General features: G+C 60.3%; 47 protein-coding genes (1 of these 47 running past the window's edge). 24 read left to right on the top strand and 23 right to left on the bottom strand.

All coding sequences use genetic code 11. From position 1 onward, the window contains the following. Both folE2 and HU765_RS01720 read right to left on the bottom strand, forming a co-directional pair. Nucleotides 1-371, bottom strand: the 5' portion of a protein-coding gene (gene folE2 / locus HU765_RS01725; protein ID WP_186618933.1) for a GTP cyclohydrolase FolE2. The gene continues 526 nt to the left of window position 1, outside the view; the window shows 371 of its 897 coding nt (coding positions 1-371); the start codon lies at nt 369-371; the stop codon falls past the left edge of the window. 282 nt (nt 372-653) lie between these two features. Then, complete coding sequence (locus tag HU765_RS01720) at nt 654-1,031, bottom strand: glutamine synthetase (protein ID WP_186618808.1); 378 nt, start codon at nt 1,029-1,031, stop codon at nt 654-656. 179 nt (nt 1,032-1,210) lie between these two features. Here HU765_RS01720 and zigA point away from each other — a divergent pair, with 179 nt between their 5' ends. Together zigA and HU765_RS01710 are read left to right on the top strand one after the other, a co-directional pair. After that, nucleotides 1,211-2,416, top strand: coding sequence for a zinc metallochaperone GTPase ZigA (gene zigA, locus HU765_RS01715; RefSeq protein ID WP_186618807.1), 1,206 nt, complete (start codon nt 1,211-1,213; stop codon nt 2,414-2,416). Further along, the gene (locus HU765_RS01710) at nt 2,416-3,066 is read left to right on the top strand and encodes a DUF1826 domain-containing protein (RefSeq protein WP_186618932.1); all 651 of its coding nucleotides are present in this window, start codon (nt 2,416-2,418) and stop codon (nt 3,064-3,066) included. The genes zigA and HU765_RS01710 overlap by 1 nt, the downstream gene beginning before the upstream one ends. A gap of 3 nt (nt 3,067-3,069) precedes the next feature. Here the strand turns inward: HU765_RS01710 and HU765_RS01705 are convergent, their stop codons facing one another. Beyond that, on the bottom strand, nt 3,070-3,426 hold the full coding sequence (locus HU765_RS01705; RefSeq protein ID WP_186546165.1) for an NADH:ubiquinone oxidoreductase: 357 nt from the start codon (nt 3,424-3,426) through the stop codon (nt 3,070-3,072). Between the two features lie 41 nt (nt 3,427-3,467). On the opposite strand from HU765_RS01705, the gene HU765_RS01700 reads away from it, so the two are divergent. Continuing rightward, complete coding sequence (locus tag HU765_RS01700) at nt 3,468-4,433, top strand: CobW-like GTP-binding protein (protein ID WP_186618806.1); 966 nt, start codon at nt 3,468-3,470, stop codon at nt 4,431-4,433. A gap of 6 nt (nt 4,434-4,439) precedes the next feature. On the opposite strand, the gene HU765_RS01695 is transcribed toward HU765_RS01700, so the two are convergent. Next, nucleotides 4,440-4,853, bottom strand: coding sequence for a DUF3301 domain-containing protein (locus HU765_RS01695; RefSeq protein WP_186546337.1), 414 nt, complete (start codon nt 4,851-4,853; stop codon nt 4,440-4,442). A 117-nt stretch (nt 4,854-4,970) separates the two neighbouring features. Between HU765_RS01695 and pdxY the strand changes: the two genes are divergently transcribed. Further along, nucleotides 4,971-5,843, top strand: coding sequence for a pyridoxal kinase PdxY (gene pdxY / locus HU765_RS01690; RefSeq protein WP_186618805.1), 873 nt, complete (start codon nt 4,971-4,973; stop codon nt 5,841-5,843). A gap of 116 nt (nt 5,844-5,959) precedes the next feature. Here the strand turns inward: pdxY and HU765_RS01685 are convergent, their stop codons facing one another. Next, nucleotides 5,960-6,442 (bottom strand): acyl-CoA thioesterase, encoded by a 483-nt coding sequence (locus HU765_RS01685; protein ID WP_083349923.1) that lies wholly within the window; start codon nt 6,440-6,442, stop codon nt 5,960-5,962. A gap of 280 nt (nt 6,443-6,722) precedes the next feature. Between HU765_RS01685 and HU765_RS01680 the strand changes: the two genes are divergently transcribed. Continuing rightward, nucleotides 6,723-8,486, top strand: a complete 1,764-nt coding sequence (locus tag HU765_RS01680) for a cation:proton antiporter (protein ID WP_186618804.1) — start codon at nt 6,723-6,725, stop codon at nt 8,484-8,486. Between the two features lie 21 nt (nt 8,487-8,507). Here the strand turns inward: HU765_RS01680 and HU765_RS01675 are convergent, their stop codons facing one another. From HU765_RS01675 to uvrD, 3 genes are all read right to left on the bottom strand, one after another. Beyond that, nucleotides 8,508-8,915 (bottom strand): SMI1/KNR4 family protein, encoded by a 408-nt coding sequence (locus HU765_RS01675; RefSeq protein ID WP_003187120.1) that lies wholly within the window; start codon nt 8,913-8,915, stop codon nt 8,508-8,510. Between the two features lie 135 nt (nt 8,916-9,050). Further along, nucleotides 9,051-9,926, bottom strand: coding sequence for a Tim44 domain-containing protein (locus HU765_RS01670; protein WP_186546161.1), 876 nt, complete (start codon nt 9,924-9,926; stop codon nt 9,051-9,053). 290 nt (nt 9,927-10,216) lie between these two features. Next, entirely contained in the window at nt 10,217-12,400 is a 2,184-nt protein-coding gene (gene uvrD / locus HU765_RS01665; RefSeq protein ID WP_186618803.1) for a DNA helicase II, read from the bottom strand. A 258-nt stretch (nt 12,401-12,658) separates the two neighbouring features. Between uvrD and HU765_RS01660 the strand changes: the two genes are divergently transcribed. The 3 genes from HU765_RS01660 (at nt 12,659) to HU765_RS01650 (ending at nt 16,940) form a co-directional block, all read left to right on the top strand. After that, a complete protein-coding gene (locus HU765_RS01660) occupies nt 12,659-15,532 on the top strand; it encodes a GGDEF domain-containing phosphodiesterase (RefSeq protein ID WP_186618802.1) in 2,874 nt (957 codons plus the stop codon). A gap of 127 nt (nt 15,533-15,659) precedes the next feature. Then, the gene (hexR, locus tag HU765_RS01655; protein ID WP_007962240.1) at nt 15,660-16,526 is read left to right on the top strand and encodes a transcriptional regulator HexR; all 867 of its coding nucleotides are present in this window, start codon (nt 15,660-15,662) and stop codon (nt 16,524-16,526) included. A gap of 210 nt (nt 16,527-16,736) precedes the next feature. Further along, nucleotides 16,737-16,940 carry a hypothetical protein gene (locus HU765_RS01650; RefSeq protein ID WP_186546158.1) on the top strand — a complete coding sequence of 68 codons (204 nt, stop codon included), beginning with the start codon at nt 16,737-16,739 and terminating at the stop codon, nt 16,938-16,940. Here the strand turns inward: HU765_RS01650 and HU765_RS01645 are convergent. Next, on the bottom strand, nt 16,882-17,844 hold the full coding sequence (locus tag HU765_RS01645; protein WP_186618801.1) for a LysR family transcriptional regulator: 963 nt from the start codon (nt 17,842-17,844) through the stop codon (nt 16,882-16,884). The two genes, HU765_RS01650 and HU765_RS01645, sit on opposite strands and share 59 nt — an antisense overlap. A 190-nt stretch (nt 17,845-18,034) precedes the next feature. Here HU765_RS01645 and HU765_RS01640 point away from each other — a divergent pair, with 190 nt between their 5' ends. Beyond that, the gene (locus HU765_RS01640) at nt 18,035-19,450 is read left to right on the top strand and encodes an acetyl-CoA carboxylase biotin carboxylase subunit (protein WP_186546156.1); all 1,416 of its coding nucleotides are present in this window, start codon (nt 18,035-18,037) and stop codon (nt 19,448-19,450) included. Between the two features lie 11 nt (nt 19,451-19,461). Then, complete coding sequence (gene oadA, locus HU765_RS01635) at nt 19,462-21,270, top strand: sodium-extruding oxaloacetate decarboxylase subunit alpha (RefSeq protein ID WP_186546155.1); 1,809 nt, start codon at nt 19,462-19,464, stop codon at nt 21,268-21,270. 197 nt (nt 21,271-21,467) lie between these two features. On the opposite strand, the gene HU765_RS01630 is transcribed toward oadA, so the two are convergent. Next, on the bottom strand, nt 21,468-23,693 hold the full coding sequence (locus HU765_RS01630) for an autotransporter outer membrane beta-barrel domain-containing protein (protein WP_186618800.1): 2,226 nt from the start codon (nt 23,691-23,693) through the stop codon (nt 21,468-21,470). Nucleotides 23,694-24,056: 363 nt separating this feature from the next. Between HU765_RS01630 and HU765_RS01625 the strand changes: the two genes are divergently transcribed. Next, a complete protein-coding gene (locus HU765_RS01625; RefSeq protein ID WP_186618799.1) occupies nt 24,057-25,406 on the top strand; it encodes a HipA domain-containing protein in 1,350 nt (449 codons plus the stop codon). After that, nucleotides 25,403-25,681: a helix-turn-helix transcriptional regulator gene (locus HU765_RS01620; protein ID WP_186546152.1), complete on the top strand. Its 279-nt coding sequence runs from the start codon at nt 25,403-25,405 to the stop codon at nt 25,679-25,681. Before HU765_RS01625 ends, HU765_RS01620 begins: the two co-directional genes overlap by 4 nt. Before the next feature lie 15 nt (nt 25,682-25,696). Here HU765_RS01620 and HU765_RS01615 read toward each other — a convergent pair whose 3' ends face one another. Both HU765_RS01615 and HU765_RS01610 read right to left on the bottom strand, forming a co-directional pair. Further along, nucleotides 25,697-26,533, bottom strand: coding sequence for an amino acid ABC transporter permease (locus HU765_RS01615; RefSeq protein ID WP_186618798.1), 837 nt, complete (start codon nt 26,531-26,533; stop codon nt 25,697-25,699). Further along, nucleotides 26,530-27,351, bottom strand: coding sequence for a transporter substrate-binding domain-containing protein (locus HU765_RS01610; RefSeq protein WP_186618797.1), 822 nt, complete (start codon nt 27,349-27,351; stop codon nt 26,530-26,532). The genes HU765_RS01615 and HU765_RS01610 overlap by 4 nt, the downstream gene beginning before the upstream one ends. A 113-nt stretch (nt 27,352-27,464) precedes the next feature. Here HU765_RS01610 and HU765_RS01605 point away from each other — a divergent pair, with 113 nt between their 5' ends. Continuing rightward, on the top strand, nt 27,465-28,367 hold the full coding sequence (locus tag HU765_RS01605) for a homocysteine S-methyltransferase family protein (protein ID WP_186618796.1): 903 nt from the start codon (nt 27,465-27,467) through the stop codon (nt 28,365-28,367). Nucleotides 28,368-28,484: 117 nt separating this feature from the next. Here the strand turns inward: HU765_RS01605 and HU765_RS01600 are convergent, their stop codons facing one another. Genes HU765_RS01600 through HU765_RS01590 form a run of 3 tightly spaced genes read right to left on the bottom strand, consistent with a single transcriptional unit; the run spans nt 28,485 to nt 30,249 of the window. After that, complete coding sequence (locus tag HU765_RS01600; RefSeq protein ID WP_186618795.1) at nt 28,485-29,156, bottom strand: GNAT family protein; 672 nt, start codon at nt 29,154-29,156, stop codon at nt 28,485-28,487. A gap of 10 nt (nt 29,157-29,166) precedes the next feature. Further along, the gene (locus HU765_RS01595) at nt 29,167-29,613 is read right to left on the bottom strand and encodes a GNAT family N-acetyltransferase (RefSeq protein WP_186618794.1); all 447 of its coding nucleotides are present in this window, start codon (nt 29,611-29,613) and stop codon (nt 29,167-29,169) included. A gap of 12 nt (nt 29,614-29,625) precedes the next feature. Next, a complete protein-coding gene (locus HU765_RS01590) occupies nt 29,626-30,249 on the bottom strand; it encodes an FMN-binding negative transcriptional regulator (protein WP_186618793.1) in 624 nt (207 codons plus the stop codon). A 92-nt stretch (nt 30,250-30,341) separates the two neighbouring features. Between HU765_RS01590 and HU765_RS01585 the strand changes: the two genes are divergently transcribed. Next, entirely contained in the window at nt 30,342-31,895 is a 1,554-nt protein-coding gene (locus HU765_RS01585) for a PLP-dependent aminotransferase family protein (protein ID WP_186618792.1), read from the top strand. On the opposite strand, the gene HU765_RS01580 is transcribed toward HU765_RS01585, so the two are convergent. From HU765_RS01580 to HU765_RS01570, 3 genes are all read right to left on the bottom strand, one after another. Next, on the bottom strand, nt 31,852-36,468 hold the full coding sequence (locus HU765_RS01580) for a DUF6543 domain-containing protein (RefSeq protein ID WP_186618791.1): 4,617 nt from the start codon (nt 36,466-36,468) through the stop codon (nt 31,852-31,854). The two genes, HU765_RS01585 and HU765_RS01580, sit on opposite strands and share 44 nt — an antisense overlap. Before the next feature lie 259 nt (nt 36,469-36,727). Further along, nucleotides 36,728-37,753: a histone deacetylase family protein gene (locus HU765_RS01575; protein ID WP_186618790.1), complete on the bottom strand. Its 1,026-nt coding sequence runs from the start codon at nt 37,751-37,753 to the stop codon at nt 36,728-36,730. A 257-nt stretch (nt 37,754-38,010) separates the two neighbouring features. Continuing rightward, nucleotides 38,011-39,006, bottom strand: a complete 996-nt coding sequence (locus tag HU765_RS01570) for an AraC family transcriptional regulator (RefSeq protein WP_186618789.1) — start codon at nt 39,004-39,006, stop codon at nt 38,011-38,013. Between the two features lie 379 nt (nt 39,007-39,385). Between HU765_RS01570 and HU765_RS01565 the strand changes: the two genes are divergently transcribed. Next, nucleotides 39,386-39,817, top strand: a complete 432-nt coding sequence (locus tag HU765_RS01565) for a hypothetical protein (RefSeq protein WP_186618788.1) — start codon at nt 39,386-39,388, stop codon at nt 39,815-39,817. Between the two features lie 60 nt (nt 39,818-39,877). Here the strand turns inward: HU765_RS01565 and HU765_RS01560 are convergent, their stop codons facing one another. From HU765_RS01560 to aspA, 3 genes are all read right to left on the bottom strand, one after another. Further along, on the bottom strand, nt 39,878-40,882 hold the full coding sequence (locus tag HU765_RS01560; RefSeq protein ID WP_186618787.1) for an asparaginase: 1,005 nt from the start codon (nt 40,880-40,882) through the stop codon (nt 39,878-39,880). Between the two features lie 170 nt (nt 40,883-41,052). Beyond that, nucleotides 41,053-42,501, bottom strand: coding sequence for an alanine/glycine:cation symporter family protein (locus tag HU765_RS01555; RefSeq protein ID WP_186618786.1), 1,449 nt, complete (start codon nt 42,499-42,501; stop codon nt 41,053-41,055). Nucleotides 42,502-43,053: 552 nt separating this feature from the next. Continuing rightward, nucleotides 43,054-44,478, bottom strand: coding sequence for an aspartate ammonia-lyase (gene aspA / locus HU765_RS01550; RefSeq protein ID WP_186546138.1), 1,425 nt, complete (start codon nt 44,476-44,478; stop codon nt 43,054-43,056). Between the two features lie 180 nt (nt 44,479-44,658). Between aspA and HU765_RS01545 the strand changes: the two genes are divergently transcribed. The 5 genes from HU765_RS01545 (at nt 44,659) to HU765_RS01525 (ending at nt 48,463) form a co-directional block, all read left to right on the top strand. Then, complete coding sequence (locus HU765_RS01545; protein ID WP_186546137.1) at nt 44,659-45,567, top strand: LysR substrate-binding domain-containing protein; 909 nt, start codon at nt 44,659-44,661, stop codon at nt 45,565-45,567. 332 nt (nt 45,568-45,899) lie between these two features. Then, a complete protein-coding gene (gene purE / locus HU765_RS01540; RefSeq protein WP_186546136.1) occupies nt 45,900-46,391 on the top strand; it encodes a 5-(carboxyamino)imidazole ribonucleotide mutase in 492 nt (163 codons plus the stop codon). A gap of 10 nt (nt 46,392-46,401) precedes the next feature. After that, entirely contained in the window at nt 46,402-47,484 is a 1,083-nt protein-coding gene (locus HU765_RS01535) for a 5-(carboxyamino)imidazole ribonucleotide synthase (protein ID WP_186618785.1), read from the top strand. A gap of 106 nt (nt 47,485-47,590) precedes the next feature. Next, nucleotides 47,591-47,836: a GlsB/YeaQ/YmgE family stress response membrane protein gene (locus HU765_RS01530; protein ID WP_016772475.1), complete on the top strand. Its 246-nt coding sequence runs from the start codon at nt 47,591-47,593 to the stop codon at nt 47,834-47,836. Nucleotides 47,837-47,926: 90 nt separating this feature from the next. After that, nucleotides 47,927-48,463 (top strand): DUF3299 domain-containing protein, encoded by a 537-nt coding sequence (locus HU765_RS01525; protein ID WP_186618784.1) that lies wholly within the window; start codon nt 47,927-47,929, stop codon nt 48,461-48,463. Between the two features lie 125 nt (nt 48,464-48,588). Here the strand turns inward: HU765_RS01525 and HU765_RS01520 are convergent, their stop codons facing one another. Continuing rightward, nucleotides 48,589-49,488: a D-hexose-6-phosphate mutarotase gene (locus tag HU765_RS01520; RefSeq protein ID WP_186618783.1), complete on the bottom strand. Its 900-nt coding sequence runs from the start codon at nt 49,486-49,488 to the stop codon at nt 48,589-48,591. Between the two features lie 57 nt (nt 49,489-49,545). Next, a complete protein-coding gene (locus HU765_RS01515; protein ID WP_003229628.1) occupies nt 49,546-49,950 on the bottom strand; it encodes an acyl-CoA thioesterase in 405 nt (134 codons plus the stop codon). A 377-nt stretch (nt 49,951-50,327) separates the two neighbouring features. Here HU765_RS01515 and HU765_RS01510 point away from each other — a divergent pair, with 377 nt between their 5' ends. The 4 genes from HU765_RS01510 to pstA all read left to right on the top strand — a co-directional run bounded on the left by HU765_RS01510 (nt 50,328) and on the right by pstA (nt 57,053). Further along, a complete protein-coding gene (locus HU765_RS01510) occupies nt 50,328-51,626 on the top strand; it encodes an MFS transporter (protein ID WP_186546132.1) in 1,299 nt (432 codons plus the stop codon). Between the two features lie 234 nt (nt 51,627-51,860). Further along, a complete protein-coding gene (locus HU765_RS01505) occupies nt 51,861-52,859 on the top strand; it encodes a phosphate ABC transporter substrate-binding protein PstS (RefSeq protein ID WP_042561820.1) in 999 nt (332 codons plus the stop codon). Between the two features lie 473 nt (nt 52,860-53,332). Further along, nucleotides 53,333-55,366, top strand: a complete 2,034-nt coding sequence (locus HU765_RS01500; RefSeq protein WP_186618931.1) for an ABC transporter permease subunit — start codon at nt 53,333-53,335, stop codon at nt 55,364-55,366. 16 nt (nt 55,367-55,382) lie between these two features. Beyond that, nucleotides 55,383-57,053, top strand: a complete 1,671-nt coding sequence (gene pstA, locus HU765_RS01495) for a phosphate ABC transporter permease PstA (RefSeq protein WP_186546131.1) — start codon at nt 55,383-55,385, stop codon at nt 57,051-57,053. The last annotated feature ends 78 nt before the right edge of the window (nt 57,054-57,131 follow it).

The raw sequence follows: 57,131 nt of genomic DNA, 5'->3' as shown, positions 1-57,131 counted from the left end.
ACCGGATAGGATTTCCATCCCGCGAGAGGACTGACCAGCGCCGGTCTGTTCAGCAGTAATTCGGTGCGGATATTCAGGTACGCGCAGTGCGATAAACCTGCGTGGCTCTGCAGAAACTGCTCAAGAACTTGGCGCAGTAAAGCGGGGGAAAGTGCCTCTCGCTCGAGAGGCTCCAATGCCACAAACAGGCGCGACATATGAATGCCGCGTGCCTCACCATCATCCAGACTGACGCCTGCATCGGCCTTCGCGTTCAGCCGTTGCTCCTCCAGCCATACAGGCAATGCGATGCCGCGCATGCCCACCCAGTCGAGGGGCAAGGCCTCACGAGCGGCCTGCGCGGCGATGTCCGGTAGCGTCAACGCGTTCATGTTCAGACTCATCGTGTGATTTCATTTAATGTTATAGTATAACAATAAATAGCACGATAGCTTTTTCATGAACACACTTTCATGTGGGGCAAGCGCCCATCCAAAGGGTCTCTGCGAAAGCGGTTTTCTTCGCGCTATGAGGCACACTCCAGCTCACCGTTTGGTGGCTGATTTATCAAAGCGAAAAGGACGTCAGCAGCCCGAGCGTTCCACGTGAAACACCGCATTCTGCGCTACAGCCAAGGCAAATCCCGTCCGGAATGCATTGGGCAAAACGACGATCTAACAGCTGGTTACCCGGCTGCACGTGAATTTCGCCCTGCTTCCCCCCGAACTCGAGAAGCGATTGATGGTGGTCCAGCCCACCCGCCGGGTGTAGCCAACCCATGCTTCGCCATCGGAGGCGATCCCGGTGAAGAAGGTCAACTGGCCAAAGCGGCTATTGGTCTGTGCCCAATACCGATTGCCGTTCTTTTCGAACCCGCGCAAGTACAGCGTCGTACCGACGGTATTGACGCTATAGGCGTTGCCCTCGGCATCCCGACACGCCAGCAGATTTGCGCTACGCGTGCAGGTGGCGACTTCTGGCAGTTGCGCGCACGCGTTGCCCGTCGCCAGTAACGCCAAGCTAAATATCAGGCGCCTCAGCGTAGTTTTCATCGTCGCGTCCTGAGTCTGATTCACTCTTTACCAAGGGAAGCCAAAGGAGGGCTCGCTTATTTATGTTGTTATACTATAACATAAATTCGAAGCCAGCCTGGGCACTGCCGATTACCAGCGCTAAAACGCAATGCGCCAGCAAAAGCGCACATCGGCTGCCACCTGTAGAGGATTATCCAATGTCAGCCGAACTGCCTGTGACCGTACTTTCAGGATTTCTCGGTGCCGGAAAAAGTACGCTTCTCAATTACGTACTACGTAACCGGGCCGGACTGCGTGTAGCCGTCATCGTTAACGATATGAGCGAAATCAACATCGATGGCAGTGAAGTTCAGCGTGATGTCAGCCTGAACCGCGCGGAAGAAAAAATCGTCGAGATGAGCAACGGCTGCATTTGCTGTACGTTACGCGAAGACCTGCTGGAAGAGGTCAGCAAGCTCGCCCGCGAAGATCGCTTCGATTATTTGCTGATCGAGTCCACCGGCATCTCCGAGCCACTGCCCGTAGCGGAAACGTTCACCTTTCGCGATGAGCACGGGCAAAGCCTCAGTGACATCGCGCGTCTGGACACCATGGTCACGGTGGTCGACGGCATGAACTTTCTACCGGACTTTCAGGCTGCCGAAAGCCTCGCCTCGCGTGGCGAGATTCTCGGGGAAGAAGACGAACGCTCCATCACCGATCTGCTGATCGAGCAAATCGAGTTCGCCGACGTGTTGCTGATCAGCAAAATTGACCTGATCAGCCAGCGTGAACGCGAAGAATTGATCGCGATCCTGCAACGCCTTAACGCCCACGCCGAAATCATCCCGATGGTGATGGGTGAGGTGCCGCTGGAGAAAATCCTTAACACCGGTCGCTTCGATTTCGACAAAGCCGCACAGGCACCCGGCTGGCTGCAAGAGTTGCGCGGTACGCACACACCGGAGACCGAGGAATACGGCATCGCGTCAACGGCCTACCGTGCGCGCCGGCCCTTTCATCCGCAACGCTTCTTCAGTTTCATCGACCGTCCATGGCCGAACGGCAAACTGCTGCGTTCCAAAGGCTTCTTCTGGCTCGCCAGCAAGCCCACGGACGCGGGTAGTTGGTCGCAGGCCGGCGGTTTGATGCGCCATGGTTTCGCCGGCCGCTGGTGGCGTTTTGTGCCGAAGGACCAGTGGCCACGGGACCAGGAGAATACCCGCGCCATCATGGAGAACTGGACGCCGAGCGTCGGGGATTGTCGCCAGGAGCTGGTGTTCATCGGGCAGAACATCGATTTCGCCCGATTGTCTGCCGAACTGGACGAATGCCTGCTGACCGATGATGAAATGGCACTGGGTGTCGAGGCTTGGCGGTTGTTGCCGGATCCGTTCGGCGCCTGGGACGAAGAGGCCGCATGATGCTTGCACTGAAACCATTACAAAAGCGGACTCGCCTGCACCATCAGGGGCCGACGCCTACAGCGCTGGCGCGAATTCTCGACGACGACGTCAACCTCGCCATCTGGCAGCGGCAATTGCCCCTGCATGTCGCCGATTTTGCCCGTTTGTTGCTGTCGCTCGACGAACCCCTGGCGGAGTCGTTGTGCCTTGAGCTTGCGGATGAGGACAGCGAGCCGGATCTGGCCGGGCTGGCCGCAGGATTTCGCGACCTTGAGGGCTACGAAGGCTTTGTTGCCGACCTGAAATGGATGGTCGGTGCCTTCGCCTGTCTGTTGGGCGCGCGACGCATCGGCCTGCGTCTGCGCACGTTGGATAAGGCGATGTGTCCCCGTTTCCATGTCGATCATGTGCCCGTACGCCTGATCACCACCTATGCCGGCGTGGGTAGCCAATGGCTTGAGGAAGGCGTGATGGATCGCAGGCAACTGGGTCAGGCCACCGCGGAGCCTGAGGATGCCGCACAGATTCAGCAACTCGGCAGCGGCGAGGTCGCGCTTCTGAAAGGCGAGAAGTGGCACGGTAACGAGGGGTTCGGGCTGATCCACCGTTCGCCGCAATTGGCCGTCGGCGAACGTCGGCTGATAGTGACCCTCGACTGGCTCGGCTGACCGTCAAGGCTTGCGCCATGATCCGCGGCTTTGTGCTTCGCAATAGGGCTTCAGGTAGGCTGCATCGGTCGCCACGCCGTAATAGTGGATATCCTGGCGATAGGGCATATTGGCAACCTGCGCGTTGCTGCACACGCCGAACGCGCCGCTCGGGCACTGGTCGAGGTATTGCACCTCGACTTTCTGCCCGGCCAGCGTCGGTTGGCAGAAACCGCCGCTGAACAGTTTTTTCGGGATGGAGCGATTCTGCTGGCAGACTTTGACATCGAGGCGCTCGCCCTGGCTGTGTACCAGACAGGCCTGAGCCAACGCTTCGCTCGACACCAGCAGCAACAGCAACGACCATCCCATCCAGCGCATTTGCAAACTCCTCAAAAACGTTCTTCAAAGAAATGCCCACCATGCTGCAGAACATTCCGACCCATGTCATCGCAGGCCCCCTGGGCGCCGGCAAGACCAGCCTGATTCACCACCTGATGGCGCAGCGACCGGAGGGCGAACGCTGGGCGGTGCTGATCAACGAGTTCGGCCAGATTGGCCTGGACGCAGCGCTACTGAGCAGTGACGCCGATGGTATCGCACTCGGCGAAGTGGCCGGCGGCTGCTTATGTTGCGTCAACGGCGCGCCGTTCCAGATCGGTCTTGGCCGATTGCTGCGCAAGGCCAGGCCAGACCGGCTGTTTATCGAACCGTCCGGACTGGGTCATCCGGCGCAGCTCCTCAAGCAGTTGAACGAGGCTCCGTGGCTGGGTGTGCTGGCGGTTCAGCCCTGTGTGCTGGTGCTGGACGCGCAGGCTCTGCACGCTGGGAAACCGTTGCCGCAGGCCCAACGGCAAGCACTGACTGACGCAGGTCTGTTGCTGCTGAACAAGGCGGAAAACCTTGATCAAGCGGCGCGAGAAGAAATCGCCAGCCAGTTGCCACCCGTCAGCCTGATCTGGACACAGCAGGCGCAGCTGTCCTTGAGCGAGTTGCCGGGGCGGACGGCACGAGCCTCGACGGGCGTCGGTAAGCTGGAGATGCCCAAAGGCCTGGGCCAGATCCCGGCCGTCTGGAGCGATCCGGCGCTGCCGATCTGCCTGAGTCAGGCCCAGGCGGGGGGCTGGAGCATCGGTTGGCGCTGGCATCCGGGGCAGGCGTTCGATACGCAAGGCATCATCAAGTGGCTGACACGCCTTGATTGGCAACGGGCCAAGCTGGTAATTCACAGCGCGGATGGCTGGGTGTCGGCGAATGCGCTGGATAATACCGAGCTGACCTGGCACGTCAGCGAATGGCGAAAAGACTCGCGCCTTGAGCTGATTTTTACCGAGCCGCAGAATATCGATGAGTTACAGGCGGGTCTGGCGCGATGCCGGATTCGGTGAATCAGCTTACGGTTTCCACTTCGTGTGTTCCTGCCGCCACTGGCTGAGCTCCACCACTTGCGCCCGCGGCTTTTGCACCTCGACCACCGGCGGTGTGTCGTCGAACGGCGCGGGGTAGGGTGCCAGTTCGATCTGTGCGCTGTGCGCGCCGAATTGCGTGACCGTACCGTTATGGCGGCTTTCGCCCGTCACGGTGAACTCGAAATTGTAGACCCGCGCCAGGCGGCGTCGCCCGTTGGCGTCCTTGATCAAGCCGATCTTTTTCAGGGCCACGTTGCCGTCAAGCAGCTCGACGCCAACGTTGAGGCAATGCTGCTTGACCCGTTCCAGCGCCCGTTCGCGCAAGCCGTGGTTGTGCCATAACCACGCACCGGCAGCGGCGAACAGCATCAGCACAAAGATGTTTTCCAGGGTCAGCATCAACATCGAACTCCAAAAGATGGCATCAGCTTAACTGCGTCGCCGGTCTGTCGTACAGGCTGTGTTTCGTCGCATACTGCGCGGCTTGAATTTCAATCGTTTTACGGAATGCCCCGAATGAAACGTACGCCTCATCTGCTCGCCATCCAGTCCCATGTGGTGTTCGGCCACGCCGGCAACAGCGCAGCGGTTTTTCCGATGCAGCGGGTCGGGGTCAACGTCTGGCCGCTCAATACCGTGCAGTTTTCCAATCACACTCAGTATGGTCAGTGGGCCGGGGAAGTGTTGGCACCGCAGCAGATTCCCCAGCTGATCGAAGGCATCGCCGCAATTGGCGAACTGGGCAACTGCGATGCGGTATTGTCGGGTTATCTGGACAGCGCTGCCCAGGGCCGGGCAATTCTCAGCGGCGTGGCGCGCATCAAATCGGTCAATCCGAAAATGCTCTACCTGTGTGATCCGGTGATGGGTCATCCCGAGAAGGGCTGCAGCGTGCCGACCGAGGTCAGCGATTTCCTGCTGGACGAAGCGGCGGCAGTGGCGGATATCCTGTGTCCGAACCAACTGGAGCTGGACAGCTTTTCCGGGCGCAAGCCGCAGTCGCTGTTCGATTGCCTGGCGATGGCGCGAGCGCTGCTGGCGCGTGGGCCGAAGGCAGTGCTGGTCAAGCATCTGGATTACCCGGGCAAACCGGCGGATGGCTTCGAGATGCTGCTGGTGACGGCTGAGGGCAATTGGCATCTGCGCCGCCCATTGCTGGCGTTTCCGCGTCAGCCGGTGGGTGTCGGCGACCTGACGTCCGGCCTGTTTCTGGCGCGGGTGCTGCTCGGCGACAGCCTGCTGGCGGCGTTCGAGTTCACTGCAGCGGCGGTGCACGAGGTGCTGCTGGAAACTCAGGCGTGCGCCAGTTATGAGTTGCAACTGGTGCGGGCGCAGGACCGGATAGCGCATCCGCGGGTAAAGTTCGAGGCGACAGCGATCAGTCTGTAACACCGAGTCGTCTTTATTCGCGAGCAGGCTCGCTCCCACATTTGGAATGCGTTCCACCTGTGGGAGCGAGCCTGCTCGCGAAAGCTATCTATCAGTCGGCATCAACCAGCGTCTGATCAAGCGTCGCCCTTGATCTCCTGATAACGCTTCTCCAGCTCCTGACGAATCTGCCGACGCTGCTGCGCCTGTATGTAGCGGCGCTTGTCTTCGCTGTTCTGCGGTTGCAGCGGCGGTACCGGGGCAGGCTTGCGCTGGTCATCCACCGCGACCATGGTGAAGAAACAACTGTTGGTGTGACGCACCGAGCGTTCGCGGATGTTCTCGGTCACCACCTTGATGCCGACCTCCATCGAGGTATTGCCGGTGTAGTTGACCGAGGCGAGGAAGGTCACCAGTTCGCCGACATGGATCGGCTCGCGGAAAATCACCTGATCCACCGACAGGGTCACCACATAGCGGCCCGCATAGCGGCTCGCGCAGGCGTAGGCCACTTCGTCGAGGTATTTGAGCAGGGTGCCGCCGTGGACATTGCCAGAGAAGTTGGCCATGTCGGGGGTCATCAGTACCGTCATCGACAGCTGGGCGTTTCCGGGTTCCATAACGTTCTCACGGATCAAGGCTGATTGCTGGAAGCACCTCTGCGGGCGCCTGGTCGCTTTTCAAAAAGCACCGTTATCGGGACGCCGGGCGACGGGTCGCCGTCACGCGGGGTGTCGATCTGTTTCCATATATTGCACCGGCTTCCAGACGGAAGTCGCGGTGTTAACCTGCAAAAGCCCTGCCCAAGGGCAATTCCCACACCAAAAGCGGATTTTTACCCTGCTCGCGCAGACCGTTCTGACGTCTGTCCGTGAGCCTCGTGATCAAGGAGCCCACGCCATGCATGCCATCAGTTTCATTCAGGATCTGGCAGTGATCATGTTGGTTGCAGGCGTGGTGACCGTGTTGTTTCATCGTTTCAAGCAGCCGGTGGTGCTTGGCTACATCGTCGCCGGCTTCATCATCGGCCCGCACACGCCGCCGTTCGGCCTGATCCACGACGAAGAAACCATCAAGACCCTCGCCGAGCTCGGGGTGATATTCCTGATGTTCTGCCTCGGCCTGGAGTTCAGCCTGCGCAAGCTGTTCAAGGTCGGCGCCACGGCGTTTATCGCGGCGTTTCTCGAAATCATCCTGATGATCTGGATCGGTTACGAAATCGGCCGCTGGTTCGACTGGAACACCATGGACTCGCTGTTCCTCGGCGCGATCCTGGCGATTTCCTCGACGACCATCATCGTCAAGGCTCTCAATGATCTGAAGATGAAGAACGAGCGCTTTGCCCAGTTGATCTTCGGCGTGCTGATTGTCGAGGACATCCTCGGCATCGGTATCATCGCCTTGCTGTCGAGTATTGCCGTCAGCGGCACAGTGAGTTCGGGCGAGGTGTTTTCTACAGTCGGCAAGCTGTCGCTGTTCATGATTGTCGCGCTGGTCATCGGCATCCTTCTGGTGCCGCGCCTGCTGGCCTACGTGGCGAAATTCGACAGCAACGAGATGCTGCTGATCACCGTGCTCGGCCTGTGTTTCGGCTTCTGCCTGCTGGTGGTCAAGCTCGAATACAGCATGGTCCTCGGCGCCTTCCTGATCGGCGCGATCATGGCCGAGTCGCGGCAACTGCTGAAGATCGAACGGCTGGTCGAGCCGGTTCGCGACCTGTTCAGTGCGATTTTCTTTGTCGCGATCGGCCTGATGCTCGACCCGCTGATCCTCATCGAATATGCCTGGCCGATTGCGGTAATCACCGTGGCTGTGGTGCTCGGCAAGATGTTGTCCTGCGGCCTCGGCGCGTTTATCGCCGGCAACGACGGACGTACCTCACTGCGGGTTGGCATGGGTCTGTCCCAAATCGGCGAGTTCTCCTTCATCATCGCCGCGCTGGGCATGACTTTGCAGGTCACCAGCAACTTCCTTTATCCGGTCGCCGTGGCCGTGTCGGTGATCACCACGCTGCTGACGCCATACCTGATCCGCGCGGCGGATCCGCTGTCGATCAAGCTGTCTGCCGTCGTGCCCAAGCGTCTTGGCCGCGTGCTGGGCATGTACGGCGAATGGTTGCGCAGCATTCAGCCGCAAGGCGAGGGCGCGATGCTGGCGTCGATGATCCGGCGAATTCTTTTGCAGGTCGGGGTGAATCTGGCACTGGTGATTGCGATCTTCTTTGCCGGCGCGTATTTCGCCGAGCGCATGTCGCTGTGGCTGCAAGACTGGATTGGCGACCCGAGCTGGCAGAAGGCATTGATCTGGGGCGGGGCGCTGCTGGTATCGTTGCCGTTCCTGATAGCTGCGTACCGCAAGCTCAAGGCGCTGTCGATGCTATTGGCGGAGATGGGCGTCAAGCCGGAAATGGCCGGGCGTCACACGCAGCGAGTGCGCCGGGTGATCGCCGAAGTGATTCCGATCCTCTCGCTGCTGGTGATTTTCCTGCTGTTGGCAGCCTTGTCGGCCAGTATCCTGCCGACCAACAAGTTGCTGGTGCTGATCGCCGTGGTCGCGGCCGCCGTGGCGGCGCTGCTTTGGCGCTGGTTCATCCGCGTGCATACACGGATGCAGGTCGCGCTGCTCGAAACCCTCGACAACCACAAGGAGTCGTCGGGGCATTGACCACTCGGGGCGTCAGGCGAATCAGCTTTCCAGCCAGACGTCCCGCGCCCAGTGCCAGACCGATTCCCAGGTCTCTTCGGCAATCAGCTCTTCCTCGGCCTGCCACAACACCACAGTGCCGTCTTCTTCGACACAGTAGTAATCGTCGCCGTCCTGGCAGATAGGGATCAGGCTGCGATCGACTCCGGCATCCCACGCATTGGCGGCGACGTCCGGCAGGTAAGTGTGTGATTGCGGGTCGGTGACCGTCACCGGTTCCAGGCTGCCGTACACCACATCGCTGACCGTCAGCAAAAACTCCCTGAAGACAAACGGGATATCGATGAACAGTTGTTCTTCGATTTCCACCAGCAGGTCTTCGTCAGGCAACTCCAGCGGAACCGGCACGGGTTCGTTGGCTTCGCGCAGTTGTTCGATGATTTCTTCCACGTCCGGGATCCTCTTGCTTGATGGCGCGGTTCATATGGGCCGGTTTATACAGTAGCTCGCTATAGATGCAACCGTGAAATGAAAAACCCCGGCCTGGGCCGGGGTCTGTTACCGCTAGTGAAGCACAGGTGGAGATCAGCCGTTCTGGCGGATACCGGCCACCAGCCAAGGCTGGTTCTCGCCCTGCGGACGTTCCATGTTCCAGCTCTCGCTGAACACTTCGCCCTGGTCGAAACGCGAAGTTTTCGAAACACCGGTGAAGGTCAGGGTGGCGATGGTCTTGTCGGCACGATCGTCGACGCCGTCCAGTTGCACCTGCAGGTTGTCGATGTAAGTCGACTGGAAGCCCTCGCCCAGGTCCGCACGCTCACGCTTGAGGAAATCGAGCATTTGCGGGGTCACGAACTCGGCGATCTTGTCCATTTCGTTGGCGTCCCAGTGCTGCTGCAGCGACTGGAAGTGGCTACGCGCGGCTTCAAGGAAGTTCTGCTCGTTGAACCACGCCGGTGCGTTGATCACTGGGCGGGCGGCAGCAGGCGCGGCCGAACCACCAAAGATCGAACCCATGGCAGCAGGCTTCTGCTCGAAGGCTTCACGTTGCATCGGCGCGCCGGCCGGAGCGAATTGCTCCTGCTGCTTGCGACGACGGGCGGCGATGAAGCGGAAGATCACGAACGCGATCAGGGCCATGATCAGGATGTCGAAAATCTGCATGCCCTGGAAACCGCCGCCCATGAACATCGAGGCAAGCAGACCACCGGCGGCGATACCGGCCAGCGGGCCGAGCCATTTCGAAGCACCGCCGGCCTTGGCCGCAGTGCCCGCGGCACCGGCAGCACCCGCGGTTGCGGCAGCGCCGCCGACGCCTGGAGAAGAAGGAGCCATCTGGCTGGTCTGGTGCGTCGGCGCAGCGCCGGCGCTTTTGCCACCACCAAAGCGCTTGGCGTTGGCGTCGAGGCTCATCGTCAGGCCGATGCACAACGCCATGGCGATGCTAAGAAAACGTTTCATAAAAGGTATTCCCGTTTTGTGGAGACTCGCGCGTCATGTTGCACAGCTGAAGTGTTACTGGCTAGCGAGAGAGTGTTTCGGGCTTTTGCCTGACAGGTTGCGTTCAGCTTGGCGAGGCAATCGGCCGATGTACTTTTGGCTGTAGGAAAAGACGATTGGTTCAGAAAGATAACGGCCTCTTGTAGGAGTGAGCCTGCTCGCGATGAGGGTGTGTCAGTCAATACATTGATAATAGACAGACCGCTATCGCGAGCAGGCTCACTCCTACAGAAAAGCAATCGAGTTGGGCTTTAAATGGCTTCCAGCTTGGCGTAGCCGAGCATCAGCCACTTGCTGCCTTCACTGAAGTTCACCTGCACCCGCGCCTGGGCACCGGAGCCTTCGAAGTTGAGGATCACGCCATCGCCGAAGATCGAGTGGCGCACGGTCTGACCGAGGCTGAAGCCGGTTTCCGGGATCTCGCTGCCACTGAACAGGTTGCTGCCGCTCATCGACTGGTTGCCGCCGAACGGGCGGCTGACACTGTTCGACAAGCGAACTTCCTGAATCAGGCCTTTCGGCACTTCACGGACGAAACGCGAGACCTTGTTGTAGGTTTCACTGCCGTATAAACGGCGGGTCTCCGCATAAGTCATGACCAGATTCTGCATCGCCCGAGTGATGCCCACGTAGGCCAGGCGCCGCTCTTCCTCAAGGCGACCCGGCTCTTCCAGGCTCATCTTGTGCGGGAACAGACCTTCTTCCATGCCCACCAGGAACACGTAAGGGAACTCCAGACCTTTGGCGCTGTGCAGGGTCATCAGTTGAATGCTGTCTTCGTGTTCGTCGGCCTGGGTGTCGCCGGCCTCCAGCGAAGCGTGGCCGAGGAACGCGGCCAGCGGTGTCAGCTCTTCATCTTCTTCGGTGTTCTCGAAGTTGCGCGCGGCGCTGACCAGTTCCTCAAGGTTTTCCACCCGGGCCTGGCCTTTCTCGCCTTTTTCCGCTTCGTGGTAGGCGATCAGGCCGGACTGCTCGATAACGGTCTGGGTCATCAGGTGCAGCGGCATCTCGGCACACTTGGCGGCGAGGTTTTCGATCAGCTCGATAAAGGCGCCGAGGGCGCCCGCCGCGCGTCCGGTCAGGCCTTTGTTGGCGACCAGTTGGCGCATCGCTTCCCACATCGACACGTCGCTGTGGCGCGCATGTTCGCGGATCGCTTCGACGGTTTTCTCGCCGATGCCACGGGCCGGCACGTTGATTACCCGCTCCAGCGCCGCATCGTTGCCGCGACCTTCGAGCAGGCGCAGGTAGGCCATGGCGTTTTTGATTTCCGCCCGTTCGAAGAAGCGCTGACCACCATAGATGCGGTACGGAATACGCTCGCGCAGCAGGGCTTCTTCGAGAACGCGTGATTGGGCGTTGGAGCGGTACAGAATCGCAATGTCGCTACGGGCCAGACCGGTTTTCAGCGCGCTTTCGATGGTTTCGACCACGTAGCGCGCTTCGTCGTGTTCGTTGAACGCGGCGTACAGGTTGATCGCTTCGCCATCGCCGCCGTCGGTCCACAACTCTTTGCCCAGGCGCCCGGTGTTGTTGGCGATCAGGGCGTTGGCGGCTTTGAGGATCCCGGCGGTGGAGCGGTAATTCTGCTCCAGGCGAATGGTCTCGGAGTCCGGGAAGTCAGACGAATACTGATGGATGTTCTCGATCTTCGCGCCGCGCCAGCCGTAAATCGACTGATCGTCGTCGCCGACCACCATCAGGCTGTCGCCGCCCTTGCCGAGCAGGCGCAACCAGGCGTACTGCACGGCGTTGGTGTCCTGGAACTCGTCGACCAGAATATGCCGGAAGCGCTTCTGATAATGCGCGAGCAGGCCGGGGTGGTCGCGCCACAGGTCGAGGGCGCGCAGCAGCAATTCGGAGAAGTCGATCACGCCGGCCCGCAGGCACGCTGCCTCGTAGGCTTCGTAAATGCCGCGCATGGTCGCCAGGTACAAGTCGCCGCTGGCCTGAATGTGCTGTGGACGCAGACCTTCGTCTTTCTGTCCGTTGATGAACCACTGGGCCTGACGGGCCGGCCAGCGCTGCTCGTCCAGGCCCAGCTCGCGGATCACCCGCTTGACCAGGCGTTGCTGGTCGTCGCTGTCGAGAATCTGGAAGGTCTGGCTCAGGCCCGCTTCCTGCCAGTGTGCCCGCAGCAGGCGGTGCGCGAGGCCGTGGAAGGTGCCGACCCACATGCCGGCCGGGTTGATGCCCAGCAACTGCTCGATGCGGTGACGCATCTCGGCAGCGGCCTTGTTGGTGAAGGTCACCGACAGAATGGAGTGAGGCGAGGCGTTTTCGACCTGGATCAACCAGGCGATACGGTGCACCAGCACTCGGGTTTTACCGGAACCGGCACCGGCCAGGACCAACTGACGGCCAACGGGGGCCGCTACGGCCTGGCGTTGGGCATCGTTGAGGGAGTTCAGCAGAAGGGAGAGATCATCGCGCATCCGGGCATTCTAGGGTGCGCCGCAGGCCCGGGCAAACCGAGCTTTGCATTAGCCGATGAAAGCGCCGTCGAGGACGACCGGTCGGTCACTGGCTGCAGGCTTCGGCCCGTCTCGCTTGAGGGGTTGAAGCGGTGCCTGGGCAGCGGGAAATTTCGCGCAAATTCTGATCTGCAGCAGTTTGGCAACGGGATCGCCTTGTGTATGCTCCGTCCACGTTTCGGGCGCAGGCCCTTCCTTATAAGAACAAGAACGTTGCCCATGACCCTCAGCGCCGAACTGTCGGGCCCCTTCGTGGAACCCCGGGTGATCCGCAAGCACTATGCCGTCGAAATGGCGGTGGAGCGTACGCGACTGCTGTATCAGGGCTCGCTGCTGCCCACGCTGTTCATGTTGATCAATGGTCTGATCTGCGCCGCTTTGCTCTGGAGCCCGCAGCGCTACTTCGTGGTCAGTGTCTGGCTGGTGTGGTTGCTGTCGCTCGTCGCATTGCGGGTGATACAGGTGGCCGCGTTCGATTCGGCGATCCCCGAGCGCCAGGCCCAGCCAATCTGGTTTCGCATGTTCCTGCTCGGCTCGACCCTGACCGGTCTGACCCTGGCCGGTGCGGGCATCGCCTTGGTGCCTGCGGACAATTTTATCCAGCAAGCCTGGGTATTCGGCCTGATTGGCGCGGCGACCCTGTCGGCCAGCGTCGCCTATGCGGTGAGTCTGCCGGCATTCCTGTCGTTTACCTTGCCGTGCCTGCTGCCGGCGATCGGCTATCTGTTCTGGGGCGGCGACGATCAGGCGCGTGGCTGGGGCTGGCTCGGCTTGATTCTGCTCGGCTCGCTGAGTGTGGTGGCGTGGCAGGTCAATCGACTGATTGATCGCGGATTGCTGCGGCGTTTCCAGAATCAACACCTGATCGAGCATTTGCAGCAAGCGCAGACGCGCAGCGAACAGCTCAACCAGGAATTGGGCAAGGAGGTCGAACAGCGCCGTTGCGCAGAAGCGCAGTTGCGTAAAGCGCAGGTCGATCTCGAGGACCGCGTGGCCCAGCGCAGCCGTGAACTCGATGCCGCCAACCAGGCCTTGAGCAAAAGCGAAGCGCGGCTGGCACTGGCACTCAAGGCCAGCGAACTCGGGCTGTGGGACTGGAACCTGCAAACCGACGAAGTCCATCACACGCAGATTCAGGAACTGTTCGGCCTTGCCCCGGAATACGTCACGGCGCTGCTGCGCGACCTCAAACCGCGACTGCACCCCGAAGACGTGCCGTCACTCAAGTTCGCGCTGGTCGAACATCTGAAGGGGCGCACGGAGGACTATCAAGTCGAATACCGCCTGCGCCATGGCGACGGCCACTGGGTGTGGATCGAAGACCGCGGTCGTGCCGTGGAGCGCAGCGACAGCGGTCGGGTGATCCGCATGGTCGGCACCCGTCGCGATATCAGCGCCAGCAAAAGCCTGGAAGAGCAGCAGCGGCTGGCGGCCACAGTGTTCGAGGCAGCCAGCGAAGGCATCGTGATTCTGGACCCGGATTACGCGCTGATTGCGGTCAATCAGGCCTTCAGCCGCGTCACCGGCTATGAAATCGACGACATGCTCGGGCGCAACGTCGTCGAGTTGCCGTGCAGTCGCGATGCCCGCCGTCACTACGTCGCGATCCGCCACGCGCTGGAGCAGCACGGCACTTGGCAGGGCGAACTGGTGGAAACGCGCAAGAACGGTGAGTTGTATCCCCAATGGCTGCAACTTAATGCCGTGCGCGGCAGCCGAGGCAATGTCAGCCATATCGTCGGCTTTTTCGCTGATCTCTCGGCTCGGCGCGAGTCCGAAGAGCGGATGCGCTACCTGACCCACTACGACGAACTCACCGGCCTTGCCAACCGTTCGCTGTTCCGCGAGCGCCTGCACGAAGCCCATCAGCGGGTTCGGCAGGGCGGGCGGCGCAGTCTGGCGCTGCTGCACATCAACCTGGATCGTTTCAAGTTGCTCAATGACAGTCTGGGCCACGAAATCGCCGACCAGTTGCTGCAAAAAATGGCCCGTCGACTGGTTAACGCGTTGCCCGAGGCCGACACCATCGCCCGCTTGTCCGGCGACGAGTTTGCGGTGCTGTTCGATGCTTACGGCAATCTTTCCAGCCTGGCCCGGGTGGCGACGCGGTTATCGGCCAAGTTGCGTCTGCCACTCAGCGTCGACGGGCATGAATTGGTGGTCAGTGCCTCGATGGGCATTAGCCTGTTGCCGGACAACGCGCGGGAAATTGCCGCACTGGTCAGTCAGTCGAACATGGCCATGCAACATGCCAAGCACTTGGGCGGTAACAATTTCCAGTTTTACACCGACAGTCTGCAAGCGAGCACGCTGGAGCGTCTGCAACTGGAGAATCAGCTGCGCAAAGCCATTGAAGACAGACACCTCAAGGTGTTCTATCAGCCGAAGTTGTGCCTGGCCACCGGGCGCATGAATGCCGCCGAAGCGCTGGTGCGTTGGGACCATCCGACGCTGGGTCAGGTCCCGCCGGGGGACTTTATCGGGCTGGCCGAGGAAACCGGGCTGATCGGGCCGATTGGCGAGTTCGTCCTGCGTCAGGCTTGCTGGCAGGCGTGCCAATGGCAGCGCGAGGGGCTGGCGCCGATCCGCGTATCGGTGAACCTGTCGGTGCATCAACTGCGTCAGGGCAAGTTGGTCAGTCTGGTGCGCCAGGTCCTGGAGGAAACCGGTCTGGCGCCGCACTACCTCGAACTGGAACTGACTGAAAGTCACTTGCTCGACAGCGTCGAGCACATCATTGCGACGTTCCGGCAATTGCGTGAGCTGGGGGTGAAACTGGCCATCGACGATTTCGGCACCGGTTATTCGTCCTTGAGCTACCTCAAGCGGATTCCGGTGGATTACGTGAAGATCGATCAGGCTTTTATCCGCGGTCTGGGCGAGGGCAGCGAAGACGCGGCGATCACCCGGGCGATCATTGCCATGGCCCACGGGCTGTCGTTGAAAGTGGTGGCCGAAGGCGTCGAACGCAAAGATCAGCTGGCGTTTTTGCGCGCCGAAGGCTGCGATGAGGTGCAAGGCTATCTGATCAGCCGTCCCGTGGAGGCCGCTGGGCTGGCCGGGATTTTGCGTGAACAGCTCAATCCGTTTTAAGGGCTACATGCACTTGATCATGCCTGATTCGGGGACATCGAGTTACGCATTGAGCAGGCAAAATGCCAATTCATGTAGTATAACTACAAGCGTGCTACATCCCTGCCCATAAGAAGAGTCCAGCCCCTTGAATCTGCTGCAACACATCGCCCAGTCACGTCACCTGTTACGCAAGTCGGAGCTCAAGGTCGCCGACCACGTGCTGCTTGACCCTGCGGCCGTGATGCACAGTTCCATGGCCGATCTGGCCCACAGCGTCGGTATCAGTGAGCCGACCATCGTGCGTTTCTGTCGCGCCATCGGTTGCTCGGGCTTTCAGGATCTGAAACTGAAACTGGCGCAAAGCCTCGCGGCCGGGGCCAGCTTCGGCCAGTTCGCGATCCACGAAGACGACTCTGTCGCCGATTACAGCCTGAAGATTTTCGACACCACGCTGCACACCTTGATGGAGGTTCGCGAGAAGCTCGATCCGGTGGAGCTGCAGCGTGCGGTAACGCTGATGTCCCAGGCCCAGCGGGTCGAATTCTACGGCTTTGGTGCGTCGGGTGCGGTGGCGGCGGATGCGCAGCACAAGTTCTTCCGCTTGCTGCTGACAGCGGCGGCGTATTCCGATCCGCACATGCAGGCGATGTCGGCCGTGACCTTGAAGCCGACCGATGTGGCGATCTGTATTTCCCAGTCGGGGCGCTCCAAGGATTTGCTGATTACCGCCAATCTGGTGCGTGAAAGCGGAGCGTCGTTGATCACCCTTTGCCCGAGCCAGACGCCGTTGGCGGAATTGTCGACCGTGAACCTGGCGATCGATGTGCACGAAGACACCGAGATCTATACGCCGCTGACTTCGCGGATTGCCCACCTGGTGGTGATCGACGTGTTGGCAATGGGCGTGGCCATGGCGCGTGGGCCGAGTCTGGTCAATCACCTCAAGAGTGTGAAGCGCAGTTTGCGCAGTTTGCGCTTGTCGCCCAAAGCCGTGAAAGCGCTGGATGACTGACCGCTGTTGTGGTGAGGGAGCTTGCTCCCGCTGTTATGTGCAGCGGCCCTGAAATTTTGGGCCTGCTGCGCAGTCCAGCGGGAGCAAGCTCCCTCGCCACAATGGATCGGCTATCTGCGAAACTTTCATCAGTCTGTAACCCCGGCGCAGCCAAACCGTCATCCTGTCTGCCTATCTTGAAACTCCCGTCATCGCCTTGGGAGACTCGAAATGGCTCAGCCCTACGAAGAACGCAACAGCGCCGCGAAAACCCGCCGTCAGCAGGAAGACCAGCGCCGCATGGAATTTCGCCGCGCGATTGAGGATCGCTTCGAACTTCGCCAGCTTCAGGCTGAAATCGGCGATTTTCCCGAGATCACTCATTGGCAGGCAGCGCCCGCAGCTTCCCGTCGAAACGCTCAACCAACGCGCTGATCAGCGTGCGCTCGCTGCGGATAAACGCCAGGAAGGCGTGCGCCACCGGTGACAGCCGTTTGGCTTTGGCCTGCACCAGGCACCAACTGCGCAGCAGTGGCAACTCTTCGACCGGCAGCTCGACCAGCCCGCCGGTCGCCAGCTCCAGGTTCAGGGCGTGGCGCGTCAACAGCGCCAGGCCCAGACCCGCCAGTACGCATTCGCGCTGAGCTTCGGCCGAGGCCACCTCCTGGGTCTGGGTGAAATGCACGCGCTTTTCCTTGAAATACTCTTCGCACGCCAGCCGCGTGCCTGAGCCAGACTCGCGGATCAACAGCGTGTAGGGCTCAAGGTCCTGTAGACGCAGCGGCCCCAGATGCGCCAACGGATGATCCGGACGGGCCACCGCAACAATCGGGTTGTTGAGAAACGGCAGAAATTCCAGGCCCATGTCCTGCGGCACCATCGACATGATCACCAGATCGTCGCGGTTGTCCGACAGGCGCCGGATCACTTGGCCACGGTTGACCACGGTCAGTTGCAGGTTCACTTCCGGATGCTGGCGCTTGAAAGCGGCGAACAGGTGCGGCACGAAGTATTTGGCGCTGGATTCCACCGCCAGTTTCAGCTGACCCTGTAGCGAGCCCTGCATATCCGAAAGCTGCATATCGAGGTTTTCCAGCCGCCCGAAGATGTCACGGCTGGCGCGCTGAAGGGCTTCGGCGGCCTCGGTCATGTAGAGTTTTTTGCCGACATAATCGAACAATGGCTGGCCGATCAGCTCTTCGAGCTGACGAATCTGTAGGCTGACGGCCGGTTGGGTCAACGACATTTCTTCGGCGGCGCGGCTGTAAGAGCGTAAATCGCACACTTCATTGAAGATCTGCAACTGACGCAACGTCATACGCATCAAGGACTTACGCATTTTATTCTGGCTCTTGGCAGAGGCGGATGCTTCAACTATAAGTGTTTACTTATGCCTGACCCAATTTTTATTCATTTTTGTTAATCCCTTGTGAGCGCTAGTGTGGGCCTGCGACTGAATTGAAACATTTGGTCACGCGTCGACCTGGGTCTAGCAGGTCGTGGTGCCACCGGCTCAAGGGAACCTCCAAGTGATAAAAAAGATCCTGATCGCCAACCGTGGTGAGATTGCCGTACGAATCGTACGAGCCTGCGCCGAAATGGGCATTCGCTCGGTGGCGATTTTCTCCGACGCCGATCGCCATGCCTTGCATGTAAAGCGTGCGGACGAGGCCCACAGTGTCGGTGCCGAGCCGCTGGCCGGCTACCTGAACCCGCGCAAGCTGGTGAACCTGGCGGTGGAAACCGGCTGCGATGCGCTGCACCCCGGCTACGGTTTCCTGTCGGAGAACGCCGAACTCGCGGAAATCTGCGCCGAGCGTGGTATCAAATTCATCGGCCCGTCGGCGGAAGTCATCCGGCGCATGGGCGACAAAACCGAAGCGCGCCGCAGCATGATCAAGGCCGGCGTACCGGTGACGCCTGGTACCGAAGGCAACGTTGCCGGTATCGAGGAGGCGCTGATCGAAGGCGACCGCATCGGTTACCCGGTGATGCTCAAGGCCACTTCCGGTGGCGGCGGCCGTGGTATCCGCCGCTGCAACAGTCGCGAAGAACTCGAACAGAACTTTCCCCGGGTGATTTCCGAGGCCACCAAGGCGTTCGGTTCGGCGGAAGTCTTCCTGGAAAAATGCATCGTCAATCCCAAGCACATCGAAGCGCAGATTCTCGGCGACAGCTTCGGCAACGTCGTGCACCTGTTCGAGCGTGACTGCTCGATCCAGCGGCGCAACCAGAAGCTCATTGAAATCGCACCGAGTCCGCAACTGACTCCGGAACAGCGCGCCTATATCGGTGACCTGTCGGTGCGGGCGGCCAAGGCGGTGGGTTACGAAAATGCCGGTACCGTAGAGTTCCTGCTCGCCGAGGGCGAGGTGTACTTCATGGAGATGAACACGCGGGTGCAGGTGGAACACACCATCACCGAAGAAATCACCGGCATCGACATCGTCCGCGAGCAGATCCGCATCGCCTCCGGCTTGCCGCTGTCGGTCAAGCAGGAAGACATCCAGCACCGTGGTTTCGCGTTGCAATTCCGCATCAATGCCGAGGATCCGAAGAACAACTTCCTGCCAAGCTTCGGCAAGATCACCCGTTACTACGCTCCCGGCGGTCCGGGCGTGCGCACCGACACGGCGATCTACACCGGCTACACCATTCCGCCGTTCTACGACTCGATGTGCCTGAAGCTGGTGGTCTGGGCATTGACCTGGGAAGAGGCGATGGACCGTGGCCTGCGCGCCCTCGACGACATGCGTCTGCAAGGTGTGAAAACGACCGCCGCGTACTACCAGGAAATCTTGCGCAACCCGGAATTCCGCAGCGGCCAGTTCAACACCAGCTTTGTTGAAAGCCACCCGGAACTGACCAACTACTCGATCAAGCGCAAACCCGAAGAGCTGGCCCTGGCCATCGCCGCCGCCATCGCCGCCCACGCAGGCCTGTGAGGAATACCCGAATGAGCAAGAAGATCTTCGTAACAGACACCATCCTGCGCGACGCCCACCAATCGCTGCTCGCCACCCGCATGCGCACCGAAGACATGCTGCCGATCTGCGACAAGCTCGACAAGGTCGGCTACTGGTCGCTGGAATGCTGGGGCGGCGCGACGTTCGACGCTTGCGTGCGCTTCCTCAAGGAAGACCCGTGGGAGCGTCTTCGCCAACTGCGTGCGGCGCTGCCCAACACACGCCTGCAGATGCTCCTGCGCGGGCAGAACCTGCTCGGTTATCGCCATTACAGCGACGACGTGGTCAAGGCCTTCGTCGCCAAGGCTGCGGTCAATGGCATCGATGTATTTCGCATCTTCGATGCCATGAACGATGTGCGTAACCTGCGTGTCGCCATCGAAGCGGTGAAGGCGGCCGGCAAACATGCGCAAGGCACCATCGCCTACACCACCAGCCCGGTGCACACCATCGATGCCTTCGTGGCGCAGGCCAGGCAAATGGAATCCATGGGTTGCGATTCGGTGGCGATCAAGGACATGGCCGGCTTGCTGACGCCATACGCCACCGGTGAACTGGTGCGCGCGTTGAAAGCCGAACAGTCGCTGCCAGTGTTCATCCACTCCCACGACACCGCTGGCCTGGCGGCAATGTGTCAGCTTAAAGCGATCGAAAACGGTGCCGATCACATCGACACCGCAATCTCCAGCTTCGCTTCCGGCACCAGCCATCCGGGCACCGAATCGATGGTCGCCGCGCTCAAGGGCACCGAGTACGACACCGGTCTCAATCTGGAACTGCTGCAGGAAATCGGTCTGTACTTCTATGCGGTGCGCAAGAAGTATCATCAGTTCGAAAGCGAGTTCACTGCCGTCGATACCCGCGTGCAAGTCAACCAGGTGCCGGGCGGGATGATCTCCAACCTCGCCAACCAGTTGAAAGAACAGGGCGCCCTGAACCGCATGGCTGAAGTGCTCGCGGAGATCCCGCGGGTGCGTGAAGACCTCGGCTTCCCGCCGCTGGTGACCCCGACTTCGCAGATTGTCGGCACCCAGGCGTTCTTCAACGTGCTGGCCGGTGAGCGGTACAAGACCATCACCAACGAAGTGAAGCTCTATTTGCAGGGCGGCTACGGCAAGGCGCCGGGTGTGGTCAACGAGAAGCTGCGCCGTCAGGCGATCGGCAGCGAAGACGTCATCGACGTGCGTCCGGCGGACCTGCTCAAACCGGAAATGACCAAGCTGCGTGCCGACATCGGTGCACTGGCCAAGTCCGAAGAAGACGTGCTGACCTTCGCCATGTTCCCGGACATCGGCCGCAAGTTCCTCGAAGAGCGCGCTGCCGGCACGCTTACACCCGAAGTGCTGCTGCCGATTCCGGAAGCGGGCGCGGTTGCCTCGGTGGGCGGTGAAGGCGTGCCGACCGAGTTCGTCATCGACGTCCACGGCGAAACCTACCGCGTCGACATCACCGGTGTCGGCGTCAAGGCCGAAGGCAAGCGTCACTTCTATCTGTCCATCGACGGCATGCCGGAAGAAGTGGTGTTCGAGCCACTCAACGAATTTGTCGGCGGGGGCAGCAGCAAACGCAAACAGGCTTCGGCACCGGGCCACGTCAGCACCACCATGCCGGGCAACATCGTCGATGTGCTGGTCAAGGAGGGTGACACCGTCAAGGCTGGCCAGGCTGTGTTGATCACTGAAGCCATGAAGATGGAAACCGAAGTCCAGGCCGCCATTGCCGGCAAGGTCGCCGCGATCCATGTGGCCAAGGGTGACCGGGTCAATCCGGGCGAAATTCTCATCGAGATCGAAGGCTGAGATAACCGCCGCGATCCAACGCTTTAAACCTCGGGGGAGCATGTGCTCCCCTTTTTTTTGCCTGCGATTTTGCCGCTATTACGCAGATCCCCTTGTAGGAGTGAGCCTGCTCGCGATGGGGTCGTGTCAGTCAATGATTTATCGTCTGATATACCGCTATCGCGAGCAGGCTCACTCCTACACAGTAACGCGTTCTGTCAGAACGCCATGCGCCATTGACCTGCCACGCCATACGTTCGGCTGTCATTGCCCATTTCGCCGGTTAACGCTACACCAAGGGTGTGCGCCGCCGACAGTCCGAGATCCAGCCCCGCCTCCATGGACAGACTGTTTCGATCCAGCGCGGCACCGGCCACCTCGAAACGCTTGCCGCCCTTGAGCAGTTGCTGACGGGTATCGCTTTCGATCTCGCCGAAGGTGTGTTTCCAGCCCGCGCTCAGCCGTGGGGTCAAGTGCATGCCGTTATCCAGCGAATTGATCTTCGCAACCCGCAGGCCGAAGGTGCTGCTGAAATTGTCACGGGTCTGGCCATAGACTTTCAGCGCCGCATCGCCGCCCTTTTCGCTGTAGGTGTCGCGCTGATAGCGCTGATAACCCAGGCTGGCGAAAGGCTCGAGGGTCAGGTGGTCGCGGCCCAGATTGAACCCGGCCTCGGCAAATGCCTGTTGAGTATTGGCGTCGTAGTTGCCTTTGAGGCGATCACTGAAACCCTTGAAGGCGACCCGCCGTGTGCTGCTGCCGTCATGGCGGGCGTAGGTGGCGCCGAGGCGCAGAGACAACGGGCCGTCCTGGCGCACGGCGTAGGCGCCGAGATGCCAGCTGTCGAGATCACCATCGTATTGACGGGCATCGAGCTGCGTCTGTGATTTGCCGCCGAGCAGGCCGACATGCCATTGCTCGTCGAGCCGCCAGTCGGCGCCCATGACCAAGCCTTGGGTGGCGTGCTTGAGGGTGGTGTCGACGTTGCGATCAACTTTGCCGCCATGACCCAGCGCCTGAATCCAGACTCGACCGGAATCTTCGCCGCCCGCCGCTTGGCGAGGTGAGCTGCGCGAGCCGTAAGTTGCGCCGGAACGGTTGTCCAGTTGCCGCATCGCCGAGAGCATGCTCGCACTGACCGGCATGATGCTGTTCAGCGTGGCTTTGGCGAGGTTGGCGCTGCTGCCGGCGGCGAGTTGTTCCAGCGCAATGGGAGCAGTGGTTTTATCGCTGGTCAGCAATGCAGCGACGGCTGCGTTAGCGGGTTTCGCAAGCTCGACGATTGGCTGTTCGGGCGCCTCGTCAATTTGTACGGTGACAGTCTCGTCAAGCATTGGCGAGGGCAGAGGGGCGGTTGATGAAGATGCCACCGGACCTGCAGCGGGGGTCGATGCAACCGCTGATGCTGGTATTGCGGATGGCAGTGCCGATGCTGATGGCGATGGCGATGGCGATGGCGATGGCGATGGCGATGGCGATGGCGATGGAGGGGCTGTCGGCGCTTCGATAATGCTTTCGGCAATTGCCCGGCCGTTGTCTGTGGTGGCAACGCTCGGCAGCTCTACCTCATTGCGAGCGTAAGTCAGTCCGACGGATTTCTTGTTGTACTGGGCGGTGGCGGACATGAACGCCAGATCGTTCTCGATCCTGCCGAACTGGCCTTTCACCTCGCGCGCTTCAATGATTTTGTATTGGCTGCTTTGTGGATATTCGCCGGGAGCTGCAACGATCTTCAGGGTGGCGCCTTCCAGCTGGGCGGTGCCATCGACCTTGATTGTCTGAGCGCCGCCGGGAGTAACCTCGTAAGCCAGTTCGGCAGTGGGGGACAAATGCAGATTGCCTTTCACTCGCGGACTGCCGAGGGCTTCATTGACGGTGAGCAACCCGTCGACCTCAAGATTCCCCACTGTGCCTTTACCTGCGAAGCCGCCGCCCTTCTGGATATAAACATCACCCTTGATGCTTCCAAGGTTGGTCAGGGCTCCGCCGCTGTTTACCAGCACGCCTTCCTGAAAACTACCTTTTGGGCTCAGCGTCCAGTCGCCCTGGGCGATGAATAGTCCATTGAAGTTGCGCGTGTCGCTCAACGTGCCGCCGTTCGCAGCATCCAGGAGCAGCACGTTATCGCCCTTACCCCCATCCAGCCGGCCAGTGAAGCTGGCGCCGTCCTTGAGAATGATCAGGTCGTTGACGTCGGTACCGTTGAAAGCGGTTTCCGGTGCTGTGAAGGTGATGGGGACCGTGCTCGCGTCGCTGAGAAAGCCCTGAAGTCGCTGCACGGCTTTTTCTTTAGGGCTTGTTTCCGGCGCCTCGGTCGCGTCCACGCTTGGGGGCGGCTCGGTGCCTTCAGCGGATTGCTCGGCGTTGGCCAGTGCTACGCAACCCATTGCCAGCGAAATAGCCAGAGCCAAGTGTTTTGGTGCGAATACGTATTGAGCGGTCATCGAGTTCAACCTCCTTGTATGGAGGCCCCAACTCTATTGATGCACCACAAAAACCGCTGTCGGCCGCTTCCCGTAGCCATGCAGCCGACGTCGGATCATTCTGTAGTAAATCCCCACTGGATTTCGCAAACAAAGCTTTTGCGCGGCGGCGCCTGTTCTTTTTCCTACAGCCGTTCATTACCGCAGTGGTCGCCTATAGCACATGACCAAGTGCTGCATCGTTTTACGCATGCTGAAGCGCTCAAGTGGTTATCTGCATTTTGTTGCAGATTTACCCGCACATGAAGCTGCTTGAATGCACTATATTGCATCTATTGAAGATTTTTCCTCTTTGACGCGCATTAAAATGCACATTGGACCGACATGCATAAGCTGACGCTACAGATTTTCACCGCCGGGTATTGGCAGGACGCGATGGTTCTCAACTTCGATGATCCTGAAAAAGGCTTCGAAAGCCGCTGCAGTTTCGGTTACGAGGCGGACTATCTGTTGAATAACATTGAATCCATCGGGTCGCCTTTTTCCAAAGCCGTGAGCGCCCTCTATCCTCTGGATTGGGATGGTCAGCGCTCGAAAACGCCAGCCTTTGTACATGACATCGCTCCGGCAGGCGCAGCCAAGCGATTTCTGCTCGCTCGCTTAGGCCAGGAAAGACCCGCTGAGATCAACCCCGATCTGTTTCTGCTGGGCCGCCGCACACCGGCTCCCATTGGCAACATGCGAATCAAGGAATCGGCAGAAGCAGTCGATGAAAGAAGGCCGATCGGATTCAAGCGCGCGGAGGTTATCCACCGCGACAACCGCTTTCTTGAATACGCCTACGAGCAGGGTGCGGCCATTGGTGGCGCGACAGGAGCGGGCGGTGAAGCTCCGAAACTTTTATTGGCGCAGAACCATGCCGGTCTTCTGTATCCGGATGCAGTGCTGGATGACGTTGACGTCCAACAGCACTGGTTCGTGAAATTTGCCAGAAACAAGGGAGGGCAGACCGATCAGGACATCCTGCGCAGTGAATTCCATTACTACAAAGCGTTGCAGATATTGGGAATCGAAACGGTCGCGGCAGAAGGCCTTGCCTTGGAAGAGGCGAACAAACCGAGTTTGTGGATGCAGCGTTTTGATCGAGAAGTTAAGGACGGCGCAGTCAGCCGGTATGCCGTCGAATCGATTTACTCCCTGGCGGGAGTGACGACGCCAGGCAGCGCCATGAATCATCTGGAAGTCATCCGCATGCTCGCCGGGCTCTGGCGCCAAGCGGGGCAGGCCTGCCAGATTCCTGCTCTGGTCGCGGATTACCTTCGCCGGGATCTGATCAACAAGATCCTCGGAAACTCGGATAACCACGGCCGTAACACGGCGATCATCCGTCGGGAGAACGCATTTCAACTGGCACCGATTTACGACTTGGCCCCGATGGTCATGGATGACGAAGGTGTGACCCGTACGACCAAATGGCCAAAAGAGCTGGAGCGGGCGGGAGATGTCGATTGGCGAGGTGTCTGTCGCATATTGGCCGATAGCGCAGATCCGGACGAACCTTTGGCAGTACTTGATGCCTCGGAGCTGTTCGATGAATTACGCGCGGATGCCCGACGTCTGGCCGCGCTGCCGGATATTCTCGCGGCCAGCGGTTTGCCCGCCAGAACCATGAACCACCCGGGCATTCATCTGAAAAACCTCGAGCAACGTTTGAAAGAGTGGGACCTGCAATGAGCCTGACCGTCCTCGAGCGCACGGCGCTCATCGAAAGCATTCAGGAATCGCTGGCCCAAGGTACCTTGGAAATCGGTGACGCCGTGCGCCGCTTGCGCGTGGAAGTCACTGGTTTGCATCAGACCCAGTTCGCGAGGATGTGCAAGATCTCTGTCCGCACCCTGGTACATATCGAACACGGCGAAGGCAATCAGACCCTGAAATCACTGAACGCAGTGTTCCGCCCATTCGGCATGAAAATGGGCGTTGTGCGGATTCGCCGGGACAACCTTTGAACCGCGTCGCCCCCCTCAGCTGCGCCGCAAATACGCCTTGCCGTAGTGCCGCTCCATCCGCGCCTGGATGAGTTCCAGCCCGATCGACATCAGCCAGTAGATGATCGCCGCGGTGGTCAGCATCTCGATGTAGCGGTAGCTCGAACGGCCATACGATTGTGCGAGAAACATCACTTCCCAGACGCCCATCACCGAGATCAGCGAGGAGTCCTTGAGCATCGAGATGAACTGGTTGGTGGTCGGCGGAATGATGGTGCGCATCGCTTGGGGCAGGGTGATGCGCCAGAAGATCACACTTTCACGCAGGCCCAGCGCCAGCGACGCTTCGCGTTGGCCGTGGTCGACGCCAACGATGCCGGCGCGGAAGATTTCGCTCAGGTAGGCGCCGTAATTCAGCGACAGGGCAATGATGCCGGCGACAATCGCGCCGGGCACGATGCCCAGTTGCGGCAGGCCGAGGTAGATCAGCAGGATCTGGATCAGCAACGGCGTGCCGCGAAAGAACGAGGTGTAGAAACTGGCGATGCCGAACGCCACGGCGCTGTTCGACAGACGTGCCAGAGCGGTGACAAAGCCCAGCAGTGACGAAGCGATAATTGAGCAGGCGCACAGGAACAGCGTCAGCGCTGCACCTTGCAGAAAGCCATTAGGCGCCAGTTTAAGACCGACGAGATTGGGCAGCTTGTCGAGGATGATCGCGAACTTCAGATCGAAGCTCAGAAAAAATCCGGCAAACAGGCAGAACAGCGCGAACCAGGTCAGGTACAGCCGGGTGCGAAAGCCGAACAGCCGTTGCAGGCGTGATTCAGCCACCGGTTGCGGTGGCTGTGGCGGGTGCGGAAAAGAAGTCATCGACTGATATCGGCGCCGATCCATTTCTGCGAAAGCTTGCTCAGCGTGCCGTCCTGTTTGAGCTGGGCAAACACCTCGCGCACTTTGCCGTCCCACTGTGGATCACCTTTTTCGATGGCCACCGAGTTTGGCTCGGAGTACAGCGGTTCGCCGGCCAGTTTGAAGCGTGGGTCCTGGTTCAGACGCGGCTGCGCGGTGACCAGATTGGTGAGAATCGCATCCAGCCGCACCCCGGCGCCCAGGCCGAGGTCCTGAAAGGCGACGTTGTCGGTGTCGTAAGGCGCGATCTGCACATCCTCGAACGGATATTGCAGTTGCGTGTCCTCGGCGCCTTCGATGACCAGGTTCTTGTTCAGATAGCTTTCATAGCTGGAGGCGCTGGTCAGGCCGACTTTCATACCGCTCAGGTCTTTGGCGCTGTGAATGCGTTCATCCTTGGCGTTGACCACGATTACCGCTGGCGAGGCGTAGTACTCGACGGGGAAGTCGAACACTTCGGCGCGGGCCTTGCTCGGGGTCATCGAGCAAATGCAGATGTCGTAGCGCCCGCTCCAGCGGCCGGCGGCGATCACGTCCCAGGACGGGGTTTCGAGGCGCAACTTGACCCCGAGTTTGTCAGCCACGGCTTTGGCCACGTCGACGTCGAAGCCGTCGAGTTGATTCTGCTCGTTGAGAAACGAGAAGGGCGGATAGCTTTCCATCAGCACGCCGACCAGCTCTTTTTTCGCCTCGATGCGATCCAGCGTCGTGCCGCCGAAGGCTTGGGTAGAGGCGGCCAGTATCGTCAGGCCCAGGGCCAATAGCGGTTGGAATTTCACAGTCGATCCCTGTTGAAAAAAGAGGTTGTTATTAACCGAGTGGTGCGTATTAAATAGTTATAAGAACGACTCTGATAGTGAGTTATTTTCATAAGCATATGAGTGAAAAGCATATGGGCGCAGCAGATACGGTCATTCTTGATGGCGGCATGGGCCGAGAGTTGCAACGCGCGGGTGCGCCGTTCCGCCAGCCCGAGTGGTCGGCACTGGCACTGAGCGAGGCGCCGCAAGCGGTCGAGGCCGTGCATGCCGCCTACATCGCCAGTGGCGCCAACGTAATCACCAGCAACAGCTATGCGGTGGTGCCGTTTCACATTGGCGAGGCACGATTTGCCGCTGAAGGCCAGGCGCTGGCGGCGCTGGCCGGGGAGCTGGCGCAGCGCGCCGTGCAGGCGTCGGGCAAAGCCGTGCGAGTGGCCGGCTCGTTGCCGCCACTGTTTGGCTCGTACCGTCCAGACCTGTTCGAAGCCGATCGCGTGACCGAGTTGCTGACGCCGCTGGTTCAGGGGCTGGGCCCGCACGTCGATCTATGGCTGGCGGAGACCCAGAGTTCGATCGTCGAGGCGCGCGCCATCCGCGCCGGTCTGCCGAAGGATGGCAAGCCGTTCTGGCTGTCGTTCACCCTCAAAGATGAAGACACCGATGAAGTACCGCGCTTGCGCTCCGGTGAGCCTGTGGCCGAAGCGGCTGCTGCGGCGGCGGAACTGGGTGTGCAGACGCTGCTGTTCAATTGCAGCCAGCCGGAAGTGATTGGTGCGGCGATTGATGCGGCGCGCGACACTTTCCAGCGTCTTGGGGTGGCTATCAATATTGGCGCTTACGCCAACGCCTTTCCACCACAGCCCAAGGAAGCCACGGCCAACGACGGACTCGATCCGTTGCGCGATGATCTCGATCCGCCGGGTTATCTGCACTGGGCGCTGGACTGGCAACAGCGCGGCGCCAGCCATCTGGGCGGCTGCTGCGGGATCGGGCCGGAGCATATTGCGGTGCTGGCGCAAAAACTCGGTTGTTAAGCCATACACGGTCAATTGTGGGAGCGAGCCTGCTCGCGAAGGCGGCGGATCAGTTGCATAGGCATTGACTGATACACCGCTTTCGCGAGCTCGCTCCCACAGGGCTATCTGTGACATTCAGCTACGGCATTCGGCCAAGGTTTTCAGTTGCCCCGACGTGGTCTGATTCGCCTCTGACAGCCAACGCTCAAACCCTGCGCCGATCGCCGGCCACTCCGAATCCAGCATCGAGAACCACGCCGTATCGCGGTTCTGTCCCTTGACCACCATGTGCTGACGGAACACGCCTTCGAAGCTGAAGCCCAGACGCTCGGCGGCGTATCGGGAGCGGGCGTTGCCGTTGTTGCACTTCCATTCCAGCCGACGGTAGCCGAGTTCGAACGCGTACTTGGCCAACAAATACACCGCCTCGGTACTTTTGGGTGAACGCTGCATCGGTGCGCCGAAGGTGACGTGGCCGATTTCGATACGGCCCTGCGCCGGGACAATCGACATCAGGCTGAGAATGCCCTGCACCTGACCCGTAGCGTTGTCGATGACGCTGAAAAAATACGGGTCGCTGTTGGCCGCGTGGTTGTTCAGCCAGGCGTTGAACGCACTGCGCTGCGCGAACGGGCCGTAAGGCAGATAATCCCAGAGTTTCGGATCAGCGCCGGGGCCTTCGAGGGCGGCGTACAGTTCGTCGGCATGACGCGCCGGATCGAGTTTTTCCAGACGAATGAAGCGGCCCTCGAGCAGGGTGGCGGAAGGGGCGGGTACGCCTTTCCAGTCAGCGAGTGAAGCGGTCATGCGCATCTCCTTAAAGGGCTTTGCGAAACTGAATGAAGCCCGGGCGTTCAGCGATGCGCTCGTAGAGCTGGATCGCCGTGGCGTTGGTTTCGTGCGTCAGCCAATGGACTTTGCAGCAACCATCAGCCTTGGCGGTCGCATAGACATGTTCGATCAGCAGACGACCGACTCCGGTGCCACGCGACTCGGGGACCACCAGCAAATCCTGCAGATAGCAGGAGTTTTCGATGCTCCAGTTCGAGCGGTGATAAATGTAATGCACCATGCCCAGCGCCTTGCCATCGGCCCAGGCCAGCGCCGCATGCGTTGGTTCGGTCGGGTCGAGAAAGCGCTGCCAGGTACTCTCGCTGACGGCCTCCGGCAGGTCGGTGTTGTAGAAGCGCAGGTAGGCCTGCCACAGCGGCAGCCACGCGGCGTGGTCAGCGGCACTGACCGTGCGAATGTCGATCCGGGTCATGGTGATTTTTCCTTAGCGCATCAAGCGGGCGAGGGTTTGATCGTGGGCGTCCGGGCTGGCGGCGAGGCCATCACGCACGCCGGCAATGTCGGCGGCGCTGCGGTTCTGGCTGAGCTTGCGCTTGCCCTCGAGACGGTCGATGGGGATGGCGAAACCGACGATGGCTTTGAGCATCCCGTCAATGTAATCGGCCGGCGCGTCGTCGACTGACCAGGGCTGAGCGCGGCCCGCTTCATGGCGGTTGGTCAAGGTGCTGACGATGTCGAGCAGGCGCCCGCCGTCGCTGAAGGTTTCGGCATGGCCATAGGCATGCACCGCGACATAATTCCAGGTCGGCACGACTTTGCCGTGCTCGGCCTTGCTCGGGTAGAAGCCGGGGCTGACGTAGGCGTCTGGGCCAGCAAAAATCAGCATCGCCTCGGCGCCGTCACGCAGGTCTTTCCACTGCGGATTGGCCTTGGCCAGATGCCCGTACAGCGTGCCGTACTCGCCTTGCTCGCAATGCAGCAGTACCGGCACATGGCTGGCTTGCAGACCGTTTTCCCCGTGGCTGACCAGAATGGCCAGGCGCGTGGCGAGGATCAGTTCGTGCAGTTGGGACAACTCTTCGATGGCAAAGGCGCGTGGCGTGTACATGAGCAGATTTTCCTTGGCGAATGCGTGCATCCTAGGCAGGCTATTGGTCTGTTGTAAGAGCCATTGATGGCCAATTTCAAAGGTCCATTGCCATGCCTGATTCGCCACCGTTGTCGATGCCCTTCAACCCGGCCGGTATAGCGCTCGATCGCCGCCAAGGCTTGAGCCGCCAGCTCTATCAGGCGTTGCGCCTGCGCGTGCTTGATGGGCGTCTGGCCAGCGGCACGCGGTTACCGGCCAGTCGTGATCTGGCGGGGGCCCTGGGTATCTCGCGCAACAGTGTCGTACGCGCCTACGATCAGTTATATGCCGAGGGGTTTATCGAGGGGCGTGTCGGCGATGGGACCTACGTTGCTCGATTGACCCCGGCGTTGATCCCGACGAAAACATTATCCACAAAACCATCCACAGGTTTGTCAACAGGCTTACCCACAGCCTTATCCACAGAATCGCTGAATTTGCCTGTGAATCCATCCAGTAAAGTTATCCACAGTGGCGGTTTTTCCCGCATCGAAAAACACCATTTGCCTCGCCCGCCGAGCGGTCCGCCGCGGGCTTTTCGGGTTGGCGTACCGGCGTTTGACCTGTTTCCTTTCGAGGTCTGGGCCAAGCTGAATGCGGCTTTCTGGCGCAAACCGGATCTGCAGCAACTCTGTTACGGCGATCCGGCGGGTGATGCGCGACTGCGCGCGATGATCGCGGCCTATTTGCGCAGCTCGCGTGGCATGCAATGTGCCGCTGAGCAAATAGTGATCACCAGTGGTGCGCAGCAGGGCATCAGCCTTTGTGCACAGTTGCTGGTCGAGCCGGGAAGCGGCGTGGCAATCGAGAATCCTGGCTACCGTGCGGCAGGTCATGCCTTTGCCGTGGCGGGCGCACGCTTGCACGGAATTCGTGTCGACAGCGAAGGCATCGATTGCAACGAAATGGCTCGCCTCAGCGACTGTCGCGTGGCCTACGTGACGCCCTCCCATCAATACCCGACCGGCGTGGTCATGAGCCTGGCCCGACGCCTGGAGCTGCTCGCCTGGGCCGAGCGCACCGATGGCTGGATCGTCGAAGACGACTATGACGGCGAATACCGTTACACCGGTGCGCCACTGGCGCCCTTGGCCGCGCTCGACCGGCAGGGGCGCGTGCTGTATGTCGGCACTTTCGGCAAGGTGGCGTTCCCGGCGCTGCGCCTCGGCTATCTGGTCTTGCCGCCGGGGCTGGTGGAGGCGTTTGCGCAACGCCGGGCGGTCGACGTCCGGCATTCGGAAGTCAGTACGCAAGCAGTCATGGCCGAGTTCATGGCTGCCGGGCATTTCCAGCGGCATATCCGGCGCATGCGCCGTGCGGCGCTGAGTCGGCGCAATGCGCTGCTTGCCGGTTGGCCGGCGGCGATTGCCGGTGTGGGCAGTCTGCCCGCGGTCTCGGCCGGACTGCACCTGACCGTGGCGGTGGACAGCATCGAGCGCGAGCAGCAGTTGATCGAACTGGCCGCTCGCGCGGACGTGGAAATCAACGGTTTGAGCAGTTATTGGCTAGCCGACTCGGCGACGCCCCTGTTGCAGCGCGCCGGACTGGTGTTGGGGTTCGCTGCCGTGCCCGAAGCGGCCATCAGCGCTGCACTGGCGCGCTTGCGCCAGGCGTGGCAGGGCTGAAGAACAACGCTTGCGCCAGGGTGCTGTCAATTTTGCTGCGGTAAATTTCGATGAGCTCTTCGTTGCTTTTGCCTTGTTGATAGAACGCTCGGCCCAAACGCCGTTGGGCGGCGGTTTTCATGTGCCCAGCGGTGAACGCACTGACCGCGTCGTCGGCGTTGGCATAATGGAAATGGGCGTACCACAGCACCCCGCCGTCTTTATCGCGGACTTCGTATTCGTCCATATAGTCCCGTCGCGAACCCTTGAGCCGGCGTCGGGTAACGGTCTTGGCGATGCGCACGTCGTTGCGACTTTTCAACCACTGCACCCGAGCGGCCGTCGGCGGCTGCTGCTTGATCAGCTGGATGCGCGCCGCAGTACCTTTTTCATAAAGCGCGGTTGCCGCTTCACTGAGCGAATGCCCAAGCCTCTCGGCTGATCCTGTCGAGTCTGCACTTTGGTTCGCCGCGGTCAGTGCCGCATCGATGGCATCGCCAGCGCGGCGTAAACGCGCCGCGTGTTGATGGTAGATTTCTTCGATCTCCACCGGGATCCGCGCGCCTCGCTTGATGTGAGCCTCGTTCAGTCGATAAAACTGCGCTAAGCCGTCCACCAGTGCCGTCGCTGACGCGACGCTTTCTTCGACACTGGGTACGGTCTTGGCAGGCGTCGGAGTCGAGGTGACATGTTCGACCCATTCCCCAGGTGATTTTTCATGAAAGGTGGCGATGACGCCGGTCAGTTGGGTGCGCACCTCGACCAGATCGGTGTCCTCGCCGTTGAGGCTTTTTTTCCGTTCGCCAACCAATGTCCCCTTGAAGCGGGTTTTGATGATCTTTCGGTTCCCTGCCGCTGGTGCTGGCCTGGAGGGACCCGGTAACGGCTCCAGTACGTGCTTGTTGCGCAGCAGGTCGGCGAGTCGTACGTCGCTGCGTGCCTTGAACTCGACCACCCGTTTGCGCACGTGTGCCAACCGCTCGGTGTTGATCTGCTCTGGATATTCTTCGGCGAAGTCGGCGAAGCGTTGATCGACCGCGCTGAATTGTTCGCAAACGTTGCTCAGCGCATCAATCCGTTCACGCAGATCGCTCAGGCTTTCGTCCTCGATGAGGCTCAGCGAACTCTGAATGTTCAGCGCAGCATCTTCGATGAGCTCGGCGAGGACCTTTCTCGCATCGGCATGGGCTGCGGTAGTGCCGGTCTTGAGGCAAATATTTTCCGCAAGGCTGATTTGCAGCAGCTTGAGATCGTGCAACTCGTAGCCCGGCAGTGCCTCGCTGTAGGTAAGACGGACCTCGACGGCTTCCTTCCCCAGTCGTTCCAGTTCTTCGAAGCGTGTCTGGGCGAATTCGATTTTTTCAATGATCTTTTGGGTCTGGTCGGTCGTGACTTCCTGGGCCTGAATGTACGCCTGGTCGTCGGCGCGGGTTCCACTGGCCATCATTGCCATCACCGATTGCAGCTGTTGCTGATACTCCGGGATATTTTGACTCAGCCACTCTTGCCCCAGGAACAGCTGCATCTCCAGCCGCTCGATCATGACCGTACGATAATTGGGAATGGATTCTTCCAGCTGCAATGCCTTGATCTTTTCGATGATCGCCTCGTACGCCTGACTTTGCGAGACGAGGGTAGCCAGGTAGCGTTCGCGTGCCTGCGCACGTGTTGCCGGGAGGGCTGTTTGCAAGGCCTGACGGTCTTCCTGCAGACGTGTTTCCTTGGTTTGCATCGTTTGGTCGAATGCTGTGATGTCGGTTTTCAGTGCCTCGATATGCGTGCTGCGTTTTTCTCTTGCCTTGCGCCGGCGTGCGGACAGCCCGCCACCGCGCAGACGCAAGCGCAGATCGATCACCCACTGCGCACCGCCGGCCCGGCTGAGCAATGGTCCGACACGAGGGGGAGGCTGGCGTGAGTCGATGATCTGCACATCCCCGTGCTCATTGAGCATCACCTCGAACCAACGCTCGCCAACCGGCGCGTACCAGCGCTCTTGATGCGCATGGAGAAAACGATGCGCGCCTGTGCTGGCGGCTGTGCCGAGCGCCTTGGGTTTGTCAATCTTGAAGCGGTCGAGTAATTCGTTGAGCGCCACGGGCGAACGTTTCAATGCCGCGACACCGTTGAGCGATGCTTCATGATTGGCCGACAGCTCCGTGCCGGTGATATCGGGCAAGCGTAGCGGCTCGATGAGTTTTAGCGGTGCTGTCGGGAGTGGCGTCATCTCTTCCGTCATCTCTTCCGTTATCGTTGCCGGTTTCGACTCGGGTAACGGCCTGTTGCCCACGGCTGCGCGGTGGGCCAGCACCATGCCCAACGCCAGCAGAATGTCGGCGATGGCGCTCCAGGCGACCTTGCCGGGTTGCTGATTGGCCTCGTCGCTGACTTCCTGAAGGTCATCCAGGATCTGCCAGATCCAGGCGGCCGTGCCGACACTGCGCCCGAGAAACGGCAGGGCTGCGTTGAACATTGCCCAGCCGCCACGTTTGAGCGAGGCCCAGCGCGCTTCGGCGTTGGACACTGACTGGCGGTCAGCCTGGGCGATGATGGCCTGGACATTGGCCTTGTGCAGTGTCGTCAGCACATCGCTTTCGATCGCTGGGGTGCCCAGTGCTACCGGCCCCGACATGTCGAGGGCCGTACTTGGGTTGACGAGCAATTGCGGGATTGTCCAGACCGAAGGCAGGCTGGCCGTGAACACGAACTGGCTGTAGTTGAATCGCGCGTCATCCGGCAGCCAGGCGAGTACCGATTCGCGCAGTTGCCGTGAATGCTCAATGGCATACAGCAGGTTGGCGTGGCTGGGGTACTGCAGCAGAGTCTGCTCGAACAACGGCTGATAGAGCACGCAGGGACCTTTGTCCGTTTCCCGCGGGCCGATGACATACATGTTGGCGACCTTATCGGCCCGCGATGTGCTGCGATGGGCGACGAATGCCAGTTCACGGATGACGATCTCATGGCCATCGACGTGGCGCGCGCCGTGGGTATTGGCCAATGCTGCGACGACATACCGGTAACCCAGCTCATCGATGCCGGCGCGGGCCCGAATCTTGTGTTGCAACGCCAGCAGCGGCAGTTCGATAGCCAACTGGCTGGTGTACAGCGCTTGCAGCGAAGTGGCCTGCCGGATGTCGTCGACCAAGTGCTTTTTCAAGTATGCCGGGTAGGTTTCACCAATGTTGACCGTATTCACCAGCGATTCGACATAGGCCACGGTCATCCAGTCCGGGACGGCGCTGGCGTCTTTGTAGCGGACGGTCTTGTTGCCCAACGGCTGTCCCGCGAGGTTTTGCAGGGCCAGATCCATCAGCGACAGGGATTGGGTCTGGGTATTGCCTGGCCAGACGAACGTGCCCCAGACCTGCAGGCTGGTAATACTGATTTCGATGTCATCAAGGTTTACCTCACTGGCGGTGGGATGGTCCTTGCGTATTTGTTGTGTCAGGGCATCGCGGGTAAACGTTTGCAGGCTGGCCAGTTCGCTCTGAAAGGTCTTGCCGTTGTGTTCATGCTGGACGGTTGTCAGATCCAGCAGATGGCGGCTGTAACGGGTCTGGTCGGCCGCCGGAGCGTTGCTCAGCCAGTCGGGCAGCAACGGGCGCAGGCGCTCGATGTGCGGCTCCAGACGTGGTGTCGGGCGATCAGGATTGCCGGTTGCGCCGGAATGAGGGAACAGGTTGGAGAGGGTCGAACCCTCGAAAAAATTGATTGCGCCGAGGGCGTCGGCCTCAAGGGCAATCAAGGTGCAGGCCTGATGGTCGAAAAAGTGGCCTTGGGGCTCGACCAGGCGCCATTTGAAGCTGGCGCCGGGGGTTCCTTGCCGAAAGCGGCGCGGCAACGCCTTGGCGATGTCCTCCACCGAATCGAAGCGCTGGAAGCCGTTGACCACGGAGTGGGTCACGATCAATGTACGTTTTTCAACCGTCCCGATAATGACCGCCGTATCGAGCATCATCCTGTGACGGCGGTCAGTACCCTCGTCCTGGTCGATGTCGATCAGGCAGGCTCGCGTCTGGTATGGGTCCGCGACTCGCTGAAGCTTGTCCGGGTGGTTGAAAACAGCCTGGGCCATGGCGCACTGGTCGGCATCCCAGCCAAGGCTTGCATCGACATTCCACACATTGCGCAAGGCATCTGACATTTGCTGCCAGCGCGGTTGACCCGGGTAGGTGAAATCGTCCCAGTAGTCAACCTGCTGCTCTTGATAGGCAATGAACAGTAACGGCGCCAGTTCGTTGAGCAGGCAACCGATGGCGGCGATTTTCACCGGCAGATGAATGGGCGAGAGCAGCTCGGCCTCCCGGGCCAGGAAATGTTCGCCATCGATGTAGGTCACGCTGGAGCCAGACAGGGCGAGCCGTACCAGAACGCCGGTCAGGGACTCGATTTGATTGTCTCCGGGGATGACCCGGTCGCCGACGACAACCCAGGCAGGTGTCACCACCAGGGTCAGTTGCGGATCAAGATCAAGTTGCGGATACAGCGTCTCGAGTGCCGGACGCAGGGTCTTCGAGGCGACCTCGCGCAACGACGGTCCAGTGACCAGTTGGGTTACGACATCAACGGCACTGGGTGTGGGCATTTCGGACATGGGCACTACCTGCTCTGATTGGAGCGCCGGAAGGCGCGGAATCGGAGCAGGCTAAAGCGGCCGTGGAAAGGTCGTGCGGTAGATAAATATCGCCGGCCAAAAAAGCCCGTACGCGCGATCACTGTGACGAGGGCTGCCTCGCCACAGTGATCGCGTCATCTTTAAGTGCACCAGTTTTAGACGCGCAGGGTGCGTTCTTCGGCGTGGGCGCCAGCGCTCAGCATGGCCGCGCAAAGCGCCGAGGCGATCAGTCGCTTTTTCATTGTTCAAAACCTTCCAGCACGTTCACCGCGTTGATGCCGATTTCTTCCACCGCATAACCACCCTCCATGACAAACAGCGTCGGCTTGCCAAGGGCGGCGATGCGTTTGCCCATGGCCAGGTAATCCGGGCTGTCGAGTTTGAACTGCGAGATCGGGTCGTCCTTGAACGTATCAACACCGAGTGAGACGACGATGACGTCAGCACCATAGCGGTCGATCTTGTCGCAGGCCCGATCCAGCGCCGCGCTCCACACATCCCAGCCGGAACCGGCCGGCAGCGGATAGTTGAAGTTGAAACCTTTACCATCGCCTTCGCCGTGCTCATCGTCATAACCGAGGAAGAACGGAAACTCGGCTTCCGGATGGCCATGGATCGAAGTGAACAGCACATCGCTGCGCTCGTAGAAAATCGACTGAGTGCCGTTGCCGTGGTGGTAGTCGACGTCAAGGATCGCGACCTTTTTGTGGCCCTGATCGAGGAAGGCCTGAGCGGCGATGGCGGCGTTGTTGAGGTAGCAATAACCGCCCATCAAATCGCTGGCGGCGTGGTGCCCCGGCGGACGGCACAGGGCGAAGGCACTGTGTGCACCGGCCTGGATGTGCGCTTGCGCGGTCAGTGCCACCTGCGCCGCGCTGTATGCCGCTTGCCAGGTGCCGGCGGTGATCGGCGCGCCGCCGTCGAAGCTGTAATAGCCGAGCTGGCCGTGCAGGCTGGTCGGTTTGATCGCCCGCAGGGTGCGCGCCGGCCAGGTATACGGCAGCAAATCGCCGTCGGTGTTGAACGCGGTCCAGCGATCCCACGCGCCTTTGAAAAATTCCAGATAGTCGCGGCTGTGAATGCGTGCGATTGGTTCCAGACCGAAGTCCTTTGGCGCCTGGACCGCACCGAGGTTCTGCTGCTGTACGCGTTGCAGCACATGGTCGGCGCGCGAAGGCATCTCGAAACACGGTTTGAGCTGGCCATCGATGAGTTCACAGCGGCCATGGTGCAGGTGGTGATCATCTGAGTAGATCGTCAGCATTTGTTGTTCTCCGCAAGGCTGATTCGGTTGACCTCAGTGTTGCGGCGCACGGCGAATCGGAGAACGTCGGGAGCGGCCAAAAGGGGATTGATATGGCCAAAACCTGTGACCGCAATTCGCCCCTCGTTGACGCAGGCTAAGGGGTGAAATACGAACCCTTGTAGGAGTGAGCCTGCTCGCGATAGCGGTCTGTCAGCCAACAAAAATGTTGGATGATAAATGGCTATCGCGAGCAGGCTCACTCCTACAAAGGGATATCAATGCGGGCGAAACTGACTCGGCGCCACACCACTCCAGCGCACAAACGCATGACGAAAACTCGCCGTCTCGCTGAAACCCAGCGCCTCGGCAATCCGATAGATCGGCAGTTGATCCTCACACAACATCTGCTTGGCCCGCTCGAAGCGCAGCTCATCGAGCAGTTCCTGATAACTGCTGCCCATGTCTTTCAGACGTCGGCGCAAGGTACGCGGCGAGCATTTCATCTGCTGCGCCAAACCTTCCAGCCCCGGCGCGGCATTCAATTGCGCGCCGAGCAACTGCCGAATCCGCCCCAGCCAGGCCTGGCGCCCGGTGAATTCCAGATTCTGCTTGCGGCAGCGCTCAGCCATGGCTTGATGGGTAATGGCGTCGGCCAGTGGCAACGGTTGATCCAGCCAGTGACGGTCAAAGGCGAACGCGTTGTCTTTGGCCGAAAAGCGCAAGGGCGAATCGAAGGGGTCGGCATAGCTGTCCCGGTAGTCCGGCGCGGTATGTTCGAAACGCGTGGCGCGTAGCGGCAGCGGATGGCCGAGCAAGTCGTCACAGATGACTTTCAGCGAGACCAGGCAAAATTCGGCATTGAACACGGCCATGGCCGGGCTTTCGCGATAATCGGCGGCGACGAACCAGACCTGTTCGCCAGCGTCTTCCAGGCTCAGTTCGAAAAGTGTTCCCAACAGCGCCGGATAGCGGATCGCCAAACGCAAAGCGTCACCGAAGGTGGCACAGGTCAGCAGTGCATATCCGAGCATGCCGTAACAGGACACGTGCATACGCCGGCCCAGTTCGAGGCCGATGTCACGCTTGAGCGCGACGGCGTTGGTGCAGACCTGCATTTCCTGATGGGTGGTGATACGCGTGTCGGCACGCTGCAGATCCGCCGCTACGATGCCGCTGCCGGCCAATAGCGCCTCGCTCGACAGGCCTTCGGCCTTGAACGTGTTGAGGATCAGCGAGACGGCGTTGAGGGTGGTGAGGTGGGAGTGCAGCATAAATAGTTTCCGGCCATGGACGATAAAGCTCAGCAATTTATGTGCCGTACACCTCGATTGATCTTTTGAAGATTAGATCAGAAATTTTTTGATACTAAGCAGAGAATAATGCGCTAAACATTGTTTGATTTTCTTTAGTTGTTTTTGGGGCTTAGCATTCGTTGGGCATGGCCTTGTGCATGTCAATCTTAAATTCCAGAATCGTTTATTGTCTACTGTTAGAAATCACAGGTTTTGAGTGATTTTTTAACCACTCGTCGTATATATTTATTTGTGTATTTGTTTTTTGACAGTGCGCTAAGTTGGGTCTAGGTTGCCATTGCGTGGCGAGAAATTATTTGGTACGGACTTTAACTTAATGAGCTGGAAGGAGGTTTATATGGGTGGTTTAAACTCGAGCCAATATACGAAGGAATTCTTCGAGGGGATCAAGAAGGCAGGTGAGGGTCAAATCAAAGTTGAGGTAGATGGAGTCGAGCAGACGTTTCCGGTTAGCCGCGCCGAAGTGCGCGCAAATGATATTGTTATGAGATTCGATATGAGTGGCGGAAATCCGGACTTTAACCGCATGATTTCCATTGTTATTAAAAAGTCCGAGTTGAACCAGAAAGTGTTTTTTACCGCGCCGGGTGAACCCGTCTATTTCTTGTTCCAGAACTCTACACAAGAGTGGTTGGCAGCAAGTGGCTGGATCCGTGTTGAGTGGCAGGAAGGCAGTAAGAAAATCGAAGGTTTGCTGGATGACATCCAGGGTGAGCGGGATGAGGATTCCAAACTTTCCAGCGGCAAATTTTTGGTGACATTGAGTTGATTTTTCAAACCTTCCTGCAAACAGTTTTGCAGGAAGGTTTGATTTTAATGCCAACGCTGATCAGAGGCGTTCCCCGCAAAGGTCAAGCTCGATAAGTCGGCGCACTTCTTGTATTTCAAGCTCAGCCCCCAGCAATCCATGTAGCTTGCCGAACGCTGTCTCGCGAGTCATGCCCCCACCGGACAACACACCCACGCCGCGCAAACGGCTACCGGCCTCGTAAACATCCAGTTCCACGCCACCTTCATGGCACTGCGTGACCGCGACCACCACCACGCCGCTATCCCGCGCGCGGGCGAGGCTGGCGAGGAATTGCGGGTTGTCGCTTGGCCCGGTACCGCTGCCGTAACATTCCAGCACCAGGCCTTGAATGCCACTGTCGAGCAGGCCGTCGAGGATTTCGGCACTGATGCCGGGGAACAGCGGCAGCACCGCGACGTTCGCCAGTTGCCTGGGCTGGTTGTAGTTCAGAGAGGCAGGGATCGAAGCGGCTTTCGCTCCGCCGCCCTGACGCTCCAGGCGTTGGAACGGATGGCGGCCGAAGCTGCGCACTTTCGCGCAACGGGTCGGGTCCAGCAACTCACCGTGGAAATACAGATGCACACCCGGTGCCAGGCCCTGACCGAGAGCAACCAGCGCGCCGCTAAGGTTTTCCCAGGCGTCGCTGTCGGTCACGCCCGCCGGCAACATCGAGCCGGTGAAACACACCCGGGCATGCAGGCCGAGCAACTGGAAGCTCATCGCGGCCGCGCTGTAGGCCAGCGTGTCGGTGCCGTGCAGGATCAGCACGCTGTCGCAGCCCTGTACGTCAACGGCATCGACCACCGCTTCGCGCAGTTGCTGCCAATAAGCCGGGGTCATGTTGGCGCTGTCGATCAGCGGCGACATCTCGCGGAAACGCCACTGCGGTACGACGAGTTCAGGCTGGCTGTGCAGATAGTCGCGCATCCGTGTTTCGAAACCGGACGCCGGAGCCAGACCGTTGGCGCTGGCCTGCATGCCGATGGTGCCACCGGTATAGAGCACCATGACGTGTTGAGCGGCGGGATAGGAATTGGCAATCATCTGAGATCTCCACAAGAGATGACATTGTAGGAGTGAGCCTGCTCGCGATGGCGGTTCATCATTCAACATTGATGTTGGCTGAAATACAGCTATCGCAAGCAGGCTCACGCCTACAAGTTATTGCACCACAATAACCGACGGGCGCAGGGGATGCGCCCGTCATTTACCTGTCAGCGTTGCGCAGCAGGTACGCCTTGCGGCGCAGTTTCAGTGTTGCCCTCAGCTGCCGGCGGGTTGACCGGCCAGGCGTTGCGATCCAGATCGAGATCGGCGAATTTGCTGGAATCGAACACTGGCTGTTTGACGCCGGCGCGGCGCTGCTCGTCGTAGTCGCGCATCACCCGCAGGCCTACCTTGAACAGCATGGCCAGGGCCACCAGGTTGACGAAGGCCAGGCAGGTCATGGTGATGTCGGCGAAGGCGAACACGGTCGACAGGTCCTGCATCGAACCCCATACCACCAGCGCCAGCACCAGGCCGCGGAAAAGCATCAGCAGGGCGCGGTTGCGGCTGAGGAACTGCAAGCTGTTCTCGCCCAAATAGTAGTTGTAGAGAATGCAGGTGAAGACGAACAGCGACAGCGCGACGCTGACGAACATGCGACCCCAGTCACCGACCACGGCGGCGAGCGAGTTCTGGGTCAGGACAATGCCGTCACCTTCGAAACCTGGCGTATAGAAGCCCGACAACAGGATCAGCAGCGCGGTGCAGGTGCAGATCACGAAAGTGTCGAGGAACACACTGAAAGCCTGGACCACGCCCTGCGCGCCGGGGTGTTTCACGGCGGCCACGGCGGCGACGTTCGGTGCACTGCCCAGACCCGCTTCGTTGGCGAACACGCCACGCTTCACGCCCATGACGATGGCGCTGCCGAGCAGACCGGCAAAGGCCGGGTCGAGGCCGAAGGCGCTCTTGAAGATGGTTTCCAGCATGGCAGGCACGTGTTCGATCTGAGTACCGATCACGTACAGGGTCACGCCGATATAGGCCAGCGTCTTGATCGGTACCAGCAGATCGGACACCGAGGCGATGCGCTTGATGCCGCCGATGAAGGTGATGGCCAGCAGCACCGCCAGGACAATGCCGGTGTGCTGTGGGTTGAAGTCAAAGGCGTTCTGCAGCGAGTGAGTCACGGTGTAGGACTGCAGGCCAATGAAGGCGAAGCCGTAAGTAACCAGCAGCAGAACGGAGAACACTATTGCCATGCCCTTGAGCTTGAGGCCGTGCTGGATGTAGTAGGCCGGGCCGCCGCGGTACAGGCCGTCGCCATCGGCGCGCTTGTAGACCTGAGCCAGGGTGCATTCGAAGAAGCTGCTGGACATGCCGACCAGCGCGGTTACCCACATCCAGAACACCGCACCCGGACCACCGAGGGTCACGGCGATGCCGACACCGGCGATGTTGCCGGCACCGACGCGGCCGGCGAGGCTGAGCATCAAGGCCTGGAACGAGCTGAGCTGTCCGGCGCTGCCTTTGAGGCTGTCGCGGAACACCGCGAACATGTGGAAGAAATGCCGCAATTGAACGAAACGCGAGCGAATCGTGAAGTAGCTACCGAGCCCGACAATGAGCACGATCAGTACTTTCCCTGAGAGGAAGTCGTTGATGACTTCGAGCATGGATTTTTCCTCGCTGTTTTTTGTGGGTGCAAATGCTGGATCGGAGAAACATCGTGTTACACCGGTCTGCGCGCGGCACGACGGGTGAGGCGAAGGTTTCGTCCCGGATCCATATCGCGGGTTTTGTTATTAGTTCGGGTTTCGCATGGGTTATGGCCTCGTTACCGACGACCGCTCACGCGAAGAGGGGCGGCACTATACCGATCAGTGGCGCGCCCGTCTGCACGGTTGTGGTGCAAGCGACGAAACGAAGCTTTGAAACACCTTGTGGCGAGGGGATTTATCCCCGTTCGGCTGCGAAGCAGTCGTAAACCGTTGCACGCGGTGTTTCTGATACATCCTTATTCCTGGTATCGGGGCCGCTTCGCGACCCAACGGGGATAAATCCCCTCGCCACAAGGGTTCACCTCCATATTGTTCAGTCCTCTACATTCGGGTCTCAGGATCAAACGGTTAAAAAAAAGGGCTCGGGGACAAAATCCCCAAGCCCTCAAAAGGTGAGAGGTGTCTAGTCCCTCGACCTGGTGAGCGGTGCTACAAGTGCGCGTCGGTTCAGGCTTTGAGCGGAACCAGGCGCGGGGCAATCATGTTTTCCGGGCGCAGGATGTCGGCGAGCATGGCTTCGTCGAGCAGGCCTTCTTCGCGCACCAGTTCCAGCACGCCGCGGCCGCTTTCAAGGGCGAGGCCGGCGATGCGCGTGGCGTTTTTGTAGCCGATGTACGGGTTCAGTGCGGTGACCAGACCGATCGAGTGTTCGACCAGTTCACGGCAGCGCGCTTCGTTGGCGGTGATGCCGACGATGCAGTGTTCGCGCAGCATGTCCATGGCGCGTTGCAGCAGGCGGATCGAGTCGAAGATCTTGAAGGCGATCAGCGGCTCCATCACGTTCAGTTGCAGCTGACCGCCTTCGGCGGCCATGGTCAGCGCCAGATCGTTGCCGATGACCTGGAAGGCCACCTGGTTCACGGCTTCCGGAATCACCGGGTTGACCTTGCCGGGCATGATCGAACTGCCTGGCTGACGCGCCGGCAAGTTGATTTCGTTGATGCCGGTACGTGGGCCGCTGGACAGCAGGCGCAGGTCGTTGCAGATCTTCGACAGCTTGACCGCGGTGCGCTTGAGCATGCCGGAGAACAGCACGAAGGCGCCCATGTCGGAGGTCGCTTCGATCAGGTCGGCCGCCGGAACCAGCGGTTGACCGCTGATCAACGCCAGACGCTGAACCGCCAGCGCCTGATAACGCGGATCGGCGTTGATGCCGGTGCCGATCGCGGTGCCGCCCAGGTTCACTTCGGTCAGCAGTTCCGGGGCCAGTGTCTTCAGACGCGCGAGGTCTTCGCCCATGGTGGTGGCGAACGCGCGGAACTCCTGGCCGAGGGTCATCGGCACGGCGTCTTGCAGTTGGGTACGGCCCATTTTCAGGACGTGGTCGAACTCTTTCCCCTTGGCCGCGAACGCCTGGATCAGGCTGTCGAGGCTGGCCAGCAGGGTGTCGTGACCCAGCAACAGGCCCAGACGGATCGCGGTCGGGTAGGCGTCGTTGGTCGACTGCGCCATGTTCACGTCGTCGTTCGGGTGCAGGTACTGGTATTCGCCTTTTTGGTGACCCATGGCTTCAAGAGCAATGTTGGCGATCACTTCGTTGGCGTTCATGTTGGTGGACGTACCGGCGCCACCCTGAATCATGTCGACCACGAATTCTTCGTGGTAATCACCGCGGATCAATCGTGCACAGGCTTCGCTGATGGCAGCGTGCTTGGCTTCGCTCAGATGGCCCAACTCACGGTTGGCGTCAGCGGCGGCCTGTTTGACCATCGCCAGGCCGACAACCAGTTTCGGGTAGTGCGAAATCGGAACGCCGGAGAGACGGAAGTTATTCACCGCTCGCAGGGTCTGGATGCCGTAATACGCTTGAGCGGGTACTTCGAGGGCGCCAAGCAGGTCGGTTTCTGTGCGGAAAGATGCAGCGGAGGACATGATAGAAATCATCTCGATAAGGACCCGGTCTATGCCGGAACGCTGCGAATGCTAGGCTTGTAGGAATTTTTGGGCCAATGCTGTTCAGCACTGCCCTATGCACATTCGGCATAATGCCGATGTGACGCCGCCTGTGCGGCAGACGTGTGACCTGTTTTGGTGCGTGTCCGGGAGGACGTGATGAATCTGGAAAGCAAATGGCTCGAGGACTTCAGTGCTCTGGCTGCCACTCGCAGCTTCTCGCAGGCCGCCGAACGACGCTTCGTGACTCAGCCGGCGTTCAGTCGGCGGATCCGCAGCCTTGAAGCGGCGCTGGGCCTGACGCTGGTCAACCGCTCGCGCACGCCAGTCGAACTGACGGCGGCGGGGCAGTTGTTTCTGGTCACCGCGCGCACCGTGGTCGAACAGCTCGGTGAAGTGCTGCGTCACCTGCATCATCTGGAAGGCGGGCAGGGCGAAGTGATGCAAGTCGCTGCGGCTCACTCGCTCGCGCTGGGTTTCTTTCCCCGCTGGATCGCCCAGTTGCGCAACGAAGGGTTGAACATCGCCACGCGACTGGTGGCAACCAACGTCGGCGACGCCGTGCATGCACTGCGTGAGGGTGGTTGCGATCTGATGCTGGCGTTCTACGACCCCGATGCGGCGATGCAGATGGACCCGGAGATCTTCCCGTCGCTGCATTTGGGCCAGACCGAAATGCTCCCGGTGTGCGCGGCGGATGCCGAGGGCAAACCGCTGTTCGATCTGGAAGGCGACGCCAGTGTGCCGTTGCTTGCCTACAGCGCTGGGGCGTTTCTCGGCCGCTCGGTCAATGGTTTGCTGCGTCAGCGCCAGTTGCGCTTCACCACGGTCTACGAAACGGCCATGGCCGACAGCCTGAAAAGCATGGCGCTGGAAGGCCTGGGCATTGCCTGGGTGCCACAGTTGAGCGTACGTGCCGAACTGGCGCGCGGCGAACTGGTGGTGTGTGGTGGCCCGCAATGGCATGTGCCGCTGGAGATTCGTCTTTACCGCTGCGCATTGGTGCGCAAGGCGAACGTGCGCTTGCTGTGGCGCAAGCTTGAGGGCGGCGCAGCGCAATCCTCCTGACCCACCACAAGTCCACTGTAGGAGTGAGCCTGCTCGCGATGGCGGTGTGTCAGTCACAGCAAATGTAGAATGTACCGACGCTATCGCGAGCAGGCTCACTCCTACAAGGGATTGGCGGTGTTCTTTGGCTGACCTAAAGGTCAATAAAACCGGGCTATTACGGCATTTGACAGATGGTCGTTTCGGGGGCTGTTTATTACTTTCTTTGCGGTATACTGCGCGGCCTTCGGCCGGCACGTCCGGCCATTTTTCGTACAATCAAGCCACGCAACCTGCGTGGCTTGTTGTTTTATGACGCGCCTGCGGGCGCTCCAGAGAGAAGAGGCGCGACGATGAGTGCACTGGTTGGCGTGATCATGGGCTCCAAGTCCGATTGGTCCACCCTTAGCCACACCGCCGATATGCTGGAAAAGCTCGGCATCCCGTACGAGGTCAAGGTGGTTTCCGCCCACCGCACCCCGGATCTGCTGTTCCAGTACGCCGAAGAGGCTGAAAACCGCGGCATCGAGGTGATTATCGCCGGTGCTGGCGGCGCGGCCCACCTGCCTGGCATGTGTGCGGCCAAGACCCACCTGCCGGTGCTGGGTGTGCCGGTGCAGTCGGCCATGCTCTCGGGCGTCGATTCGCTGCTGTCGATCGTGCAGATGCCTGCAGGCATTCCGGTTGCCACCCTGGCCATCGGCAAGGCTGGCGCGATCAACGCCGCGCTGCTCTCGGCGAGCATCCTCGGCGCCAAGCACCCGCAGTTCCACGCGGTACTGAAAACCTTCCGTGCCGAGCAGACAGACAGCGTCCTGGACAATCCAGACCCACGTATTGCCTGAGGTTGTTGAGATGAAGATCGGTGTAATCGGTGGCGGCCAGTTGGGCCGCATGTTGGCCCTGGCGGGCACTCCGCTGGGCATGAACTTCGCTTTCCTCGACCCTGCGCCGGACGCCTGTGCGGCCGCGCTGGGCGAACACCTGCGGGCCGATTACGGCGATCAGGATCATCTGCGCCAACTGGCCGATGAAGTCGATCTGGTGACCTTCGAATTCGAAAGCGTCCCGGCCGAAACCGTGGCGTTTCTCTCGCAATTCGTGCCGGTGTACCCGAGCGCCGAAGCCCTGCGCATCGCCCGTGATCGCTGGTTCGAAAAGAGCATGTTCAAGGATCTGGGCATTCCGACCCCGGCCTTCGCCGACATCCAGTCGCAAGCCGATCTGGACGCCGCCGTCGCTTCGATCGGTCTGCCGGCCGTACTCAAGACCCGCACCCTGGGTTACGACGGCAAGGGCCAGAAAGTCCTGCGCAAGCCGGAAGACGTCGCCGGTACTTTCGCTGAACTGGGCAGCGTCGCCTGCCTGCTCGAAGGCTTCGTGCCGTTCACCGGCGAAGTGTCACTGATCGCTGTGCGCGCTCGCGATGGGGAAACGAAGTTCTATCCGCTGGTGCACAACACTCACGACAGCGGCATTCTCAAACTGTCCGTCGCCAGCACCGATCACCCGTTGCAGGACCTGGCGGAAGACTATTCCAGCCGCGTACTCAAGCACCTCGACTACGTGGGCGTGATGGCCTTCGAGTTCTTTGAAGTCGACGGCGGCCTGAAAGCCAACGAAATCGCGCCGCGCGTACACAACTCCGGACACTGGACCACTGAAGGCGCCGAGTGCAGTCAGTTCGAAAACCACCTGCGCGCCGTGGCTGGCCTGCCGCTTGGCTCGACCGCCAAGGTCGGCGAGAGCGCGATGCTCAACTTCATCGGCGTTGTGCCGCCGGTTGAAAAAGTCATCGCCATCCAGGACTGCCATTTGCACCACTACGGCAAAGCCTTCAAGGCCGGGCGCAAGGTCGGTCACGCCAACCTGCGCTGCGCCGACATGGCCACGCTGCAAGCGCAGATCGTCAAGGTCGAAGCGTTGATTGCCGAGTAAAACAGTTTCATGTGACAGCGGCGGAACCATTCAGGGCCCGCCGTTCTCTGATGGCAGGATGCCAAAGTCTGGCTAGGCTATAGCCAATCAATCAGAGGGAAATGTCATGGGAATTATCGGAACCATTTTTATCGGCTTGATCGTCGGCCTGCTGGCGCGGTTCCTGAAACCGGGCGATGACAGCATGGGCTGGATCATGACCATCCTGCTCGGTATCGGCGGTTCGCTCGCGGCCACCTATGGCGGTCAGGCCCTGGGTATTTATCAGGCTGGTGAGGGTGCCGGTTTCCTCGGCGCGCTGGTTGGCGCGGTCGTGCTGCTGGTGATCTACGGCCTGATCAAAAAGAACTGATCCAAAGCGACAAAGTCCTCTCTGCCATCGCGGCAGGGAGGGCTAGAATGCTCGGCGATTCACTGTTCTCTCTTTCATACCGAGCACCTCATGCGCCATCTTCTGTTGACTCTCCTCTTGCTGGGCAGTGGTTTGGCCCACGCCGTCGAACTGCCGGAAACCGACTGGCTCGACCTGATGCCCAAGTCGGACCAAAAGGCCCTCGAGGCCATGCCGGAAATCGACCACAACTCCCCCGAAGCCAGCGGCACCTTCACCGAGAAAGGCGGGATGAAGCAGGCCAAAGGTTTGCCGGCGGTGATGTATTCAAGCAAAACCGTAGCGTCGATGAACGACAAGCACATCCGCATCGGCGGTTACCCGGTGCCGCTGGAATCCGATGCCAAGGGCCGCAGCACACTGTTCTTCCTGGTGCCGTACCCGGGCGCGTGCATTCACGTGCCGCCACCGCCGCCAAATCAGTTGGTGCTGGTGCGCTATCCCAAGGGCCTGAAGCTGGATGACATCTACACACCGCTGTGGGTAACGGGCACGTTGAAGATCGAAAAGGTCAGCAATGACCTGGCCGATGCGGCGTATGCGCTGGAGGCGGAGAAGGTGCGGGTGGTGCAGGAAGCGGATCTTTGACACCTGCACAAACCCATGTGGGAGGGGGCTTGCTCCCGAAGGCGGTGGGTCAGTCAATGGATTCGTCGACTGACACACCGCTTTCGGGAGCAAGCCCCCTCCCACAACAGGTGTTGCGGTGTCGGTTAGAGCGGCGTAGTGGCAACGCTCACACCCATGGTATGGCTCGCCCCCGGCGCCAGGGAGACGATGTCATCCATCACATTCGCCGTCTCGATGCACAGCATGCGTTGCCAGCCGTCGTTGTCCATGTCGGGCAGTGCGGCGGCGCGGTCGATCCACGGGTTCCAGATCACGGCGGTGCGCGAGCCCGTTGAGGTCAACACGATGCGGCGTTCCCAGGTCGGATCAATGATGCTCAACTGCGGCGGTACGTTGAGGTAGATGCGATCGGTCTCGCCGGTGAACTGCAGATCGCCTTGCTGGCTGGCAATGTTCCAGTCGTCCAGGGTCTCGATGTAATCCAGCCCGGCCACGCCGTCGACATGCACGTTACGCACGTCACTGACGGCGAAATACGTGTGCAGCGCCTGGCTGAGGGTCACGCTGTCGGCGCCGCGGTTATGGCTGTTCAGGCTGTAATGCAATTGATCCGAGAGATGCAGGGTCAGGGTCAGGTCGACTTCATGCGGCCAGCCCGGCAGGCCACCTTCCGGGTAGGGCAGCTTGAACTCGACCTTGATGCCGTCAGCCTCGGATTCGATGCCGCCCAGCTCCCAGTCCGTCGCTCGCACCAGACCGTGCGCGGGGGCCGGTTGCTCGCCGACGTACATGTTCTGCACGCTCTGCGGGTTGCGTTCGAATTTGCCGAACCACGGCCAGCACACGGGCACGCCGGCACGAATGCTCTTGCCGGTTTTCAGGTCGGCTTTGTCATTCAGCCAGATGATCGGCGGCTGTCCGTCGATCTGATAACTGAGGATGTGCGCGCCTTGCTGGGCCACCAGCACTTCAGCCTTGCCGTGGCGGATGCGCCAGCAGTTCAGTTCATCCAGTTTCACGGCTTCAACGTTGGGCGTGTTCATGGGCAACTCTCGATCAGACACTGGGGACGACTATCGACCGCGAAACGGCCGCGAGGTTTAACGCGCGCGTGGCGGAACCGAGCGCGTGCGACCACTGCCGTCGATGGCGACGAAGACAAAGACCGCTTCGGTGACCTTGCGCCATTCGCTGGAGAGTGGGTCGTCGCTCCACACCTCGACCATCATCTGGATCGAGCTGCGGCCGATTTCCAGGGTCTGGGTATAAAAGGACAACTGTGCGCCAACGGCGACCGGTACCAGGAACGCCATGCGGTCGATGGCGACCGTGGCGACGCGGCCACCGGCGACACGGCTGGCCATCGCGGTGCCGGCCAGGTCCATCTGCGCCACCAGCCAGCCGCCGAAAATATCGCCAAAGCCGTTGGTTTCGCGCGGCAGCGCGGTGATTTGCAGGGCCAGGTCGCCCTGTGGGATCGGATCTTCTTGTTCGAGCTCTATCATGCCGGGGGGCCTCTGACCCGTGACTCTTCGTGGGTAATGCGGGTGGTAGCCGTCTTCGGGAAAAACGATTCAACACCGAACATACTACGTTCGTCACGTTTTCCATCAGGCGCCTAAAGGGAAACTCTGCGAAAAAGGCTAAATCCCGAGCAAAGGACGGGCCAACAACGTTTTCGCACAGCAACCTCCTACAAAGCCTGCGCAGGGGGCGAGTATATCGGTCGACAGACGCCACGACGACCACCCGGTTCTGATTTCGACCGTCAATTACGCGCCTCTATGTGCTTTTTCGAACAATTTGCTATGGTGCCGAACCTGTCCGAGCCACTGCCAGCGTTGTTGTGGCGACAGATTCGACTATAAGAGAAGCCCTTGCCATGACCTCAGCGCCTTCGAGCCTCGCGCAGCCCGAGCAACCCGCACGACCGTTGACCCGCAATGACTACAAAACTCTGTCGCTTTCTGCCTTGGGCGGCGCGCTGGAGTTCTACGATTTCATCATCTTCGTTTTCTTCGCCACCGTGGTCGGCAAGCTGTTCTTCCCGGCCGACATGCCCGAATGGCTGCGCTTGATGCAGACCTTCGGCATTTTCGCCGCCGGCTATCTGGCGCGTCCTCTGGGCGGCATCGTCATGGCGCATTTCGGCGACCTGCTGGGGCGCAAGAAAATGTTCACCCTGAGCATTTTCATGATGGCCGTGCCGACCCTGATCATGGGTCTGCTGCCGACCTATGCGCAGATCGGCATCTGGGCGCCGATCCTGTTGCTGTTGATGCGGGTCATCCAGGGCGCGGCGATCGGCGGTGAAGTGCCGGGGGCCTGGGTCTTCGTTTCCGAACACGTTCCGCAAAAGCACATCGGATATGCCTGTGGCACCCTCACCAGCGGCCTGACGGCTGGTATCTTGCTCGGCTCGCTGGTCGCCACGGCGATCAACAGCCTTTATACGCCAGCAGAAGTGTCGGATTACGCCTGGCGGATCCCGTTCCTGCTCGGCGGCGTGTTCGGCCTGTTCTCGGTGTACCTGCGCCGCTGGCTGCACGAAACCCCGGTGTTCGCCGAACTGCAACTGCGCAAGGCGCTGGCCGAAGAAGTGCCGTTGCGCGCGGTGCTGCGTGACCATCGCGGTGCGATCGCCATTTCGATGTTGCTGACCTGGCTGCTCTCGGCTGGCGTGGTGGTGGTCATTCTGATGACGCCGACGGTGCTGCAGACGGTTTATCACTTCTCGCCAACCACCGCGTTGCAGTCCAACAGCCTGGCCATCGTGTTTCTCAGCCTCGGTTGCATCGGCGCCGGCGCACTGGCCGATCGCTTCGGCGCCGGTCGTGTATTCGTGTTCGGTTGCCTGGGCTTGCTGATCAGTTCCTGGACCTTCTATCACAGCCTTGCCGATCACCCGAACTGGCTATTTCCGCTGTATGCGCTGACCGGTCTGCTGGTCGGCACCATCGGCGCGGTGCCGTACGTGATGGTCAAGGCGTTCCCGCCAGTGGTGCGTTTCAGCGGGTTGTCGTTCTCGTACAACGTGGCTTACGCGATCTTTGGCGGGTTGACGCCGATGGTGGTGAGCCTGCTGCTCAAGGAAAGCGCGATGGGCCCGGCTTACTATGTCGCGGTGTTGTGCGGGGTGGGGATGCTGGTCGGCGCGTGGCTTTGGAAGAAGGGGCGCTGAACCCAAGATCTTCCCCGGCAATACCGACCCCTTCGCGAGCAGGCTCGCTCCCACAGTTGGAATGCATTTCAATTGTGGGAGCGAGCCTGCTCGCGAATGGGGGCACCACAAATCATCCAGTAACAGCCTGATGCTGGCCTTTCATCCAATTGTCATATTTCAGCCATAGAGTGTTCACACGGCCTGCTGATACTTGGCCCCGACTTAACACACCCTATCTGCTAGGAGTAAGGCATGAAACTGAAGCGTTTGATGGCGGCAATGACTTTTGTCGCTGCTGGCGTTGCGACTGCCAACGCGGTTGCCGCTGTTGACCCTGCTATCCCGAGCTACACCAAGACCACCGGTGTGTCGGGCAACCTGTCCAGCGTCGGTTCCGATACCCTGGCCAACCTCATGACCCTGTGGGCCGAGAACTACAAAAAAGAATACCCGAACGTCAACATCCAGATTCAGGCCGCCGGTTCTTCGACCGCGCCACCGGCGCTGACGGAAGGCACCGCTAACCTGGGCCCGATGAGCCGCAAGATGAAGGACAACGAGCTGCAGGCCTTCGAAACCAAATACGGCTACAAGCCAACCGCGATCCCGGTGGCGGTGGATGCCCTGGCCGTGTTCGTGCACAAGGACAACCCGATCAAGGGCCTGACCATGGAGCAAGTCGACGCGATCTTCTCGTCCACTCGCCTGTGCGGCGCCAAAACCGACGTGAAAACCTGGGGCGACCTGGGCGTGACCGGCGACCTGGCGAACAAGCCGGTTCAGCTGTTCGGTCGTAACTCGGTATCGGGTACCTACGGCTACTTCAAAGAAGAAGCCCTGTGCAAAGGCGACTTCAAGCCAAACGTCAACGAACAACCCGGTTCGGCCTCGGTCGTGCAGTCGATCAGCTCCTCGCTCAACGGCGTGGGTTACTCGGGCATCGGTTACAAGACCGCTAGCGTGAAAACCGTAGCGCTGGCCAAGAAAGGCAGCACTGACTTCATCGAAGACACCGAAGAAAACGCCCTGAACGGCAAGTACCCGCTGTCGCGCTTCCTCTACGTTTACGTGAACAAGGCACCGAACAAGCCTCTGGCCCCGCTGGAAGCCGAGTTCGTCAAACTGATCCTGTCCAAACAGGGCCAGGAAGTCGTGGTCAAGGACGGCTACATCCCGCTGCCAGCCAAAGTTGCTGCAAAAGCACTGGCTGACCTCGGTCTGCAGGAAGGCGGCGCTGTCGCCAAGAAGTAACACCCTGAGTCCGGCCTGAAACCGGACTCCTGTGGGAGCGAGCCTGCTCGCGAAGGGGACGTCACATGCACCATTCATGTGACTGACCCGATGCTTTCGCGAGCAGGCTCGCTCCCACAACCACCAAATTTTCGACTCCGCTGCCGGACCTCCCCGGTGGCGGATTTGCTGCGTCACTGCATTGTCATCTTTCTGTCATACAGGATCGCTAGGGTGTGCGCATGAATGATCTGGCCAATTCCCCAATGACTACGACTTCCCCTCCCAAGCGCATTGATTTCAATACGCCTGAGCTGCAACGCAAGCGCCGCATTCGCGCGCTCAAGGATCGCTTCACCCGTTGGTACGTCCTCGTCGGCGGCCTGGCGGTGCTGGCAGCCATCACCCTGATCTTCTTCTTCCTCGCCTATGTGGTCGCGCCGCTGTTCCAGGGTGCCGACCTGACCGCGAAAGACTCGATCACCCCGGCCTGGATGCAGGACGCCGGCAAGCCGCTGATGATTTCGCTCGAAGAGCAGAATCAGGTGGCGATGCGCGTGTCCGACAAGGGCCAGGCGCTGTTCTTCGAGGTCGACAGTGGCGCTGAACTCAAGCGCGTCGATCTGCCATTGCCGGCCGGCGCAACCGTGACTTCCATTGGTGAAGACCAGCCCGGTCATCCGCTGGTGGCCGTAGGCCTGTCCAACGGTCAGGCGCTTGTGTTCCGTCACACCTATAAAGTCACCTACCCCGATGGCAAGAAAACCATCAGCCCGGCCATTGAATTCCCGTATGGCGAGGCGCCGATCGCGCTGAACGAAAGCGGCGGCGCGCTGGAGCATGTCAGCCTCAATGCCACCGACTCGACCCTGATGCTGGTTGGCTCCACCGGTTCGCAACTCAATGTGCTGTCGCTGACCAGCGAAGAAAACATGATGACCGGCGAAGTCACCAACGAGCAGAAGCGTATCGATCTGCCGCAGATGACCGAGCCGGTGAAAAACATCTTCGTCGACCCGCGCCAGCAGTGGCTGTACGTGGTCAACGGGCGTGCCCAGGCTGACGTGTTCAGTCTGCGCGACAAGAGCCTCAATGGTCGCTACAAGCTGCTGGAAAATGCCGACGCCGAAGTCACCGCGACGACGCAACTGGTCGGTGGCATCTCGCTGATCGTTGGCGATTCCAAGGGCGGTCTGGCCCAGTGGTTCATGGCCCGCGACACCGATGGCGAGCAGCGTCTGAAGCAGATTCGCACCTTCCAGATGGGCACCACGCCGATCGTCGAAATCGCTGCCGAAGAACGTCGCAAAGGCTTCCTCGCCCTTGATGCCAGCGGCAAGCTTGGTGTGTTCCACAGCACCGCGCATCGCACTTTGCTGGTTGATCAAGTCGTTGAGGGCCAAGGCCTGTTCGGTCTGTCGCCACGCGCCAATCGGGTGATCGTCGAGGCCGGCGGCAAGCTGCAACCGCTGCTGCTCGATAACCCGCACCCGGAAGTTTCCTGGAGCGCGTTGTGGAGCAAGGTCTGGTACGAGAACTACGACGAGCCTAAATACGTCTGGCAATCGACCGCGGCCAACACCGATTTCGAACCTAAGCTGAGCCTGTCGCCGCTGACCTTCGGTACTCTGAAAGCCGCGTTCTACGCCATGCTTCTGGCTGCGCCTCTGGCTGTCGCCGCTGCGATCTACACCGCGTACTTCATGGCCCCGGGCATGCGCCGCAAGGTCAAACCGGTGATTGAGCTGATGGAAGCGATGCCGACGGTGATCCTCGGTTTCTTCGCCGGTCTGTTCCTTGCGCCGTATGTCGAAGGCCACCTGCCGGGCATCTTCAGTCTGCTGATGCTGTTGCCGATCGGCATCCTGGTCGCCGGTTTCGGTTTCAGCCGTTTGCCTGAGTCGATCCGCCTGAGAATCCCGGACGGCTGGGAAAGTGCGCTGCTGATCCCGGTGATCCTGTTTGTGGGCTGGCTGTCGCTGTACATGAGTCCGTTCATGGAGAACTGGTTCTTCGGCGGCGACATGCGCATGTGGATCTCCCACGACCTGGGCATTACCTACGACCAGCGCAACGCTCTGGTGGTCGGTCTGGCCATGGGTTTCGCGGTGATCCCGAACATCTACTCGATCGCCGAAGACGCCGTGTTCAGCGTGCCGCGCGGCCTGACTCTGGGTTCGCTGGCCCTCGGTGCCACGCCATGGCAGACCATGACTCGTGTGGTCATCCTCACCGCCAGCCCGGGCATCTTCTCGGCGCTGATGATCGGCATGGGCCGTGCGGTCGGCGAAACCATGATCGTGCTGATGGCGACCGGCAACACCCCGGTGATGGAAATGAACCTGTTCGAAGGCCTGCGCACCCTGGCCGCCAACGTCGCGGTGGAAATGCCCGAGTCGGAAGTCGGCGGCAGTCACTACCGTGTGCTGTTCCTCTCGGCGCTGGTGTTGCTGCTGTTCACCTTCGTCATGAACACCCTGGCAGAACTGATTCGTCAGCGTCTGCGCAAGAAATACTCGTCGCTTTAAGCAAAGGTAGAAGTCTGTGAAACAGAACTCCCTGAAAGGTTGGTTCAAGAGCGGCGCCCCGGGCGTCTGGATCAGCGGTGGCGCGGTGTCCATCGCGGTCATCATGACCATTGGCCTGTTGGCGGTGATTGCCGTGCGCGGTCTCGGTCACTTCTGGCCGGCGGACCTGATCCACGCCCATTACGACGTGCCGGGCCAGGCCAATCACCTGGTCGTCGGCGAAGTGGTGCAGAAAGAACAAGTGCCCCGCGCGCGTTTGAAGAGTGCCGGCCTGCCGGTGCCTGACGAAGGCCCGGAATTCATGACCCGCGAGCTGATCAAGGTCGGCAACCGTGACCTGAACGGCAACGACTTCACCTGGATCGTCGGCGAGTGGCTGACCAACCAGACCACGCCGCCCGAGTTGATGGCGATCGAGCGTCGCGAATGGGGCAACTTCTACGGCTACCTGGTCAACGTCAAACAGGACGGCAAGGTCATCGCTGAAGGCGAAGCCGCGTGGCCTGAGCTGCAAGCGCGGATCAATCGTGTGAACGATCTCGCCGCTCAGCTCAAGACGCTGGAAAAAGTCGACATTGGCGCGATCAACGCCGGTCTCGAACGCATCCGCCTGCACGGCCGCAAACTGGAACTGGAAGGCAAACTCGACGCCACCGCACAAGCGGACATGGAATCCGAGCGCGCCGAGCTCAATGCCCGTTATCAAGACATCGAAGCGCGCCTGGCCGACCTGCATGCCCAGTTCAACCGCGATGCCCTGACGGCTCGCGATGCCAACGGCAAAGAGATCGAAATCGGCCTGGGCAAAGTGGTTCACGCCTACCAGCCGAACGCCATGGGCACCCTGACCAAAATCGGTTTCTACTTCAGCAAGATCTGGGAGTTCCTGTCGGACGACCCGCGTGAAGCGAACACCGAAGGCGGTATCTTCCCGGCGATTTTCGGCACCGTGATGATGACCCTGATCATGGCGATGATCGTGACCCCGTTCGGCGTACTGGCGGCGGTGTACCTGCGTGAATACGCCAAACAGAACACCCTGACCCGCATCATCCGCATCGCCGTGAACAACCTTGCCGGCGTACCGGCGATCGTTTACGGCGTGTTTGGCCTGGGCTTCTTCGTTTACGTGCTGGGTGGTTCGGTCGACCGTCTGTTCTTCCCTGAAGCATTGCCGGCGCCGACCTTCGGTACGCCGGGCCTGCTCTGGGCGTCGCTGACCCTGGCGCTGCTGGCGGTGCCGGTGGTGATCGTCGCGACCGAAGAAGGTCTGGCGCGGATTCCGCGTACCGTGCGTGAAGGCTCGCTGGCACTGGGCGCGACCAAGGCGGAAACGCTGTGGAAGATCGTCATTCCGATGGCCAGCCCGGCGATGATGACCGGCATGATCCTCGCCGTCGCCCGCGCCGCGGGTGAAGTGGCGCCGCTGATGCTGGTGGGTGTGGTGAAACTGGCGCCGTCGCTGCCGGTGGACGGCAACTACCCGTACCTGCACCTGGACCAGAAAATCATGCACCTGGGCTTCCACATTTATGACGTCGGCTTCCAGAGCCCCAACGTCGAAGCAGCGCGCCCGCTGGTGTACGCCACGGCGCTGCTGCTGGTGCTGGTGATCGCGACGTTGAACCTGTCGGCGGTGTATATCCGTAACCACCTGCGCGAAAAGTACAAAGCACTGGATAGCTGAGGATGACGCAAACCCTGTGGGAGCGAGCTTGCTCGCGAAGCTTTTGGCGGCCGCACCGGCCCCTTCGCGAGCAAGCTC

Source organism: Pseudomonas sp. SWRI81 (genome assembly GCF_014268545.1).
GTDB lineage: Bacteria > Pseudomonadota > Gammaproteobacteria > Pseudomonadales > Pseudomonadaceae > Aquipseudomonas > Aquipseudomonas hamedanensis.
Note: the sequence above shows the minus strand (reverse complement) of the source record. Positions and strands in the feature narration are given on the sequence as shown.

Excerpts from the sequence above, each read along its gene's own strand:
- HU765_RS01645 (WP_186618801.1), bottom strand. The coding sequence starts at position 17,844 with ATGCGTAAGTCCTTGATGCGTATGACGTTGCGTCAGTTGCAGATCTTC.
- purE (WP_186546136.1), top strand. The coding sequence starts at position 45,900 with ATGAGTGCACTGGTTGGCGTGATCATGGGCTCCAAGTCCGATTGGTCC.
- HU765_RS01650 (WP_186546158.1), top strand. The coding sequence starts at position 16,737 with ATGGCTCAGCCCTACGAAGAACGCAACAGCGCCGCGAAAACCCGCCGT.
- HU765_RS01530 (WP_016772475.1), top strand. The coding sequence starts at position 47,591 with ATGGGAATTATCGGAACCATTTTTATCGGCTTGATCGTCGGCCTGCTG.
- pdxY (WP_186618805.1), top strand. The coding sequence starts at position 4,971 with ATGAAACGTACGCCTCATCTGCTCGCCATCCAGTCCCATGTGGTGTTC.
- HU765_RS01660 (WP_186618802.1), top strand. The coding sequence starts at position 12,659 with ATGACCCTCAGCGCCGAACTGTCGGGCCCCTTCGTGGAACCCCGGGTG.
- HU765_RS01520 (WP_186618783.1), bottom strand. The coding sequence starts at position 49,488 with ATGAACACGCCCAACGTTGAAGCCGTGAAACTGGATGAACTGAACTGC.
- HU765_RS01545 (WP_186546137.1), top strand. The coding sequence starts at position 44,659 with ATGAATCTGGAAAGCAAATGGCTCGAGGACTTCAGTGCTCTGGCTGCC.
- HU765_RS01510 (WP_186546132.1), top strand. The coding sequence starts at position 50,328 with ATGACCTCAGCGCCTTCGAGCCTCGCGCAGCCCGAGCAACCCGCACGA.
- aspA (WP_186546138.1), bottom strand. The coding sequence starts at position 44,478 with ATGTCCTCCGCTGCATCTTTCCGCACAGAAACCGACCTGCTTGGCGCC.
- HU765_RS01565 (WP_186618788.1), top strand. The coding sequence starts at position 39,386 with ATGGGTGGTTTAAACTCGAGCCAATATACGAAGGAATTCTTCGAGGGG.
- HU765_RS01560 (WP_186618787.1), bottom strand. The coding sequence starts at position 40,882 with ATGATTGCCAATTCCTATCCCGCCGCTCAACACGTCATGGTGCTCTAT.
- oadA (WP_186546155.1), top strand. The coding sequence starts at position 19,462 with ATGAGCAAGAAGATCTTCGTAACAGACACCATCCTGCGCGACGCCCAC.
- HU765_RS01590 (WP_186618793.1), bottom strand. The coding sequence starts at position 30,249 with ATGTACACGCCACGCGCCTTTGCCATCGAAGAGTTGTCCCAACTGCAC.
- HU765_RS01695 (WP_186546337.1), bottom strand. The coding sequence starts at position 4,853 with ATGCTGACCCTGGAAAACATCTTTGTGCTGATGCTGTTCGCCGCTGCC.
- HU765_RS01570 (WP_186618789.1), bottom strand. The coding sequence starts at position 39,006 with ATGCTGCACTCCCACCTCACCACCCTCAACGCCGTCTCGCTGATCCTC.
- HU765_RS01605 (WP_186618796.1), top strand. The coding sequence starts at position 27,465 with ATGGGCGCAGCAGATACGGTCATTCTTGATGGCGGCATGGGCCGAGAG.
- HU765_RS01580 (WP_186618791.1), bottom strand. The coding sequence starts at position 36,468 with ATGTCCGAAATGCCCACACCCAGTGCCGTTGATGTCGTAACCCAACTG.
- HU765_RS01585 (WP_186618792.1), top strand. The coding sequence starts at position 30,342 with ATGCCTGATTCGCCACCGTTGTCGATGCCCTTCAACCCGGCCGGTATA.
- HU765_RS01505 (WP_042561820.1), top strand. The coding sequence starts at position 51,861 with ATGAAACTGAAGCGTTTGATGGCGGCAATGACTTTTGTCGCTGCTGGC.
- HU765_RS01535 (WP_186618785.1), top strand. The coding sequence starts at position 46,402 with ATGAAGATCGGTGTAATCGGTGGCGGCCAGTTGGGCCGCATGTTGGCC.
- HU765_RS01525 (WP_186618784.1), top strand. The coding sequence starts at position 47,927 with ATGCGCCATCTTCTGTTGACTCTCCTCTTGCTGGGCAGTGGTTTGGCC.
- HU765_RS01515 (WP_003229628.1), bottom strand. The coding sequence starts at position 49,950 with ATGATAGAGCTCGAACAAGAAGATCCGATCCCACAGGGCGACCTGGCC.
- HU765_RS01600 (WP_186618795.1), bottom strand. The coding sequence starts at position 29,156 with ATGACCGCTTCACTCGCTGACTGGAAAGGCGTACCCGCCCCTTCCGCC.
- HU765_RS01630 (WP_186618800.1), bottom strand. The coding sequence starts at position 23,693 with ATGACCGCTCAATACGTATTCGCACCAAAACACTTGGCTCTGGCTATT.
- HU765_RS01710 (WP_186618932.1), top strand. The coding sequence starts at position 2,416 with ATGCTTGCACTGAAACCATTACAAAAGCGGACTCGCCTGCACCATCAG.
- HU765_RS01615 (WP_186618798.1), bottom strand. The coding sequence starts at position 26,533 with ATGACTTCTTTTCCGCACCCGCCACAGCCACCGCAACCGGTGGCTGAA.
- HU765_RS01555 (WP_186618786.1), bottom strand. The coding sequence starts at position 42,501 with ATGCTCGAAGTCATCAACGACTTCCTCTCAGGGAAAGTACTGATCGTG.
- uvrD (WP_186618803.1), bottom strand. The coding sequence starts at position 12,400 with ATGCGCGATGATCTCTCCCTTCTGCTGAACTCCCTCAACGATGCCCAA.
- HU765_RS01670 (WP_186546161.1), bottom strand. The coding sequence starts at position 9,926 with ATGAAACGTTTTCTTAGCATCGCCATGGCGTTGTGCATCGGCCTGACG.
- zigA (WP_186618807.1), top strand. The coding sequence starts at position 1,211 with ATGTCAGCCGAACTGCCTGTGACCGTACTTTCAGGATTTCTCGGTGCC.
- HU765_RS01705 (WP_186546165.1), bottom strand. The coding sequence starts at position 3,426 with ATGCGCTGGATGGGATGGTCGTTGCTGTTGCTGCTGGTGTCGAGCGAA.
- HU765_RS01625 (WP_186618799.1), top strand. The coding sequence starts at position 24,057 with ATGCATAAGCTGACGCTACAGATTTTCACCGCCGGGTATTGGCAGGAC.
- HU765_RS01595 (WP_186618794.1), bottom strand. The coding sequence starts at position 29,613 with ATGACCCGGATCGACATTCGCACGGTCAGTGCCGCTGACCACGCCGCG.
- HU765_RS01700 (WP_186618806.1), top strand. The coding sequence starts at position 3,468 with ATGCTGCAGAACATTCCGACCCATGTCATCGCAGGCCCCCTGGGCGCC.
- HU765_RS01680 (WP_186618804.1), top strand. The coding sequence starts at position 6,723 with ATGCATGCCATCAGTTTCATTCAGGATCTGGCAGTGATCATGTTGGTT.
- HU765_RS01620 (WP_186546152.1), top strand. The coding sequence starts at position 25,403 with ATGAGCCTGACCGTCCTCGAGCGCACGGCGCTCATCGAAAGCATTCAG.
- HU765_RS01720 (WP_186618808.1), bottom strand. The coding sequence starts at position 1,031 with ATGAAAACTACGCTGAGGCGCCTGATATTTAGCTTGGCGTTACTGGCG.
- HU765_RS01500 (WP_186618931.1), top strand. The coding sequence starts at position 53,333 with ATGCAGGACGCCGGCAAGCCGCTGATGATTTCGCTCGAAGAGCAGAAT.
- HU765_RS01685 (WP_083349923.1), bottom strand. The coding sequence starts at position 6,442 with ATGGAACCCGGAAACGCCCAGCTGTCGATGACGGTACTGATGACCCCC.
- HU765_RS01575 (WP_186618790.1), bottom strand. The coding sequence starts at position 37,753 with ATGCTGACGATCTACTCAGATGATCACCACCTGCACCATGGCCGCTGT.